Annotated in this window: 55 protein-coding genes and 2 tRNA genes (2 of these 57 running past the window's edge); 18 read left to right on the top strand and 39 right to left on the bottom strand. The window is 55.9% G+C overall.

Annotated features, from left to right (window positions below; translation table 11 throughout):
* Both pmrA and pmrB read left to right on the top strand, forming a co-directional pair.
* Window positions 1-175 carry the 3' portion of a two-component system response regulator PmrA gene (pmrA, locus tag JK621_RS01115; RefSeq protein ID WP_126479850.1) on the top strand. It extends 488 nt beyond the left edge of the window, so 175 of the gene's 663 nt are visible here — the last part of the coding sequence; the start codon falls outside the window, past its left edge; its stop codon occupies window positions 173-175.
* Window positions 172-1,236 (top strand): two-component system sensor histidine kinase PmrB, encoded by a 1,065-nt coding sequence (pmrB, locus tag JK621_RS01110; RefSeq protein ID WP_212558295.1) that lies wholly within the window; start codon window positions 172-174, stop codon window positions 1,234-1,236. Before pmrA ends, pmrB begins: the two co-directional genes overlap by 4 nt.
* Before the next feature lie 53 nt (window positions 1,237-1,289).
* On the opposite strand, the gene cgtA is transcribed toward pmrB, so the two are convergent.
* The 4 genes from cgtA to rplU all read right to left on the bottom strand — a co-directional run bounded on the left by cgtA (window position 1,290) and on the right by rplU (window position 4,142).
* Window positions 1,290-2,462, bottom strand: a complete 1,173-nt coding sequence (cgtA, locus tag JK621_RS01105) for an Obg family GTPase CgtA (RefSeq protein ID WP_212558294.1) — start codon at window positions 2,460-2,462, stop codon at window positions 1,290-1,292.
* 16 nt (window positions 2,463-2,478) lie between these two features.
* Window positions 2,479-3,450 (bottom strand): DMT family transporter, encoded by a 972-nt coding sequence (locus tag JK621_RS01100; protein WP_212558293.1) that lies wholly within the window; start codon window positions 3,448-3,450, stop codon window positions 2,479-2,481.
* Window positions 3,451-3,555: 105 nt separating this feature from the next.
* Window positions 3,556-3,813, bottom strand: a complete 258-nt coding sequence (gene rpmA / locus JK621_RS01095; RefSeq protein WP_004933559.1) for a 50S ribosomal protein L27 — start codon at window positions 3,811-3,813, stop codon at window positions 3,556-3,558.
* 17 nt (window positions 3,814-3,830) lie between these two features.
* Window positions 3,831-4,142 (bottom strand): 50S ribosomal protein L21, encoded by a 312-nt coding sequence (rplU, locus tag JK621_RS01090; protein ID WP_004955927.1) that lies wholly within the window; start codon window positions 4,140-4,142, stop codon window positions 3,831-3,833.
* Between the two features lie 269 nt (window positions 4,143-4,411).
* On the opposite strand from rplU, the gene ispB reads away from it, so the two are divergent.
* A complete protein-coding gene (gene ispB, locus JK621_RS01085; RefSeq protein WP_006323259.1) occupies window positions 4,412-5,383 on the top strand; it encodes an octaprenyl diphosphate synthase in 972 nt (323 codons plus the stop codon).
* A gap of 50 nt (window positions 5,384-5,433) precedes the next feature.
* On the opposite strand, the gene JK621_RS01080 is transcribed toward ispB, so the two are convergent.
* Entirely contained in the window at window positions 5,434-5,784 is a 351-nt protein-coding gene (locus tag JK621_RS01080; RefSeq protein WP_212560098.1) for a DNA-binding protein, read from the bottom strand.
* A gap of 180 nt (window positions 5,785-5,964) precedes the next feature.
* Between JK621_RS01080 and JK621_RS01075 the strand changes: the two genes are divergently transcribed.
* Window positions 5,965-6,225, top strand: coding sequence for a helix-turn-helix domain-containing protein (locus JK621_RS01075; RefSeq protein WP_212558292.1), 261 nt, complete (start codon window positions 5,965-5,967; stop codon window positions 6,223-6,225).
* Window positions 6,226-6,292: 67 nt separating this feature from the next.
* Here JK621_RS01075 and mdh read toward each other — a convergent pair whose 3' ends face one another.
* Window positions 6,293-7,231: a malate dehydrogenase gene (gene mdh / locus JK621_RS01070; protein WP_212558291.1), complete on the bottom strand. Its 939-nt coding sequence runs from the start codon at window positions 7,229-7,231 to the stop codon at window positions 6,293-6,295.
* Between the two features lie 466 nt (window positions 7,232-7,697).
* Here mdh and argR point away from each other — a divergent pair, with 466 nt between their 5' ends.
* The 3 genes from argR to yhcN (JK621_RS01055) all read left to right on the top strand — a co-directional run bounded on the left by argR (window position 7,698) and on the right by yhcN (JK621_RS01055) (window position 9,228).
* Window positions 7,698-8,168: a transcriptional regulator ArgR gene (gene argR, locus JK621_RS01065; RefSeq protein WP_212558290.1), complete on the top strand. Its 471-nt coding sequence runs from the start codon at window positions 7,698-7,700 to the stop codon at window positions 8,166-8,168.
* A gap of 408 nt (window positions 8,169-8,576) precedes the next feature.
* Window positions 8,577-8,840 (top strand): peroxide/acid stress response protein YhcN, encoded by a 264-nt coding sequence (yhcN, locus tag JK621_RS01060; RefSeq protein ID WP_212558289.1) that lies wholly within the window; start codon window positions 8,577-8,579, stop codon window positions 8,838-8,840.
* A 124-nt stretch (window positions 8,841-8,964) separates the two neighbouring features.
* Window positions 8,965-9,228: a peroxide/acid stress response protein YhcN gene (gene yhcN / locus JK621_RS01055; RefSeq protein ID WP_212558288.1), complete on the top strand. Its 264-nt coding sequence runs from the start codon at window positions 8,965-8,967 to the stop codon at window positions 9,226-9,228.
* 190 nt (window positions 9,229-9,418) lie between these two features.
* On the opposite strand, the gene mpl is transcribed toward yhcN (JK621_RS01055), so the two are convergent.
* Complete coding sequence (gene mpl, locus JK621_RS01050) at window positions 9,419-10,798, bottom strand: UDP-N-acetylmuramate:L-alanyl-gamma-D-glutamyl-meso-diaminopimelate ligase (protein ID WP_212558287.1); 1,380 nt, start codon at window positions 10,796-10,798, stop codon at window positions 9,419-9,421.
* Between the two features lie 169 nt (window positions 10,799-10,967).
* Between mpl and fbp the strand changes: the two genes are divergently transcribed.
* Window positions 10,968-11,972 (top strand): class 1 fructose-bisphosphatase, encoded by a 1,005-nt coding sequence (fbp, locus tag JK621_RS01045; RefSeq protein ID WP_004952791.1) that lies wholly within the window; start codon window positions 10,968-10,970, stop codon window positions 11,970-11,972.
* A 42-nt stretch (window positions 11,973-12,014) separates the two neighbouring features.
* Here fbp and JK621_RS01040 read toward each other — a convergent pair whose 3' ends face one another.
* On the bottom strand, window positions 12,015-13,568 hold the full coding sequence (locus tag JK621_RS01040) for a methyl-accepting chemotaxis protein (protein ID WP_212558286.1): 1,554 nt from the start codon (window positions 13,566-13,568) through the stop codon (window positions 12,015-12,017).
* Window positions 13,569-13,873: 305 nt separating this feature from the next.
* On the opposite strand from JK621_RS01040, the gene ppa reads away from it, so the two are divergent.
* The gene (ppa, locus tag JK621_RS01035) at window positions 13,874-14,404 is read left to right on the top strand and encodes an inorganic diphosphatase (protein ID WP_004952787.1); all 531 of its coding nucleotides are present in this window, start codon (window positions 13,874-13,876) and stop codon (window positions 14,402-14,404) included.
* A 53-nt stretch (window positions 14,405-14,457) separates the two neighbouring features.
* Here the strand turns inward: ppa and JK621_RS01030 are convergent, their stop codons facing one another.
* From JK621_RS01030 to tamA, 3 genes are read right to left on the bottom strand one after another with little or no spacing between them, the layout of a single operon-like run.
* Complete coding sequence (locus JK621_RS01030; RefSeq protein ID WP_006317485.1) at window positions 14,458-14,805, bottom strand: gamma-glutamylcyclotransferase family protein; 348 nt, start codon at window positions 14,803-14,805, stop codon at window positions 14,458-14,460.
* A 2-nt stretch (window positions 14,806-14,807) separates the two neighbouring features.
* Window positions 14,808-18,629: an autotransporter assembly complex protein TamB gene (tamB, locus tag JK621_RS01025; RefSeq protein WP_212558285.1), complete on the bottom strand. Its 3,822-nt coding sequence runs from the start codon at window positions 18,627-18,629 to the stop codon at window positions 14,808-14,810.
* Window positions 18,626-20,362, bottom strand: coding sequence for an autotransporter assembly complex protein TamA (tamA, locus tag JK621_RS01020; RefSeq protein ID WP_212558284.1), 1,737 nt, complete (start codon window positions 20,360-20,362; stop codon window positions 18,626-18,628). The genes tamB and tamA overlap by 4 nt, the downstream gene beginning before the upstream one ends.
* 288 nt (window positions 20,363-20,650) lie before the next feature.
* Here tamA and msrA point away from each other — a divergent pair, with 288 nt between their 5' ends.
* Both msrA and JK621_RS01010 read left to right on the top strand, forming a co-directional pair.
* Window positions 20,651-21,292 (top strand): peptide-methionine (S)-S-oxide reductase MsrA, encoded by a 642-nt coding sequence (gene msrA / locus JK621_RS01015; protein ID WP_212558283.1) that lies wholly within the window; start codon window positions 20,651-20,653, stop codon window positions 21,290-21,292.
* A 187-nt stretch (window positions 21,293-21,479) separates the two neighbouring features.
* Window positions 21,480-22,811: a hemolysin family protein gene (locus JK621_RS01010; protein WP_212558282.1), complete on the top strand. Its 1,332-nt coding sequence runs from the start codon at window positions 21,480-21,482 to the stop codon at window positions 22,809-22,811.
* 135 nt (window positions 22,812-22,946) lie between these two features.
* On the opposite strand, the gene JK621_RS01005 is transcribed toward JK621_RS01010, so the two are convergent.
* The gene (locus JK621_RS01005; RefSeq protein WP_004952776.1) at window positions 22,947-23,153 is read right to left on the bottom strand and encodes a DUF1107 domain-containing protein; all 207 of its coding nucleotides are present in this window, start codon (window positions 23,151-23,153) and stop codon (window positions 22,947-22,949) included.
* 325 nt (window positions 23,154-23,478) lie between these two features.
* Between JK621_RS01005 and JK621_RS01000 the strand changes: the two genes are divergently transcribed.
* Entirely contained in the window at window positions 23,479-24,033 is a 555-nt protein-coding gene (locus tag JK621_RS01000) for a YtfJ family protein (RefSeq protein ID WP_212558281.1), read from the top strand.
* Window position 24,034: 1 nt separating this feature from the next.
* On the opposite strand, the gene cysQ is transcribed toward JK621_RS01000, so the two are convergent.
* Window positions 24,035-24,775 (bottom strand): 3'(2'),5'-bisphosphate nucleotidase CysQ, encoded by a 741-nt coding sequence (gene cysQ / locus JK621_RS00995; protein ID WP_212560097.1) that lies wholly within the window; start codon window positions 24,773-24,775, stop codon window positions 24,035-24,037.
* A gap of 381 nt (window positions 24,776-25,156) precedes the next feature.
* Between cysQ and JK621_RS00990 the strand changes: the two genes are divergently transcribed.
* On the top strand, window positions 25,157-27,109 hold the full coding sequence (locus JK621_RS00990; RefSeq protein WP_212558280.1) for a bifunctional 2',3'-cyclic-nucleotide 2'-phosphodiesterase/3'-nucleotidase: 1,953 nt from the start codon (window positions 25,157-25,159) through the stop codon (window positions 27,107-27,109).
* Window positions 27,110-27,155: 46 nt separating this feature from the next.
* Here JK621_RS00990 and fklB read toward each other — a convergent pair whose 3' ends face one another.
* Window positions 27,156-27,776, bottom strand: coding sequence for an FKBP-type peptidyl-prolyl cis-trans isomerase (fklB, locus tag JK621_RS00985; protein WP_006317468.1), 621 nt, complete (start codon window positions 27,774-27,776; stop codon window positions 27,156-27,158).
* Window positions 27,777-28,064: 288 nt separating this feature from the next.
* On the opposite strand from fklB, the gene JK621_RS00980 reads away from it, so the two are divergent.
* On the top strand, window positions 28,065-28,733 hold the full coding sequence (locus JK621_RS00980) for an OapA family protein (RefSeq protein WP_212558279.1): 669 nt from the start codon (window positions 28,065-28,067) through the stop codon (window positions 28,731-28,733).
* Here JK621_RS00980 and JK621_RS00975 read toward each other — a convergent pair.
* The 5 genes from JK621_RS00975 to rpsF all read right to left on the bottom strand — a co-directional run bounded on the left by JK621_RS00975 (window position 28,730) and on the right by rpsF (window position 30,647).
* Window positions 28,730-29,089, bottom strand: a complete 360-nt coding sequence (locus JK621_RS00975; protein WP_212558278.1) for a DUF488 domain-containing protein — start codon at window positions 29,087-29,089, stop codon at window positions 28,730-28,732. The two genes, JK621_RS00980 and JK621_RS00975, sit on opposite strands and share 4 nt — an antisense overlap.
* A 109-nt stretch (window positions 29,090-29,198) precedes the next feature.
* A complete protein-coding gene (rplI, locus tag JK621_RS00970; RefSeq protein ID WP_212558277.1) occupies window positions 29,199-29,651 on the bottom strand; it encodes a 50S ribosomal protein L9 in 453 nt (150 codons plus the stop codon).
* Window positions 29,652-29,690: 39 nt separating this feature from the next.
* Entirely contained in the window at window positions 29,691-29,918 is a 228-nt protein-coding gene (gene rpsR / locus JK621_RS00965) for a 30S ribosomal protein S18 (RefSeq protein WP_002210155.1), read from the bottom strand.
* Between the two features lie 4 nt (window positions 29,919-29,922).
* Window positions 29,923-30,240, bottom strand: a complete 318-nt coding sequence (gene priB / locus JK621_RS00960; RefSeq protein ID WP_212558276.1) for a primosomal replication protein N — start codon at window positions 30,238-30,240, stop codon at window positions 29,923-29,925.
* Between the two features lie 8 nt (window positions 30,241-30,248).
* Window positions 30,249-30,647 (bottom strand): 30S ribosomal protein S6, encoded by a 399-nt coding sequence (gene rpsF / locus JK621_RS00955; RefSeq protein ID WP_212558275.1) that lies wholly within the window; start codon window positions 30,645-30,647, stop codon window positions 30,249-30,251.
* A 457-nt stretch (window positions 30,648-31,104) separates the two neighbouring features.
* Here rpsF and JK621_RS00950 point away from each other — a divergent pair, with 457 nt between their 5' ends.
* Window positions 31,105-31,371 (top strand): DUF1471 domain-containing protein, encoded by a 267-nt coding sequence (locus tag JK621_RS00950; RefSeq protein ID WP_212558274.1) that lies wholly within the window; start codon window positions 31,105-31,107, stop codon window positions 31,369-31,371.
* Between the two features lie 112 nt (window positions 31,372-31,483).
* On the opposite strand, the gene yjfP is transcribed toward JK621_RS00950, so the two are convergent.
* Window positions 31,484-32,236, bottom strand: coding sequence for an esterase (gene yjfP / locus JK621_RS00945; protein WP_212558273.1), 753 nt, complete (start codon window positions 32,234-32,236; stop codon window positions 31,484-31,486).
* 126 nt (window positions 32,237-32,362) lie between these two features.
* Between yjfP and bsmA the strand changes: the two genes are divergently transcribed.
* Window positions 32,363-32,671, top strand: a complete 309-nt coding sequence (gene bsmA / locus JK621_RS00940) for a biofilm peroxide resistance protein BsmA (RefSeq protein ID WP_212558272.1) — start codon at window positions 32,363-32,365, stop codon at window positions 32,669-32,671.
* A 111-nt stretch (window positions 32,672-32,782) separates the two neighbouring features.
* Complete coding sequence (locus JK621_RS00935; RefSeq protein WP_212558271.1) at window positions 32,783-33,058, top strand: DUF1471 domain-containing protein; 276 nt, start codon at window positions 32,783-32,785, stop codon at window positions 33,056-33,058.
* Here JK621_RS00935 and JK621_RS00930 read toward each other — a convergent pair.
* The 16 genes from JK621_RS00930 to nnr form a co-directional block, all read right to left on the bottom strand.
* Window positions 33,055-33,453 carry a DUF350 domain-containing protein gene (locus tag JK621_RS00930; RefSeq protein ID WP_004952729.1) on the bottom strand — a complete coding sequence of 133 codons (399 nt, stop codon included), beginning with the start codon at window positions 33,451-33,453 and terminating at the stop codon, window positions 33,055-33,057. The two genes, JK621_RS00935 and JK621_RS00930, sit on opposite strands and share 4 nt — an antisense overlap.
* Before the next feature lie 87 nt (window positions 33,454-33,540).
* Complete coding sequence (locus tag JK621_RS00925; RefSeq protein ID WP_212558270.1) at window positions 33,541-35,169, bottom strand: isovaleryl-CoA dehydrogenase; 1,629 nt, start codon at window positions 35,167-35,169, stop codon at window positions 33,541-33,543.
* 116 nt (window positions 35,170-35,285) lie between these two features.
* The gene (gene rlmB / locus JK621_RS00920) at window positions 35,286-36,017 is read right to left on the bottom strand and encodes a 23S rRNA (guanosine(2251)-2'-O)-methyltransferase RlmB (RefSeq protein ID WP_212558269.1); all 732 of its coding nucleotides are present in this window, start codon (window positions 36,015-36,017) and stop codon (window positions 35,286-35,288) included.
* Between the two features lie 59 nt (window positions 36,018-36,076).
* Window positions 36,077-38,572 (bottom strand): ribonuclease R, encoded by a 2,496-nt coding sequence (gene rnr, locus JK621_RS00915; RefSeq protein WP_212558268.1) that lies wholly within the window; start codon window positions 38,570-38,572, stop codon window positions 36,077-36,079.
* A gap of 59 nt (window positions 38,573-38,631) precedes the next feature.
* On the bottom strand, window positions 38,632-39,057 hold the full coding sequence (gene nsrR / locus JK621_RS00910; RefSeq protein ID WP_004952720.1) for a nitric oxide-sensing transcriptional repressor NsrR: 426 nt from the start codon (window positions 39,055-39,057) through the stop codon (window positions 38,632-38,634).
* Between the two features lie 233 nt (window positions 39,058-39,290).
* On the bottom strand, window positions 39,291-40,589 hold the full coding sequence (locus JK621_RS00905; RefSeq protein ID WP_126479802.1) for an adenylosuccinate synthase: 1,299 nt from the start codon (window positions 40,587-40,589) through the stop codon (window positions 39,291-39,293).
* A gap of 97 nt (window positions 40,590-40,686) precedes the next feature.
* The gene (locus tag JK621_RS00900) at window positions 40,687-40,887 is read right to left on the bottom strand and encodes a DUF2065 domain-containing protein (protein WP_126479800.1); all 201 of its coding nucleotides are present in this window, start codon (window positions 40,885-40,887) and stop codon (window positions 40,687-40,689) included.
* 64 nt (window positions 40,888-40,951) lie between these two features.
* Complete coding sequence (gene hflC, locus JK621_RS00895; RefSeq protein WP_126479798.1) at window positions 40,952-41,959, bottom strand: protease modulator HflC; 1,008 nt, start codon at window positions 41,957-41,959, stop codon at window positions 40,952-40,954.
* A gap of 3 nt (window positions 41,960-41,962) precedes the next feature.
* Entirely contained in the window at window positions 41,963-43,222 is a 1,260-nt protein-coding gene (gene hflK / locus JK621_RS00890) for an FtsH protease activity modulator HflK (RefSeq protein ID WP_212558267.1), read from the bottom strand.
* Window positions 43,223-43,425: 203 nt separating this feature from the next.
* The gene (hflX, locus tag JK621_RS00885) at window positions 43,426-44,706 is read right to left on the bottom strand and encodes a ribosome rescue GTPase HflX (RefSeq protein WP_006317445.1); all 1,281 of its coding nucleotides are present in this window, start codon (window positions 44,704-44,706) and stop codon (window positions 43,426-43,428) included.
* A gap of 98 nt (window positions 44,707-44,804) precedes the next feature.
* Window positions 44,805-45,113 carry an RNA chaperone Hfq gene (gene hfq / locus JK621_RS00880; RefSeq protein WP_004952704.1) on the bottom strand — a complete coding sequence of 103 codons (309 nt, stop codon included), beginning with the start codon at window positions 45,111-45,113 and terminating at the stop codon, window positions 44,805-44,807.
* A 114-nt stretch (window positions 45,114-45,227) separates the two neighbouring features.
* Window positions 45,228-46,169 (bottom strand): tRNA (adenosine(37)-N6)-dimethylallyltransferase MiaA, encoded by a 942-nt coding sequence (gene miaA, locus JK621_RS00875; protein WP_006323238.1) that lies wholly within the window; start codon window positions 46,167-46,169, stop codon window positions 45,228-45,230.
* Window positions 46,162-48,036 carry a DNA mismatch repair endonuclease MutL gene (mutL, locus tag JK621_RS00870; protein WP_212558266.1) on the bottom strand — a complete coding sequence of 625 codons (1,875 nt, stop codon included), beginning with the start codon at window positions 48,034-48,036 and terminating at the stop codon, window positions 46,162-46,164. The genes miaA and mutL overlap by 8 nt, the downstream gene beginning before the upstream one ends.
* Before the next feature lie 22 nt (window positions 48,037-48,058).
* On the bottom strand, window positions 48,059-49,648 hold the full coding sequence (gene amiB / locus JK621_RS00865) for an N-acetylmuramoyl-L-alanine amidase AmiB (protein ID WP_212558265.1): 1,590 nt from the start codon (window positions 49,646-49,648) through the stop codon (window positions 48,059-48,061).
* A gap of 7 nt (window positions 49,649-49,655) precedes the next feature.
* Window positions 49,656-50,126, bottom strand: a complete 471-nt coding sequence (gene tsaE / locus JK621_RS00860) for a tRNA (adenosine(37)-N6)-threonylcarbamoyltransferase complex ATPase subunit type 1 TsaE (RefSeq protein WP_006317431.1) — start codon at window positions 50,124-50,126, stop codon at window positions 49,656-49,658.
* 13 nt (window positions 50,127-50,139) lie between these two features.
* Window positions 50,140-51,651, bottom strand: coding sequence for a bifunctional ADP-dependent NAD(P)H-hydrate dehydratase/NAD(P)H-hydrate epimerase (nnr, locus tag JK621_RS00855; protein WP_212558264.1), 1,512 nt, complete (start codon window positions 51,649-51,651; stop codon window positions 50,140-50,142).
* Between nnr and queG the strand changes: the two genes are divergently transcribed.
* A complete protein-coding gene (gene queG, locus JK621_RS00850) occupies window positions 51,650-52,789 on the top strand; it encodes a tRNA epoxyqueuosine(34) reductase QueG (protein ID WP_212558263.1) in 1,140 nt (379 codons plus the stop codon). The genes nnr and queG overlap by 2 nt on opposite strands.
* Before the next feature lie 308 nt (window positions 52,790-53,097).
* Here queG and JK621_RS00845 read toward each other — a convergent pair.
* The 3 genes from JK621_RS00845 to JK621_RS00835 all read right to left on the bottom strand — a co-directional run.
* Window positions 53,098-53,173, bottom strand: a tRNA-Gly gene (locus JK621_RS00845).
* Between the two features lie 55 nt (window positions 53,174-53,228).
* Window positions 53,229-53,304: transfer RNA gene (locus tag JK621_RS00840), tRNA-Gly, on the bottom strand.
* Between the two features lie 315 nt (window positions 53,305-53,619).
* A protein-coding gene (locus tag JK621_RS00835; RefSeq protein WP_212558262.1) for an autotransporter outer membrane beta-barrel domain-containing protein crosses the window boundary here: on the bottom strand, window positions 53,620-56,890 show its 3' portion. The gene runs 293 nt beyond the window's last position; 3,271 of the gene's 3,564 nt are visible here — the last part of the coding sequence; its start codon lies beyond the right edge, outside the window; the stop codon is at window positions 53,620-53,622.

The following is a 56,890-nucleotide window of genomic DNA, read 5'->3' as shown; positions in this document are numbered from 1 at the left end:
GCGCGCCGGGCAAACGGTCAATCGCGAATTGCTGCAGCAGGACCTTTATACCTGGCAGGACGATTTAGGCTCCAACACGCTGGAAGTGCATATCCATAACCTGCGCCGCAAATTGGGCAAGGACCGCATCCGCACCGTCCGCGGTATCGGTTACCGCCTGGAATCCACATCATGATCAGCATGCGCCGTCGTCTGTTGTTGATGCTGGCGCTGATCCTCCTGGTCACCCAGCTTATCAGCGTCTTTTGGTTGTGGCATGAAAGCCAGGAGCAAATCAGCTTCCTGGTGGATGAAACGCTGTCTGCCAAGGTTCGCACTGAACGTGTCGACACCGAAATCGCCGAAGCGATAGCCTCGCTGCTCGCCCCTTCGTTGATCATGATGATTGTCACGCTGCTGGCCTCTTTCTGGGCCATTAGCTGGATTATCCGCCCGCTCAATCAGCTGCAACAACGGCTGGAGAAACGTTCCGCCGATAACCTGACCCCGCTCCCCCTTAACAGTGACAGCCTGGAAATGAAAGCGGTCACTACCGCACTCAATCAGCTGTTCTCACGCCTGGACAACACCATCCAGCAGGAGCGGCTGTTCACCGCCGACGCGGCACATGAACTGCGCACGCCGTTAGCGGGGATCCGTCTGCATCTGGAGCTCATGGAAAAACAGGGTATTGAGCAAAGCAAACCGCTGATTACCCGCATTGACCAGTTGATGCATACCGTCGAACAGCTGCTGATGCTGTCGCGTGCCGGGCAGGATTTTGCCAGCGGACACTATCAACGTTTTGATTGGGTGAACGATGTGATTCAGCCACTGCGGGAGGAGCTTGGCGAGCTGGCCGCTCAACGCGCTCAAAAGCTGCAATGGCGACTCCCTGCGGAGGCAAAAATTCATGGCGACCCGGTGCTGCTGCGTCTGTTGTTGCGGAACCTGGTGGAAAATGCGCACCGCTACAGCCCCGAAGGCAGCCTCATCCAGGTTAAGCTTATGCCGCAAGACCGCGGCCACCTGCTGCAGGTGATTGATGAGGGCCCGGGCGTTAAAGAAAATATGGCAAGCGAACTCACCCAGGCATTCCGCCGTATGGATCAGCGTTATGGCGGCAGCGGACTGGGGCTGAATATCGTGACCCGTATCGTGCAGTTGCATCAGGGCCGTCTGACGCTGGAGAATCGCCAGGATACCAGCGGGCTGAATGCCCAATGCTGGCTACCTGAAAACGTGCTGGACAAATAACGCCGATAAAAAAAGGGCCCAGCGTTGTAAACTGGGCCCTTCTCTTCGCAAGATTATTTCTGGTAGATGATTTCGACGCCTTCGTCGTCATCTTCGTCCCAGTCGTCATCCCAATCGTCATCCGCTTCGGCTTCCACTTCCGCGATCTGTTCACGGTGGTAATCGTCCCACATGAACTCGACTTTCTCAGGCGCGCTTTCTTCGATCGCCATCGCCTTCGGCTGCGTGTTGATAAACTGCATGACATCCCAGCACAGCGCGTTGACGCCTTCACGATTAACGGCGGAGATCATGTAGTACTTACCTTCCCAACCCATGGCTTCTGCAATCGCCTTGGCACGCACGGCAGCTTCTTCTTCACCGATCACATCAATCTTGTTGAAAACAAGCCAGCGTGGTTTGTCCGCCAGATTTGCGCTGTATTGGTTCAACTCATTGATGATGATTTTGGCATTTTCTACCGGATCAGACTCATCGATAGGAGCGATATCCACCAGATGCAGCAACACGCGGCAGCGTTCCAAATGCTTCAGGAAGCGAATACCCAGGCCAGCGCCGTCGGATGCGCCTTCAATCAACCCCGGAATATCGGCCACCACGAAGCTCTGCTCGTGATCCATACGCACCACGCCCAGGCTTGGCACCAGAGTGGTAAACGGATAGTCGGCAACCTTTGGCTTGGCGGCGGAAACCGCGCGGATGAAGGTCGACTTGCCGGCATTCGGCAGACCTAGCATGCCGACATCGGCCAGCAGCAGCAGCTCCAGCAGGATGTCGCGGGCCTCACCGGCAGTACCCAGCGTCTTCTGACGCGGCGCACGGTTAACCGAGGATTTGAAACGGGTATTGCCCAGACCGTGCCAACCGCCTTTAGCGACCATCAACTGTTGGCCGTGGCGGGTCATGTCACCGAGGATCTCGCCGGTGCCCTGATCCTGCACGCGAGTACCGACCGGCACCTTGACGATAATGTCTTTGCCACGCTTACCGGTACAGTCACGGCTTTGGCCGTTCTGGCCACGTTCGGCGCGGAAAGATTTCTCAAAGCGGTAGTCAATCAAGGTATTGAGGTTTTCGTCCGCCAGCAGATAGACATCGCCGCCATCGCCGCCATCGCCGCCATCCGGCCCACCGTTCGGGATATACTTTTCACGGCGGAAACTGACACAACCATTACCACCGTCACCTGCAACGACCAAAATCGCTGCTTCATCTACAAACTTCATTTACCGTCTCCGTAAATCATTCACCGGGCTGCTTTAAAGGAACAACCAGGTTGGTTTCTGCCCGTCGCGGCCACCACCGGTGACCAATTGCGGAAAACATGGCGCCCGCTACCACCACGAAAGCACCGAGATAGCCGACGACATTCAATGCCGGGGCGGCGAATACGTGTGGCCAGGCCAGCGCCAATAAATCTGAAAACAGCAGGGTAAACAGCGGTGTCAGCGTGACTAACGCACTCACCTGCGCTGCCTGCCAGCGCGCCATGGCTTCCGCCAGTGCACCGTAGCCAATCAGCGTGTTAGCGCCACAAAACAGCAGACAAGCCAATTGCCAGCCACTGAGTTGGGAAATCATCTCTGGCCGGGCCAGAGGGAACAGCGCCACTGCACATAAAGTGTACAACATTACCAGGATCTGCGGTGAAGCCAATCGGCGCAGCAACACTTTCTGCGCAACGCCATAAGTCACCCAAACCGCTGCCGCACAAACGCCCAGCAGCACCCCAAGGGTGTAATCCGTCAGGCGGGTGAAGATCTCAATCAGGCTGACATTGAAAAACAGCATTAGCCCACAGATCAACATCAGCGCGCCAATCACCTGAGTGATGCGCATGCGCTCTTTTAAAATCAACACGCTGGCAAACATCATACCGACCGGCGACAGTTGGCCGATCACTTGCGACGCCGTCGGGCTGAGGTACTGCAACGAAGAGCTGAAGAAGATAAAGTTCCCCAGCAGGCCCGCCGTGGCGATTGCCAACATTAACAGCCAGCGCGGCTGACGGAACATTTTCACCGGAGGCAATCTGCCGCGTATCGCCAGAATGCTCCCCAGGCCGAGTGCGGCAAGGGTAAATCGATACCAAACGATGGTAAACGGATCCATCACGACCAGCACTTCTTTCATCGCAATCGGCAACGCACCCCAGCAAATTGCCGTAGTCACCGCCAGAGAAATGCCAATTCCGACCTGCTGTTTCGTTTCCATCTTACCTTTGCCAGCGCTGACGGGCCGATGCATAAGCAGCCCATAAATGTAAAAAGCCCCGCAACGAATTGCGGGGCTTACATCTATTTAGTAAGGCTCGAAAAATTATTCAGCTTCGATGCTGATGAATTTACGATTGCTCGGGCCTTTAACTTCGAACTTGACTTTACCGTCTTTCAAAGCAAACAGAGTGTGGTCTTTGCCGCAACCCACGTTGGTACCAGCGTGGAATTTGGTGCCGCGCTGACGAACGATGATGCTGCCTGCCAGTACTGCTTCGCCGCCAAAGCGTTTTACGCCCAGACGTTTAGCTTCTGAATCGCGACCGTTACGAGTCGAGCCGCCAGCCTTTTTGTGTGCCATTAATCCGCTCTCCTAACTTAAGCGCTGATGCCGGTGATTTTAACGTCAGTGAACCACTGACGGTGGCCCTGCTGCTTACGGTAGTGCTTACGACGACGAAACTTAACAATCTTAATTTTCTCGCCACGACCGTGAGCAACGACTTCAGCTTTGATCTTACCGCCATCGACGAAAGGAACGCCGATTTTGATATCTTCGCCATTAGCAATCATCAGAATCTGGTCAAACTCAACCGCTTCACCAGTTGCGATGTCCAGCTTTTCCAAGCGAACGGTTTGACCTTCGCTTACTCGGTGTTGTTTACCACCACTTTGGAAAACCGCGTACATATAAAACTCCGCTTTCCGCGTGCCCAACTATTTAGTACAGAGCGCGCTATAAATATTCACAATAGGGCGCGAATTCTACGCAATAATCCCGCATATGACAAGAGCAGAATAAGACCAGAAGCAGAAAAAAGAAGAAAAAAAGCACAGTTTCTTTCATGGCGTTTATCTGAGCCGTTTTTCAAGTACAATCAGGGGGACAGTTACCGCCATGTACCGATGTGAGCAGCGATCTCAACGCGGTGAAGAGAAACACAGCTGAAAAAAATACAATGAACCTAGAGCAAATTACCGAGTTAACCGCGCAAGATATGGCGGCCGTGAACGCAACAATTCTCGAACAGCTGAATTCCGATGTCACACTCATCAATCAGCTTGGCTATTACATTATCAGCGGTGGCGGTAAGCGCATCCGTCCGATGATCGCCGTTCTGGCGGCGCGGGCGTTGCATTATCAGGGCGATAAGCACATTACCGTCGCTGCGCTGATCGAATTCATTCATACCGCGACCCTGCTGCATGATGACGTGGTGGATGAATCCGACATGCGCCGCGGCAAGGCCACCGCCAATGCCGCGTTCGGCAATGCCGCCAGCGTGCTGGTGGGCGACTTCATTTATACCCGCGCTTTCCAGATGATGACCAGCCTGGAGTCACTCCGCGTGCTGGCGCTGATGTCCGAAGCCGTCAACGTCATCGCCGAGGGTGAAGTGCTGCAGTTAATGAACGTGAACGATCCGGACATCACCGAAGAGAGTTATATGCGGGTGATCTACAGCAAAACCGCTCGTCTTTTTGAAGCGGCGGCGCAATCGTCCGCGATCCTTTCCGAGGCCAGCGAAGCTGAAGAAAAGGCGCTGCAGGATTACGGCCGCTATCTCGGCACCGCATTCCAGCTGATCGACGATCTGCTCGATTACAGCGCCGACGGCAGTACGCTGGGTAAAAATACCGGTGACGATCTGAACGAAGGGAAGCCCACGCTGCCCTTGCTGCACGCCATGCGTAACGGCAACAGCGCGCAAACGGCCATGATCCGCGAAGCCATTGAGCAAGGCAGCGGCCGTCATCTGTTAGAACCGGTTTTACAGGCCATGCAACAGTGCGGCTCGCTTGAATATACCCGCCAACGCGCCGAAGAAGAGGCCGATAAGGCGATTGCCGCGCTGCAGGTTCTGCCGGAATCCCCTCATCGCTCCGCGCTGGAAGGATTAGCGCACCTTGCGGTTCAGCGAGATTTTTGAGAAACAAAAATCCCTTGGCAGTTTCTACAGACCTGCGGCCGCAGGTCTGTTCATTTCCCCTCCGAGATACGCGCCAGCAGGCTGCCGATGCCTTCACGCATCAGGAACGCCAACACTTTCTCACGCTCGGTTTCCGTCAGGTGATAGTAATATTCAATCCACACCGCCAGAGGATCCTTGCGCTCGATGTCATAAGTTGCCGGATCTTCTTTCAACATCAGCAAATTGCGCGTACCTGAGGGTAAGCTGTCAATATGATATTCCAGCGCCTTTCCCTGCACACCTTTACGCCTGCGGCTGATCCAGCCGTCGCGACGCGCCATCAAATTTATTCCCTGTGGTGAAGCGGGTAATCCTGCAATGCCTGTTAGTTCCTTGGCGGCAAACCACTCTTTTTTCATAGCCATAATCTCTGGAAAAAATGTGCAAGGACGTTTTTGGAAATTATTGAGGTATTTTTATGGAAATTTAGTGGTATTCTAATTTCCGTATAAGCGTTTCATGTTGTTCAAACGATTAATCTTGACCTGTTAGTTATACCACTAACAGAACTTTCGCTAATCAAAAAAGGGAATGCAAACATGAATTCCAGGAACAAGGACTGGCATCCGGCGGATATCATCGCGGCTTTACGTAAGAAGGGAACGACGCTGGCGGCGGTATCGCGCCAGGCAGGGCTTAGCTCATCCACACTGGCAAACGCGCTATCTCGGCCCTGGCCAAAAGGAGAGTGGCTGATTGCCGAAGCCTTGGATATCCATCCTGCAGAGATCTGGCCAAGCCGCTATTTCGATCCGCAAACCAACGACCTGCTGAATCGAAAAGCCCGTATCAGGTCATGATTCGGGCATAAAAAAACCGCCGGTACGATGTCCGGCGGCTTATGCATACTCATGCGTTCTGGGTTGATCAGTTATTGATAAACTTTTCGCCCAGTTCGATATCTTTATGCAGAACATCCAGCATCTCTTCCAACGCTTTCTGCTCGAACGCGCTCAGAGTACCGATGTCTTTACGTTCTTCTACGCCGTTTTTACCCAGCAGCAGCGGTTGTGCGAAGAAGCGGGCATATTTGCCGTCACCTTCCACGTAAGCACATTCCACCACGCCTTTTTCACCTTGCAGCGCACGAACCAGAGACAGGCCGAAACGCGCCGCCGCCTGACCCATTGACAGAGTTGCGGACCCGCCGCCGGCTTTGGCTTCAACCACTTCAGTACCCGCATTCTGGATACGCTTGGTCAGATCCGCCACTTCCTGCTCGGTAAAGCTCACGCCCGGGATCTGCGACAACAGTGGCAGAATGGTCACGCCAGAATGCCCGCCGATAACCGGCACGTTCAGCTCTTCCGGCTGCTTGCCTTTCAGCTCGGCCACGAAGGTGTTGGAACGGATGATATCCAGCGAGGTCACGCCGAACAGTTTGTTTTTGTCATACACACCGGCTTTCTTCAGCACTTCTGCCGCGATTGCCACGGTGGTGTTTACCGGGTTGGTGATAATGCCGATGCAGGCTTTCGGGCAGGTTGTCGCCACTTGCTGGATCAGATTACGCACGATGCCTGCGTTGACATTGAACAGATCTGAACGATCCATACCAGGTTTACGTGCAACGCCGGCAGAAATCAGCACCACGTCTGCGTCGTGCAGAGCTGGAGTGGCATCTTCGCCGCTGAAGCCTTTGATTTTAACTGCGGTAGGGATGTGGCTTAAGTCGACGGCAACGCCTGGGGTAACGGGGGCAATGTCGTAGAGAGAGAGTTCAGAACCTGAAGGAAGCTGGGTTTTGAGTAGAAGGGCGAGGGCCTGGCCGATACCGCCAGCAGCACCGAGAACTGCAACTTTCATCCTATACTCCTTTATTATCTTAAATATATAAAGCGCCGTGAATATGTCGGTTACGGACCTTAAATTATTACACCTTTAAAAACAATCTCTTAACAGTCTGTTTGAGAACTGGCGCAATAAAACAGCCGATGTCGCGCTCATTTTAAATTAAATGGCTTACACATTAAGGGCATAGCGCACATTAATCAAAAATAGTGCGAGGTTATTCACAAGCAAGTTAACCGGCGGTTACATTACACCCTTACACAACATCAGAACAACATCATTTTAATAACATTTTCTTTACCGGTGCGGGCCGCTTTTTCGGTCGTTGAAAGGGCATATTCATGGGGTACGGATTTTGTTAAAATCCCGTCCTTTCCTCATTGTCCGGGCATTATTATTTTTTTCGGACGTCCCTTTATTGCATAATAATTCATTTATATGCATAATAATCACTTCTATTGTCAACATTCCACGGTGCAAAATGCGTAGTCCCGCAAAGCAGGAAGATCTGATCAAAGCGTTTAAAGCGTTATTGAAAGAAGAAAAATTCAGTTCTCAAGGCGAGATCGTTTTGGCGCTGCAAGAAGAAGGCTTCGAAAACATCAACCAATCCAAAGTATCGCGCATGCTGACCAAGTTCGGCGCGGTGCGTACCCGCAATGCCAAAATGGAAATGGTATATTGCCTTCCGGCCGAACTCGGCGTACCGACCACCACCAGCCCGCTGAAGAACCTGGTGCTGGATGTCGATTTCAACGATGCCGTCGTGGTGATTCATACCAGCCCGGGCGCCGCACAGCTGATTGCCCGCATGCTCGATTCGTTGGGTAAATCCCGAGGCATCCTAGGCACCATCGCCGGCGACGACACCATTTTCGTCACCCCAGCCAGCGGTTTTACCGCCCATAAGTTACATGAAGCCATTCTGGGCGTGTTCGAGCAAGAACTGTAAGCCCGACGCTGGTCAATGCGGCTGCCGGTCGCATTGCGCCAGCCCGTCGTTAACGCCAACTCCCGCTTTATCTTTTCCCGCCATCAACCGCGTTTAACGCTGCTTTAACTCTCCTCAGCAACACATTTCCATGACATTTACGTGTAGCCAGCACTACCCACTGTGATCTTCCGCACTTTTGGTCAAAAGCACTTACCTGATTGAAATTACATAAAATTAACACAAACAGATCGTTTTATGACCAGTTTTTATTCCTTGTGGTTATAAAAAATAAGCATCATCAGGTTAAAGTTTCACTAGCAATTGTTAGCAAACTATTAATTTTTCGAGTTACTAGATGTATACTCATTTCCGTGACGTAAATCACAGTTCATTGGAACTGATAAAAGAATACGATAAGGTGAGATCATGAAAATTAAAGCTACCGTTGCAACACTAAGCCTGCTATCTGTGCTTTCCTTTGGTGCTTTTGCAGCACAATCCGTTGATGCAGAACAAGCAGCCAAACTGCAGTCCGCAGGCACCATTACCGTCAATGGTATAGCCGGCGCCCCTTCAGATATCCGTCAGGCGCTGTCTGAAAAAGCCGATGCCCATGGCGCGACCGCTTACCGTGTAATCGAAGCGCGCAATGAAGACAACTACCACGTCACGGCTGAAATTTATAAATAAGACCCCGGCATTACCCGGCAACGGGCAATAAATCTCTGGAAACCAGCATTGCCGATAACAGCCTTCAAGAATAATAAACGCTGTAAAGCCCTTCCTGGCTGTTATCGCTACAGGACCCACGACCATGAATATGAAAGCTACCCTCGCGGCAATTAGCCTGATGTCAGCCCTTTCGTTCGGCGCGTCAGCCGCTACGTTGATCACCAATGACCAGACCGCTGATCTTCAGTCTGTCGGCACCATTACCGCCAGTGGCGTCACCGGTTCACCTTCGGATATTCGTCAGGCGCTGTCCGACAAAGCCGATAAGCAAGGCGCTAAAGCGTACCGAGTGATCGAAGCCTACGAAAACGGCAATTGGCACGCGACTGCCGAAATCTACAAATAACAATTCAGAGAACGCGATTGCCGAACTGATTACCCTCGTCACTGCCACTGCCGAGTTCTGTCGTAAACGCGTATTCTCTGAAGATTATCGTCGTCCTATCCGACGAACCCCGTTGCCCTCGCTCGCGAGGGCTTTTTTATGGGCGAAAAAAAGGGCCGCTGACGGCCCTTTATCGAATTGTTCCTGTCGATCAGTAGGTGACTTTCGGCTCTGGTTTATTGGCCAATGCCTCCAGCAGCCGATCGTGGATCCCACCAAATCCGCCGTTACTCATCACCAGGATATGGTCACCCGGCTGAGCGGTTTTCACTATCATATCCACCAACGTGCCGAGATCGGCGCTCCAGTGGGCCGGCTGTACGCAGGCTTCCGCCACTTCCGCCACCTGCCAGGGAATATGGTGCGGCTGGAACAGGAAGACCTCATCGGCGCGGCCAAGCGATGGCGCCAAATCGTTCTTGCTGATGCCCATTTTCATGGTGTTGGAACGCGGTTCAAGCACTGCCAAAATGCGGGCGGTGCCCCCCACTTTGCCGCGCAGAGCGGCCAGGGTCGCCAAAATCGCCGTTGGGTGATGCGCAAAATCGTCGTACACCGTGACGCCGTTGGCTTCGCCGCGCAGCTCCAGACGGCGGCGGGCATTGATGAAATCACCCAGTGCACTGCAGGCATCTGCAGGCTGCACGCCAACGTGACGCGTTGCGGCAATGGCCATCAGGCCATTATGCATGTTGTGCTCGCCCACCAGCGCCCATTTCACCTCGCCAACCTTGTCGCCGTTGAGGAACACTTCATAGTGGCTGGCATCCGGGGTCAGCTTATGCGCCCGCCATGCCCCCTCTTCCCCAACCAGTTCCTGCTCGCTCCAGCATCCCATCGCCATCACCTGTTTCAGGTGATTGTCGTTGTCAGGCAAAATGATCTTGCCCTTGCCCGGCACCAGGCGCACCAGATGATGGAACTGCTTCTGGATCGCTTTCAGATCATCAAAGATATCGGCATGATCAAACTCCAGATTGTTCATGATCAGCGTCCGCGGGCTGTAATGAACAAACTTGGAGCGCTTGTCGAAGAATGCGCAGTCGTATTCATCGGCTTCGATCACAAAGAACGGGCTGCCGCCCAAGCGCGCGGAAACGTCGAAGTTCCCCGGCACGCCGCCGATGACAAAACCGGGCTGATAACCGCAGACTTCCAGGATCCAGGTTGCCATACCGGCCGTGGTGGTTTTACCGTGGGTCCCGGCAACCGCCAGCACCCAGCGATCGCGCAGTACATAGTCATGCAGCCACTGCGGGCCGGAAACGTAAGGGATGCCTTGCTCCAGCACCGCTTCCACGCACGGGTTGCCGCGCGTCATGGCGTTGCCGATGATCACCAGATCCGGCGCGGGATCCAACTGAGCCGGATCGTAGCCCTGGATCAGATCGATCCCCTCTTTCTCCAACAGCGTGCTCATCGGCGGATAGACATTAGCGTCAGAGCCGGTCACCTCATGTCCCAACGAACGAGCCAGTACCGCCAGCCCGCCCATAAAGGTGCCACAGATCCCAAGAATGTGAATGCGCATAGTTTTCTCAATTGAGTACGTCGAATGTTGCCTTATTCTACCGCTCAGAATCGTCCAGAAGAAATGGATTTGCCTATGAATAGCGCTCATCTTTGGGCTACACTGCTCGCGAATACGTTGGCGGTTTGTTAACAAACCGCTACCCATCCGTAGATTCAGGGATTGTGTCATGAAAACGTTAGGCGAATTTATCGTCGAGAAACAGCACGACTTCTCTCACGCCACCGGCGAGCTGACAGCGTTACTTTCTGCAATTAAACTGGGCGCCAAAATCATCCACCGCGACATCAACAAAGCGGGTCTGGTTGATATCCTCGGTACCAGCGGCATTTCCAACGTACAGGGTGAAGTCCAGATGAAACTGGACCTGTTCGCCAACGAAAAGCTGAAAGCGGCATTGAAAGCGCGCGGTGAAGTTGCGGGTATCGCTTCTGAAGAAGAAGATGAAATCGTGATTTTCGATGGCGAGCGGGCTGAAAATGGTAAGTATGTGGTGTTGATGGATCCGTTGGACGGTTCGTCCAACATTGATGTCAACGTCTCGGTCGGTACTATTTTCTCTATCTATCGTCGCATCACCCCGGTCGGCACTCCCGTGACCGAAGAAGATTTCCTGCAACCGGGCAGCGCCCAGGTTGCAGCCGGCTACGTAGTTTATGGTTCCTCTACCATGCTGGTGTACACCACCGGTTATGGCGTGCATGCCTTTACTTACGATCCGTCTCTGGGCGTGTTCTGCCTCTCCCACGAGAAAGTGCGTTACCCTGCCACCGGCAACATGTATTCCATCAACGAAGGCAACTACATCAAGTTTCCTCGCGGCGTGAAGAAATACATTAAGTATTGCCAGGAACAGGACGAAGCGACACAACGCCCTTACACCTCGCGTTACATCGGTTCACTGGTTGCCGACTTCCACCGCAACCTGCTGAAAGGCGGCATCTACATTTATCCAAGCACCGCCAGCCACCCGCAAGGCAAGCTGCGCCTGCTGTATGAATGCAACCCGATGGCGTTCCTGGCGGAACAGGCCGGCGGTAAAGCCAGCGACGGTAAAAACCGTATTCTGGACATTACCCCGGTGAAACTGCACCAGCGCGCACCGTTCTTCGTCGGCACCAAATCCATGGTTGAAGACGCCGAGCGCTTTATCGCCGAAAACCCGGACGAATAAAAGCCTCTCTACAGGAGGCGGCATGCCGCCTCCTGTCACCCATCATAATTTGAACGCCGCCATGCTCTGCGCCAGCAGCTGAGCCTGATCCTCCAGCGAACGCGTCGCCGCCGCAGACTCCTCGACCAACGCAGCGTTTTGTTGCGCGACCTGATCCATCTGTGTCACCGCCAGGTTTACCTGCTCAATACCGCTGCTTTGTTCCCGGGTAGCCGCCGAAATTTCCCGCATCAGCGCCGTCACGCGGCCCACTTCACCGGTGATGCCGTTCATGGTTTTCGCCGCAGATTCCGCCATCTGCGCGCCTTCCTGCACCCGATTCTGCGACGCTTCGATCAACCCTTTAATCTCTTTCGCCGACTGCGCACTGCGCTGTGCCAGGCTGCGCACCTCACCGGCCACCACCGCGAAACCGCGCCCCTGTTCACCGGCGCGTGCCGCTTCGACCGCCGCATTCAGCGCCAGAATATTGGTCTGGAAGGCAATGCCGTCCATCACGCTGATGATATCGGCGATGCGCCGTGAGCTGTCGGTAATCGCCTGCATCTTGTCCATCACCTGGCTGACCACCTCGCTGCCTTGGTTGGCGATATCGGATACGCTCAGCGCCAGTTGGTTGGCCTGCTCGCAATTCTCGGCGTTCATTTTCACCGTCGAGGTCAGCTGTTCCATGCTGGCCGCGGTTTCTTCCAGCGAGGCGGCAGACTCTTCTGTCCGCTGCGCCAGATGCAGGTTACCGGCAGCCAGCTCACGTGAGCCGGTATCAATCTGGCTGCTGGCATCGCGCACCTTGCTGACCGAGCCGACCAGCGCCTGTTGCATGCGTTGCATAGCGCGGATCAAGCGGCCCATCTCGGTATCCCCTTCGCCGGTGATTCGGTGCGTCAGGTCGCCGCCGGCGATATATTCCAGTTGGGCGATAGACTCATCGAGAGGGCGCAGGATAATCACCCGCAGCGCAAACCAGGCCAGTACCGCCAACAGCACGCTGAGCAAGCCGGCCACCACGATCAGGGTGATTTTGGTGCTGGCGTTATTTTCCGCCTCATCCACCCGCTGCTGCCCCACTTTCATGGCAAAGCTGCGGAAATCGCTGAGGTCTTTTTCGAAGGCGATGCTCAGCGCCGAAATCCGGGTTTCCTGAATCTCGTAATAGTCATCGACCTTGCCGGCCTTGATGGCGTCGGCCATTGGCCTGACGCCCTGCTCGAGATAGGCCCGGTAGCTGTTCTGCAAGCGCGCAGAGAGTTCACGCCCGCGTTCGGTAACGGTGCCGACGCTGACAAAGCGCGCCATTTCGTGCTTCGACTGCTCGAGGTAATCATAGATACGGCCTACCGTGGCATCGGAAACCTCAATCTGGCCGATTTCCCGTTGGCGCACCGCCAGCGAAGCGGCGGTTCTGGCGCGCAACGTCAGGTTGGAACTGCTGGCCAGCGATCCCAGTTCCTCCCCCAGGATCTGGTTCAGAGTGTGTAGCGAGCGCGATCCTTCATTAATCGCGTTGACGCCGATCGTGCTGACCATAATCAGCAACAGCGTCGTCAGGCTCAGCAGGGCAATCAGCCCGGCCTTCACCGTAATCTTTTTTAGCATGAGTTCTTCCCGGCTTCAGAAATAGTGAGATTCGGGCGGCGTCTCGTCATTGGCCGCGAGTGCCATGGCGGGATACTGCCTTACGTAGGGGGAGGCAAAACGCGGAACCGGCCTTTGCCGGCTCATTATTATTTGTTGAAGTTATCGGCATCCCGGTGGAAAACTTCACGTCGACGGTGGATTAATCTGGAAATTATCCCCATGGCCCTGGAGCGGGGTCTGGCTGATGAAAAGGGCAGGAAATCGCAAAAGAGTCCGCTATAATAGCCGCCACTCCATTTCTGGTTTGATTAAAGGAAGCCGACATGAGCTTGAATCTGGTCCCAGCTGGCAAAGACCTGCCGGAAGACATCTACGTTGTTATCGAAATCCCGGCTAACGCCGATCCGATCAAATATGAAATCGACAAGGACACCGGAGCGCTGTTCGTTGACCGTTTCATGTCTACCGCGATGTTCTATCCGTGCAACTACGGTTACATCAACCACACCCTGTCTCTGGACGGTGACCCGGTTGACGTGCTGGTGCCGACCCCGTATCCGCTGCAGCCGGGTTCTGTGATCCGCTGCCGTCCGGTAGGCGTACTGAAGATGTCCGACGAAGCCGGTGAAGATGCAAAACTGGTTGCCGTTCCGCACAGCAAACTGACCAAAGAGTACGATCACATCAAAGATGTGAACGACCTGCCAGAACTGCTGCGTGCCCAGATCGCTCACTTCTTCGAGCACTACAAAGATCTGGAAAAAGGCAAATGGGTGAAAGTGGAAGGCTGGGCAGACGCTGCCGCTGCCAAAGCTGAAATCGTTGCCTCTTTCGAACGCGCCGCCAAGAAGTAATTCTTGCCGCCGTCCGATGAAAAAACACCGCTCAATGAGCGGTGTTTTTTTTATTACTTTTCGTCGAGACGCTTCAACCAGTCGCCGCTGTTAATTCGCGGGTAACCGTCGACACTGTGTTTATACAGGTAGATCCACGCACTCCCATAAGGCGTCTGAATCAGCTCGCGCTTATAGTCCTTGGTGTTGCTTTTCAGTTCGTCCAGCTCTGCCAGAATCGATGAGTTAATGCGGTACACCTCACAATGTACCGTGCCCTCTCCAGGGATCGCCGCTGGGTAATGGCCCAGATTATAAATCTGATAGCCTTCGAGCTCATGCTCGCCGAGCCATTGGGCGTTGGTCATCCAATGGCTGTTTCCCTGTTTGCGTCGTAAACTGCCGTAGACAATTATTCGCATCGCTAAAACTCAAACTGATAGAGCAAATCTAATGCCTGGTCGATACCAGACACCGCTTCAAGATACAACTTAGGCATCAGGCGGTAACGCAACGTCAGCGTGGCCAGCGAGTCGAAAATGCCCACCCCATATTTTACTTGTAAGCCAGGGAGAACATAGCCGCTCACGACAACCTGAGAGCTGTCGCCAACCCCCTGAGTGTCCAGGGCCAAATTACTTACGCCAAACGCCTCGCCAATTTTACCCACAAGTTGACCACTTTGTGCAACCCCCATCCCAATTAACATTGAGGTCATTGCGTTGCCGTCGGCGCCGGAACTGCCCAAACCCTGCCCGCGCAGCAGATAAGACAAGGCTTCCTGCTGCGATTTAGTCGGGTCTGAGAACACTTCCAGCTTCGGCGCATCCGCCAGCCCGGTGACGCGAACCCCGGCGGTGACGCCGTCTTCGGTCGAGTCCGGATTGCGGATCGCCTCGATATTGAGCAACGGCTGATCCGGCGGCCCAGAGAAGAGCAGTTGGCCCTTGCGGACAATAAGATCCTGACCATAAGCATGGAAGCGACCGGAAGGGATGTCAATCTGGCCATTGAGGCCCAGCCCTTTCTTGTCTTGCACCACCTTCAGATCGCCTTTCAGGCGGGCTTTCAGACCAAAAGCGTCCAACCGCACATCGTTGCCGACGTGGATCATCAGGTTGCTGTTGATCGGGATCGACGACGCTGTCTTCGGCTGAATAGGCTTCAGTTGATCGTCCAGCATCACCTCGTCGGAAGAGACGCCCACCGCGCTTTCCGGCAACTCCTGCACCGTGATGCGCGCCCAAGGGATATCCACCTTGCCGTTGAGCGAGAACAGCTGCGGCGTGGCCTCAAACACCAGATCCGGTGAAACGTCGATGCGGATCATCGGCGGCACCGTCACCCGCAGCTTGTCGCCCTTGGCGGCGATGCGCGCGCGCCAGGCGTTGATGTCGCGCCAGTCGGCGTCGCCGGCCAGGTTCAACTGCCCGCGCGTGGTGCTGAGCAACCCTTCCAGCGTCGAGGTCATGCCGTTGAAATTCACCGCCAGCCGCGCGTCGGTCATGTCGAAAGGCATCCAGTGCCCCTGCACCTTCGCCCGATCCAACGCCAGCCGGCCGAACACCAGCGGTTTCTGCGCGCTGCCGCCCAGCCGCAGGTTGGCGTTCAGCATGCCCGCCGCACTTTCGCCCTTCATCAGCGCCGGATTAATCATCGCCAGCGAGATATTGGTGATGTTGACGTTGCCGCTAATATTGCGTCGCACCTGCGGATCGGTCACCTGGATCTTGCCGTCGAACTGGCCGTTGTTAACCAGTTTGATCAACCACTCGGCCTGCGCGCGGCCGTTGTTCAGACCGGCGTTGAGGGTCAGGGTGTCGAAGGCGATCGGCAGCGCGTTGCCCTGCACCTGTTGCACCACCTTGACGCCGTTGCCGGCCAGCGTGATTTTGGCCTCCGGCAGCGCGCCGCCCGGTTTCCAACTGACGTCCGCCTTACCGGTGAACACGCCGCTCAGGGCGGTTTCCGGGCCGAGGAACGGCTTGATCATCGCCAGATCGAAGCGGTTCAGCACGACGCTGGCCTGGCCGCTCTGGCCGGCCTCAATGGTTTTCGGCACGCACAGTTCGGCATTCGGGTTCTGCCAGCAGTGCGGCCCGATACTGATTTTCTGTTCGGTATTCAGGTAGTCCAGCGCAATGGCACGCGTTAACCGCCATTCGCCCACAGGGGTATCGAAACGGGTATTGTTCAGGTTGCCGCGCCAGCGCTGCTGCTGGCGATCGAAACTGCCCTGCAGCGCCAGTTGGCCGGATACCGGCTTGCCGTTGATCTTCAGTTGCAGCTGATGCTGTTTTTCGCTGCCTTTGGCATCCAGCGTCAGCAGGCTGATCTCCAGAGCATCCTGCTTCAGTTGTTCAACCCGTACCGCCAGTTGCCCCTGAATCTGATCGCTGGAGCGCACGTCGCCGTCGATTTTCACCCGGTTGATGCGCAGCGCCTGCCACTGCAGGCCGGAAGCGGTCAAATCGGCCAGCAACTGAGGCGCTTGCAGGTTGCCACGCAGTTTAAGCAGGCCTTTCGCCGTACCGCCCAGCCCCGGCAGCGCGCCGTCCAGGCGCGGCGCGTCGATGTTCGCATCCAGATTCCAGCTTTTCTCGTCCAACTGACCTTTAACGTTCAGTTGGTTACGCCCCAGCGTCAGATCGATACCGGGGATTTTCCACTGCCCGGCAGCGTTGCCGCTGAGCGAGCCGCGCGCGGTGACCTTATTTTGCTTCACGTTGCCGTCGAGCTGCAGCACCGGCACCTGCAATTGCCAGCTGCCGCCGTGCAGGCTGCCGCGAGTGGTGATCTTTCCATCCAGCTTCGCCGGCCATTCCGGCCACTGTTTGGCGGTGTTAATGCCGCTTAGCATCAGCTGTGAATTCCAGCTGATCGCCTTGCTCCAGTCCACCAACGCGGTCAAATCGGCATTGCCCTGCAAGGCGGCCAGCCGCAGGCGAGCCAGTTTGAACTGTTCGACGTTGCCTTTGCCATCCAGCGTCAGCACCGCCGGCGGCAGATCCTGGCCTTTGATGTTGGCGCGCGTCGACAGCGCATAGTCGGTCGCCTTACCATTGAAGCGCAGGCGGAAATCATTGATTTGGTATTGCGCCTCGCCGCTCAGCGGCCATTTCAGCTGTTTGCTTTGCAGTGTCAGTGCCAACGGCAAACCGACTTCAGCCAGTTGAGTTTGCATATCCAACTGCGCGCCGACCGGCCCCGACAGATTGAGCGCCACTTTCAGCGCTTCACGCAACCCGCCGCCGACGTTCAGCTTGACCTTCTCGCCCTTCAACGGCTCGACATTCAGCGTGCCGTTCGCCACCATATCCACCGGCCAGTTGCCGGCCAACGTCGCCTGCCCCTGGGCGGACAGCGTGCCCTGCGGCGATTTCACATCAAAATTGTCCAGCTGGATATGCTGGTCTTTGGTGCTGGCCTGCAGCAGCAGGCTGGTGATCAACACCTCGGTGTCGCCGGTCAACCGCAGCTGTTCACCGCTGATTTCCTTGACGGTGATATCCAGCGGCAGGCGAATGTCCGGCAGATCCGGCAGCAGCGGTTTGGCGAACAGTTCTTTCAGCGTTTCGCCCAGCGGCTTCTCTTCCGGCTGTGGCGCAGGCTTGGCAGCCTCATCGACTTTTTCCCCGACCTTTTTCGCCACCTCGACGACCGGCTGCACGGCATCCGGCAATGGGTTTTGCGGCGTTTTCGGCAAAGCGATCAGCAACGAGCTGATTTTAGTCGGCAACAAGGTCAGCGCGCGCTCCTGCCACTGTGCACCGGTGCGGAACTCGCCCAGTGAAATCGCCGTGTCGTCGACGCTGACTTTGACGTTGTTCAGCGCCAGCATACGCAGGGTGATCGGGTACGGCGTGCTCAGATTCGTGGTCGGCTCGCTGGTCTCTTCCACCGGCGCCGACGGCGTCATCTCTTTGGTTTTTACCACCACGTCCACGTCCTGCGCGGTCAGGGCGTTAACGCACAGCGAACTGCGTTTAAAGCAGGACAAATCCAGCGACAGATGGAACTGCCCGGCATTCACCGTCACGCCCGGCATCTGATATTTCACGCCCTTTAGCGTCAAATCGCGCCAACCGCCGCTGACGCCGGCAATCTCCAGCCCCGGTACCCAACGCACAGCCGCGTTGATAACCGTATGCAGGCCGCTGGCGGTGCCGAGCAGATAAGCCAACCCGCCGATCAGCAGCAGCAGAACGATCAGGAATCCCAGACAAATCTTTTTTATCAGGCTCATAATTCAGGCCCCAAACCAATATAGAACTGCACCCCGTGGGTTTCTTTATCCCCAACCGGAGCGGCGATATCCAGCTTCACCGGGCCTACCGGCGACTGCCAGCGCACGCCAAAACCGGCGCCGGTCTTGACGTTGCTTTGCTTGATATCGTTCACCGCCTCGCCGGAATCCACAAACACCGCGCCCCACCATTTGCCGGTCACGTTGTATTGGTATTCCAGCGAGCCGGTCAGCATTTTGGAGGCGCCGGTCAGCTTGCCGTCATCGTCACGGGGTGAAATGCCTTTGTATTTGTAGCCGCGAATACTGCGATCGCCACCGGCGAAGAAACGCAGATCCGGCGGCACTTTTTCAAAGTTATTGGTTTCGATCCAGCCAACCTGCCCGCGTGCGACAAAGCGGTGTTTGTCGGCCAGGGTGCGTATCCAGACGTTTTGCGCCTGTATCAGCGCAAAGTCGACGCCGGAACCCCAGGTAGTATCGGAGACATCAAGGGAATAACGCTGGCTGTCGCCCCAGGTCGGCATCAGACCGCCGCGCGAGCGGGTACGGTTAACGCTGACGCCGGGATACAGCAGCATGGTAGTGTCGGTGACCGTACCCTGGGTAAAGTGGTCCAGACGCCAGGTCAGGTTCAATGCCCGTTGCCAGCCGCTGGAGAGATCCCAATTCCGGGACACCACCGCTTTTGACGTCACGGACTTGGTGTCGTTGAGATCGACGTTCTTGAAGCCCCCCTGCAACAGGTAGTACTGCTCCAACGGGTTCTTCAACAGCGGGATTTTATAGGTCAGATCAAGCTGCTGTTCCGGCGCGGAAATACTGGCGCTGGTTTCCAGGCTATGGCCGCGATCGTTGAGCCACGGTTTTTTCCAGGTGCCTTTTACCCGGGGACCGACGTCGGTGGAATAACCGACCCCGGTTTCGATGGTATTGCGGGTGCGCGGCGTAACCAGCGCATCTAACGGCAAAATCTTGTTCTCTTTGGAGTCTTGGAAATCAGGGGACACCACCACCGAGTTAAACCAGTTGGTGGCGGACAAACGACGGTTCAGTTCGGCCAACTCTTCCGAACTGTAATAATCCCCCTGATGAAAGGGCACCAGATTTTGCAGGTAGTCTTCGCGGATTTGCGAACCCTGGAACTTCACCTTGCCGAAGCGATAGCGCTGCCCGCTGTTGAAGTCGATGTCCCAATAAGCCTTATGCAAATCCTCCGCCACGCCCAGTTGGCTCTTGGTCATATCGGCATCGAAATAGCCTTTGCGCAGCGCCATGCCGGTCAGAGAACCTTTGAAGTCATCGTATTTGCCGTGATTAAGGATCTCGCCTATCGTCGGCCGGCCCTTTTTGACCAGTTCCAGATAGTCTTCGTCGGTTTTCGCGCCGCCTTCCAGTTGAATATTGGCGCCGGCAATCCGTACCGGCTCGCCCGGGTTCACCTTGGCATACAGCACAGGGCGTGCCAGCTCTGGGCGGTCATCCAGCGTAAAATCGATGGTGGGCTGATAATAGCCCAGCGCACGCAGCCCCTGACGGACGGCTTCATCTACGCGTGCGCGGAACCGCCCATCGGCGCTGACCTCTTCCGGCGTAATGGAAGACAGCCGTACCCGGACGTTTTTTTCAAGTTCCCCGCTAAGTCCTTCAACCTGCAGCCGCACATTCGCCGAAAACGCCGCGGGCGTCGCGAGCAGCGCACAAAAAAAGCACAGGGCACGGTATCGTGGCACGCGTTCTCCTTAATTTATTTTACGTTCCTGTTATAACATCGCTCTCTGGTGCCAGGGCAGACTCCGCGCTATCAGGACGGCAGCCCTCTTCAGCGTTATTCCAGACGCTGCGTGTTACCGTTTTACTGTCGCCGTAAACTGGCGCATTCTTCGCTTTTGGCGCTCAAAATACTGCGTTAAGCTGACACTTAATCTCAATATGCAGCTTATTGTGGGCAAAGTTGCGGTTAGATACAACCGAACCGCTGTGTCTTGGGCCAATTCTTACTGTGACAACAGGAGTCAACCGTGGTGCCATTTTTTGATAAAACCCAAACCGTCGACAAGGCGAACGCACTGCCTGGCCGCACGACGCCGATGCCGGTTGCGACGCTCAATGTGGTCACCGATCATTCGATGACCCACGTCCCGGACGGCATGGAGGTAGCGATCTTCGCCATGGGCTGTTTCTGGGGTGTGGAGCGTCTGTTCTGGCAACAACCGGGCGTCTACAGCACCGCCGCAGGCTACAGCGGCGGCTACACGCCAAACCCGACCTACCGCGAAGTGTGCAGCGGCCAGACCGGCCACACCGAAGTGGTGCGCGTCGTGTTTGACCCGAAAATCGTCAGCTATAAGCACCTGCTGCAGGTGTTCTGGGAAAACCACGACCCGGCGCAGGGCATGCGTCAGGGCGGCGATGTCGGCACCCAGTACCGTTCGGCGATTTACACGCTGACGCCGGAACAGCAGAGCGAAGCCGAGAGCAGTCGGCAACGTTTCCAACAGGCGATGGATGCCGCCGGTGACCAGCGAACCATCACCACCGAAGTGACGCCGGCACTGCCGTTCTACTATGCCGAAGACGACCATCAGCAATACCTGCATAAAAATCCCGAAGGCTATTGCGGCCTGGGCGGGATCGGCGTTTGTCTGCCGCCGCAGGGCTAACCTACTATTTTTTAACCGCTGGCGGCCCCTGTGGGGCTACTGCTATACTGTGCGGGGTCGCATTTGCGGCCCTGCTTTTTGATAAAGCTCTGGCGGGCGCGATATGCGGCCCCCGACAATTCTTTTTTTACAATGTACTACCCTTCCTCAAGAGCGCCGTCATCTCGTCGGCACGTATGGATAGATTATGTTAAACAGTATTTTACTGATTCTTTTTCTGATCGCCGTGAGTGCGTTTTTCTCACTGTCGGAAATATCTCTGGCCGCATCACGCAAGATTAAACTGAAAATGATGGCTGACGAAGGTAACGTCAATGCCGCCAAAGTGCTCAAACTGCAGGAAACGCCAGGCCTGTATTTTACCGTAGTGCAGATTGGCCTGAACGCCGTGGCCATTCTCGGCGGTATCGTTGGCGATGCCGCCTTTTCCCCTACTTTCAAACTGCTGTTCGACCGCTTTTTGTCACCTGAACTGGCAGAACAGGTTAGCTTTATCTGTTCGTTCGTATTGGTGACCAGCCTGTTTATTCTGTTCGCAGATTTGACCCCGAAGCGCATCGGTATGATTGCACCAGAGACGTTCGCCGTCCGGATCATCAACCCGATGCGTTTCTCGATCATGCTGTTCCGGCCGCTGGTGTGGTTCTTCAACGGTATGGCAAACCTGATCTTCCGCCTGTTCAAGCTGCCGATGGTGCGTAAAGACGACATCACCTCGGACGACATTTATGCGGTGGTGGAAGCCGGCGCCCTGGCGGGCGTGCTGCGTAAACAGGAACATGAGCTGATCGAAAACGTCTTCGAACTGGAATCGCGCACCGTGCCTTCTTCGATGACCTCGCGTGAAAGCGTGGTTTACTTCGATCTGCGCGAAAGCGAAGAAAGCATCATTGAGAAGGTGTCGACCCATCCGCACTCCAAGTTCCTGGTGTGCGACGGCAATATCGATCAGGTGGTTGGCTACGTCGACTCCAAAGACCTGCTGAACCGCGTGCTGGGCAACCAGAGCCTGGTGCTGAGCAGCGGCGTACAGATCCGTGCGGCACTGATCGTACCGGACACCCTGACGTTGTCCGAAGCGCTGGAAAGCTTTAAAACCGCCGGCGAGGACTTTGCCGTTATTCTTAATGAGTATGCGTTGGTGGTAGGTATCATTACGCTGAATGACGTAATGACCACGCTGATGGGCGATTTGGTGGGCCAGGGCCAGGAAGAGCAGATCGTGGCGCGTGACGAAAGCTCATGGTTGATTGAGGGCGGCACGCCGATCGAAGATGTCATGCGTGTTCTGCACATTGACGAGTTCCCGCAGGCGGGCAACTACGAAACCATTGGCGGCTTTATGATGTACATGCTGCGCAAGATCCCGAAACGCACCGACTTCGTTAAGTACGCCGGCTATAAATTCGAAGTCGTGGACATCGACAGCTACAAGATTGATCAGTTGCTGGTGACCCGATTGAGCGATAAACCTGCGGCGGTACCGCCAAAAGCGCCGGGGGACAACGCCCCCGCCTGACCCCTGCCGGCAAAAACGTCAGCGGCCCCATCAGGGCCGCGATTATTGGAGCTTTTGCAGGTACAAAAATTTACCCCATGAATTTCAAATTGCAGATAACCACGCTGCGGTTTGAAATAAGAAGGGGATAGCGCATTAACCCATCTCTGATTGCAGCAACAGCACCTGCCGGTTCACCTCTGACATCACACTGAAGTGGCGCCTGTCACGAATTTTCGGTATCAGGATTTTCCCTTCGTCGAACTCGAACGCGCCTACATCTTTGATATACAGCCGACCACGAAACAGGGTCTTTACGTACTTCGCCACTTTCAATGGGTTATAACGCTGGAAGATTCTCATTCTTTTGCTCTCCTCCGTTTGGTCCATGCGCTCAGCGAGCCGCCAAGGTGGCAGCCTCTAAAGTAAGAACGCAACTTGATTGCCATGTAGTAGACCTAGTAAAGACCATATCGTTCACTTCCGCCTGGTCATCTTCACTGGATTTACACTTTTTGACAGAATTGTATATGATAATATATAACTTTCTCAGTATATCCCTTCAAAATAAAGGTATTACCTCCCAGAAGGAAAAACTGCGATCCCGCTAACAGGACAGACCTCCGATCACCACCTATGCTTTAGGCTGTTGGGTGCTGTCGGCACCGTCCCCTTCCAAGGAGAAGGCATGAAAAAAAGTAGCATGCTCATTGTATCCCTGCTGTTTGCTCCCCTTTTGGCCTCCGCACACAATTTCCAGCTCCAGCAGCGCGTCGCGCCGGTCGGCGTCAGCGATAAAGGAGAGTTAAATTACGCTAATGATAAGTTTAGCTATAAAAGCTGGAATAGCGCGCAGCTCAGTGGGAAAGTACGTGTGATCCAGCATATTGCCGGCCGCAGCTCCGCCAAGGACATGAACGACCCACTGATAGAAGCGATTAAAAAAGCTAAGCTACCGCACGAACGTTACCAAACGACGACAATCGTGAATACCGACGATGCCCTGCTCGGTACCGCGATGTTTGTTCGCAACAGCATTGAGGACAGCAAGAAAGAGTTTCCGTGGTCGCAATTCGTCGTCGACAGCAACGGTAACGTTCGCAAAGCCTGGGATCTGCAGCCGAAGGGATCGGCCATCGTGGTGCTGGATAAACAGGGCAAGATCCAATTCGCCAAAGACGGTGCCTTGACGCCGGAAGAGGTGCAGCAGGTCATGACCCAACTGCACCAGCTCCTGAACTGATTCAGAACAGCGAAACCCGGAAGCCGGGGTTGAGGAAAGATTCACGCGGCGTATAAAGCAACGGTTGGCCCTTCCAGTCGTGGATCTGCGCCCCGGCAGCTACCGCGACGGCATGGCCGGCGGCGGTATCCCAGATATTGGTCGGCCCGAAACGCGGATAGAGCTGCGCCTTACCTTCCGCCACCAGACAGAACTTCAGCGATGATCCGACAGAAATAGTCTGATGTTCGCCCAGTTGGTTCAGATAATCCTTCAATTCTTCATCGCTGTGGGAGCGGCTCACCACCACCAACGGCGGATGGGCGTTGCTGACGCCAATCGCCTGGCGCTGCCCCTTCTCTTCTTTCCAGGCTTTACCGCGCTCGGCCAGGTACAACACGTCGATCGCCGGGGCATAAACCACGCCCATTACCGCCTGGCCGTCTTCAATCAGCGCGATATTCACCGTAAACTCGCCGTTGCGATTGAGAAATTCCTTGGTGCCATCCAACGGATCGACCAGCCAATAACGCGTCCAGTTCTGACGCACCTCCCAGACCGGAGGATCCTCCTCCGACAGCAGCGGCACGTCCGGCGTTAACGCCGCCAGCCCACGTTTGATAATATGATGCGCCGCCAGATCGGCCGCCGTCACCGGTGAATCATCTTTTTTCTGCGCGACATCAAGCGGTTGTTCACCGTCATACACCGCCATGATTGCCGCCCCCGCCTCGCGGGACAGTTGGCAAATTTGCTCTAACATCATTCACCTCAGATAAATAGCCTAAATAATTGGAGCTGCATCGCGGCGGCAAGTCTACGAATCCCCGGAATCGTGGTCCACTGTGTGACCGGGGCGAGTATGCGCCGCCAACAAAGAGGCAGTTTCAAGTATGACGGGTATGCAGTTCCGTGGGTAATTTCCCTTTCCTCATCGCTAGCAGCCTAGTTTTTTTTGCATGGAATATCCATCACAACGGTTTAACCACCGGTATTTACTCAAGTCTTTGCCGTCACAACTGTGACATTTCCTGCGTTACCTCGGTCAATTTTCTGCCACACTTCACAGTTTGGTGAGACAACCAATGTTAATTACATGTCCCTCTGCGATAAAACTCAAATAATGGAAAGGAGAAAGCCAAAAATGATGAAGCGTCCGCTGACGTTGTCCGCCCTCGCTATGCTGGTTTGCGCCTCGACGCAGGCGGCAACGGTCGATCTGCGCGTACTGGAAACCACCGACCTGCACAGCAACATGATGGACTTCGATTACTACAAGGATAAACCGACCGAGAAATTCGGTCTGGTGCGCACCGCAAGCCTGATCGCGCAGGCGCGTCAGCAGGCCACCAATGCGGTGCTGGTGGACAACGGCGATATTATTCAGGGCAGCCCGCTGGGCGACTATATGGCGGCCAAGGGGCTGAAGCCGGGCGACGTACACCCGGTATACAAGGCGATGAATACGCTGAATTACGTGGTCGGCAATATCGGCAACCATGAATTCAACTACGGGCTGGACTACCTGAAAAACGCCATTGCCGGCGCCAAATTCCCGTATATCAACGCCAACGTGATCGACGCTGAAACTCAAAAACCGTTATTCACCCCTTATATTATCGTCGATACGCCGGTAAAAGACCGTGACGGCAAGGAACATACTTTACGCATCGGCTATATCGGCTTCGTCCCCCCGCAAATTCTGGTGTGGGATAAAGCCAATCTGCAAGGCAAGGTGAGGGTTAACGACATTACCGAAACCGCCAAACGCTACGTGCCTGAAATGCGTAAACAGGGCGCAGACCTGGTGGTGGCAATCCCGCACTCCGGTCTTTCCAGCGAACCCTATAAGGCCATGGCGGAGAATTCGGTGTACTACCTCAGCCAGGTGCCGGGCATTCACGCCATCATGTTCGGCCATGCCCACGCGGTATTCCCGAGCAAGGACTTCGCCACTATCAAAGGCGCAGATATTGAAAAGGGCCTGCTGAATGGCGTACCGGCGGTCATGCCGGGCCAATGGGGCGATCACCTCGGCGTGGTGGATCTACAACTGAACAACGACTCCGGCAGCTGGAAAGTGGCCTCCGCCAAAGCGGAAGCGCGGCCTATCTACGATAACGAAAACAAGAAATCGCTGGCGGCGGAAGACACGGCGCTGGTGAAAGTGCTGGCAGAAGATCATAAAGGCACGCGAGACTTCGTCAGCCAGCCGGTCGGCAAGTCTGACGACAACATGTACAGCTATCTGGCGCTGGTACAGGACGATCCGACGGTGCAAATCGTCAACAATGCGCAGAAGGCTTATGTTGAGCACTATATTCAAGGCGATCCGGATCTGGCGGACCTGCCGGTACTGTCCGCCGCAGCGCCGTTTAAAGTCGGTGGACGCAAAAATGACCCGGCCAGCTTCGTGGAAGTGGAAAAAGGCCAGCTCACCTTCCGCAACGCTTCCGACCTCTATCTCTACCCCAACACGCTGGTGGTGGTGAAAGCCAGTGGCAAAGAGGTGAAGGAATGGCTGGAGTGCTCGGCCGGGCAGTTCAATCAGATCGACGTCACCAGCAGCAAGCCGCAAGGCCTGATCAACTGGGATGGCTTCCGCACCTATAACTTCGACGTGATTGACGGCGTGAATTATCAGATCGACGTCAGCCAGCCGGCGCGCTACGACGGCGAATGCCAGCTGATCAATGGCAAGGTGGAACGCATCAAGCAACTGACGTTCAAGGGCAAGCCGATCGATCCGAACGCCACTTTCCTGGTTGCCACCAATAACTACCGCGCTTACGGCGGCAAGTTTGCCGGCACCGGCGACAAGCACATCGCCTTCGCGTCGCCGGACGAGAACCGTTCGGTACTGGCGGCGTATATCGGCACCGAGACTAAAAAACACGGCGCGGTGCGGCCGCAGGTGGATAATAACTGGCGCCTGGCGGCATTCAGCAGTGCGCAGCCGCTGGATATCCGCTTCGAAACCTCACCCAGCGAGAAAGCCACCGCGTTTATCAAAACGCATGCGCAGTACCCGATGAAGGCTGAGGGCACGGACAGCATCGGTTTTGCGGTTTATCAGATTGATTTGCAGAAGAAGTAAAAAAGTCAGGGCGCCGAAAGGCGCCCTTGGTCACTGCCGTAGTGAATTACAGAATTTCCAGCAGCTCGACGTCAAACACCAGCGCGCTGAATGGCGGGATGGATGCGCCGGCACCGCGCTCGCCGTAGGCCAGATCGTGCGGGATATACAGCTGCCATTTGGAGCCGACCGGCATCAGGGTCAGCGCTTCGATCCAGCCTGGGATCACGCCGCTAACCGGGAATTCTGCCGGTTGGCCGCGCTCTACGGAGCTGTCGAACACGTCGCCGTTAATCAGACGACCGGTGTAATGCACGCGTACGCGATCCTGACGGGACGGGATTGGGCCATTGCCCTGCTCCAGCACGGAGAACTGCAGACCGGATTCGGTCAGCGTCACTTCGTCACGCTTGGCGTTTTCTTCCAGGAACTGCTGACCTTCAACGGCCATTGCCTGTTGGCGCTCACGACGCACGGCATCCGCACGCTCGTGGATTTCACGCAGTGCACGATGCACTACGTCTACCGGAACCGCCGGGGCATTCCCTTCCAGCGCGTCACGCAAACCTGCCAGCAAAGCTTCCGGTTGTAAACCTTCCAGACCGGACTCTTGCAACTGCTGGCCGACCTGTAAACCAATCCCGTAACTTGCTTGCGCTTCAACGCTGTCAAAAGAAGGGGTTGTCATGGGGTTTTCCTTTAGTCTGTAAAAAGTCGAAAGCGCAGCATAACAGCGCCGGAAAGCCGGGTAAAATCTTGTGTGGAGAATGATGACTTTTGTCGTAGAAAAAGAAACAATAACCTCCTGTTAACGCCCGCTCCCGCGATCCCAGGCATCTCGCCTGCCGCGACAGCCGTTGAATTGCTGCTGCCTTTCACTTCAAACAGTTAGCGGACTATACTGAAAGCAGGAAATCGGGCCGGCGGTACACCATGTTGTACTGTGGCATTTTTACGCAGTTGAAGAGAGGTCACCATGGGCAGAATCTCGCCCAGGAGAAGGAAAACCACCCGTATCTACCAGCCGTTGCTGCGCACCTGGCTGAACTTCAGCCAGCGCCTGAAACCTGGCCCCGCGCCAGAGGCGGCAGAAGATCCGGATTCAGAGCAACCGCCGGTAAACGGCAAAGGACAGGGAATCAAAGCGCTACTGCTGAAAATTTGGCACCTGCCGGATAGTTTCGGCTGGATGGAACCCTTGCCCTATTTTCATCGTCGTTGGACCCTGATCTTCGGCGTAATCTTGCTGTTGGCGCTGTTATGGCCCTATTCGTCGGAGAAACAGCCCTTCCCGGTCACCCAACAAGGCAACGGCGTACCGCTGCAGACCGATCAGCAAGATAACGGCCAGTTGCAGCAAGCTGCCGAACCGGAACCGGCTGGTAATTGGCAACGCTACCAGATCCAGCCTGGCCAAACACTGGCGCAGCTATTTCGTGACAACAGCCTGCCGGTGAACGAAGTCTTTGCCATGGCGCAGGTGGAAGGGAGCGACAAACCGCTCAGTAATATGAAGGTGGGTCAGGAAGTGCGCATCGAACGTGATACCAACGGCGTGATCACCGCGCTGTCGGTCACCACCGCAGACAATACCCAGGCCCTGTTCCGCCGTCAGCCCGACGGTGGCTATCGCCGCGAGCGCTAATCCGCCAGTTGAGCCAACAGGAAGTCACGCAGCACCACGCCCTGGTTGTGCTGTGTGTCTTTACTGCCGTACAGCAAGGTCAGAGCCTGCCCTTGCCGCAATAACGCCGCCAGCGGCTGCCAGGCTTCGTTTTCCGCCAGTTGCCGCCGATAGCGGCGCTCAAACTCTTCCCACTGATCGACGTGTTGATGAAACCACTGCCGCAGTGCGTTATCCGGCGCAACCTGTTTCAGCCACTGCACGCCCTGCAACCGTTCCTTGCTTATCCCGCGCGGCCACAGCCGATCGATCAGATAGCAGTTCTCCGGTGCCGGGCCGGTAAAGTCATAAACGCGCTGTAAGTGAATGTCTGCCATTTGCCGCCTCTTCTCGCCAAGGGTCATCGCAGGGTAGCGCGTTTTACCGGGCGCAGAAAAGCAAAACGCCAGCACGAGGCTGGCGTTTTAACTTGGCTGGCAGGAGCGATTAAGCTTCTGCAACCACAACTACATTCAGCTTAGCGAACACGTCGCTGTGTACCTGGAACTCAACTTCATGTTCACCAGTGGTACGCAGAACGCCGTTCGGCAGACGAACTTCGCTCTTGGCAACTTCAACGCCTGCCGCAGTAACTGCGTCAGCGATGTCGCGGGTGCCGATAGAGCCGAACAGTTTGCCTTCGTCGCCTGCTTTAGACGCGATGGTTACTGAACCCAGTTCGTTGATCTTGGTTGCGCGAGCTTCAGCAGCAGCCAGAACGTCAGCCAGTTTGGCTTCCAGTTCAGCACGACGTGCTTCGAAGAACTCTACGTTTTTCTTGGTAGCAGGAACAGCTTTGCCCTGTGGTACCAAGAAGTTACGGGCGTAGCCCGCTTTAACGTTAACCTGATCACCCAGGCTGCCCAGGTTTGCTACTTTATCAAGCAGAATAACTTGCATTACCTTATCCTCTTAAAGTCGTTAATAGACAGCGGCCGATTACTGATGACGATCAGTGTATGGCAGCAGGGACAGGTAGCGAGCGCGCTTGATGCAGCGAGCCAGCTGACGCTGGTATTTTGCACGAGTACCGGTGATACGGCTCGGGACAATTTTACCACTTTCGGTAATGTAGTTTTTCAACGTTGCGATATCTTTGTAATCAATCTCAACAACGCCTTCCGCGGTGAAACGGCAGAACTTGCGACGACGGAAATAACGTGCCATTAGGCTAGTCTCCAGAATCTATCAATTCAATCTGCTCGGCATGCAGAACCAGTTTGTTCAGCCCGTTGCGCCCTTGATGGCAGCTTACGAAGCCTTGCACGGTTATCTGACTGCCGACCGTTAATCTTTGAGTTAGTGCTTGTGACTGTTGTCCGCTGACAACCACGGGCATTCGGCACCATGCTTGTCTGCTGAATCCGGCTTCTATCTGCTGCGAACGGTGCTCTAGCACAAATTGGCAGTGGGGGATCCCGGAAGGACTCACCTTTCGAACCGGCGCCTTGCACACAGTGCCCGACAAAACCAGACGATTAGACGTCACAGCAGCAATTACTCTTCAGAATCCCCAGCATCTGCATCATCTGCGGCTTCGTTAGCGAAGTCTTCGCGGCGATCGCCACGACGTTCGTCTTTCGCTTTAACCATCGGAGATGCTTCAGTTACCGCGTGCTTAACGCGCATAACCATGCTGCGGATAACGGCGTCGTTGAAGCGGAAGTTAGTTTCCAGCTCATCGATCGCTTCCTGCGGAGCTTCAACGTTCAGCAGAACGTAGTGAGCTTTGTGCAGTTTGTTGATCGGGTAAGCCAGTTGACGGCGGCCCCAGTCTTCCAGACGGTGAATCTGACCAGCAGCGTTAGTGATGGTAGCACTGTAACGCTCGATCATGCCCGGAACCTGTTCGCTTTGGTCAGGGTGGACCATAAAAACGATTTCGTAATGACGCATCGAATTGCTCCTTACGGATTATTCAGCCTCCTGTCAGGGTCAACCGCGGCCCATGGAAGCAAGGAACGTGTATGTGTGTGCGGCTGAAAAAATGACGCGTAATCATACTTGCGGAGGTTGGAAAACTCAAGGAAAGCGTGGGATTTATTATCGGTAATGCGGGGTTGCCGCAAAAATAGCACGATTTGCTTTCTGCAGAACCTATGTATGCCGATCCATCAGTTCCAAAAATCTTTCAATAAAATCATCACCGATGCGCAAATTTTATTCATTTTTTTTGAAAGAGGCCATCAAAACCACGCACTTTTTAATCCCGCCGGAAGGTCTAAAATTGTACTTATCCGCCGCAGACAGCGCGACGAAAAAGATTTGAAGTTATTCAATGCATATAAATAACTTTTTGCTGCACTGGCACCTGCTGTCAGGCCGTTGAGGCAAACGGTTAAGAGAGGCAAATATGAAACGCATTACCATCGCTACCGCCATTGCTTTACTGTTTTCCGCCAACGTCATGGCCGCCACCGAAATCACCGCCCATGAGGCCGATCAGCGCCAGAGCGTTGGCTTCGTCACGCTAAACCAGAATGTGGTATCGCCGGATGACGCCACCAGCCAGGTGAGCAAAATAGCCGACCAGCGGGGTGCCACCGCCTACCGCATCATTGCCCTGCATGAGCCGGACAGCAACAGCACCATTCACGTCAGCGCAGAGCTGTATCGCTAAGCGAAAATGCAGTACCAGGGAACGAAGCCGCGCCAACAAGCGGCAAATGAGAACAGGCGACGCTCTCGCTGAACGGTAATACCTGGCCCCCTATTATTCAGGGGGCTTTTTTTTACAGCACGCGGCGGAAAAAGTCTGCGGTCGAGGACAATGCCAACGGGGTGATGCGGTGTTTGACGCCCGGTTCGGTAATAAATGTCAGTTGGCGATCCCAGCCGCTCTGGCGCAGTTCGGTAGCCAACCGCAGGCTTTCCGCCGCCGGCACCACATCGTCCGCCTCACCGTGCCACAGCAACAGCGGGCGATCGGTAACCTTTTCCAACTGATGCTCCAGACCGTAATCCGCCAGGACGGCGATGCGCGCCTCAAAACCGGCAGCCGTCAACGGATTGCCCTGCTCATCCAGCGGCGGAAACAGCGTCTGGGCCAACGAGGTGTAATAACCGCTCCCCATCAGGCTGGTGGCCGCGTTAATCCACGGATAACGCGCGAAGCTGCCCAACGCGGTCATCCCGCCCATTGAGGCGCCGGCCACGCCAATACGCCCGTCGGCAATCAGGCCACGCTGTGCAAACTGCGTTTTGAGCGCCGGCAGCTCGTCAATGTTGCGCTTGAGGATCTCCCAAAAGCTGGCCAATCGCCGCCCTTCATCACCGTCAAAACGCTCGCCGTGCAGATCGGCATCCGGCAGCACCACGCGAAAACCCGTCCTGGCCAGCGCATAGGCAAAGTAGGCGTACACCTCTTTCGACGAGGTATAACCATGGTAGAAAAATACCGTCGGCAGCGGCTGATGATACTGCCCCGCCGGCACCGCATGGATCACCGCAACATCGCCCACTCGTTCGTCATGTATTTCAATCATCCGTTTTCCCTCTGCGTACCTGTTGCCTTCATAATGGCAAACTTGAGCTAAAAGCATTAGCTCAATCTGTTCCACTTTATATTGGGTTACACTGAAGCCATGATAGCGGTTTTCCCCGAGGTGCCCATGAGACTTTCCCGCCTGCTGCTCGCCCTGACGCTGGCCGTGTTGCTTTCCGCCTGCGGCATAATGACCACGACGCCAAAAGCCCCGCCGCCGCCAACCGATCAAGCCCAGGAGATCACCCGGGCGCAAACCTCCGGGTTGATAAAGATAGGCACCACCAGCGCACTGGTGCGCGGCAGCCCGATGGACGTAGAAGCCGAGATTCAAAGGAAAGCTAACCTCAGCGGCGCACGCTATTACATGATCATCATGAACAGCGAAACCGTCGTTCCCGGCCAATGGTATTCGCGGGCGATTCTGTATCGGTAAACTGCGGCGTTTTAACCATATTTACAATGGCTTTGCACAGACTGAAGTTGGATATTGCACACTGGCGGTCAACCTGCCGCAGCCTGCGGCCGTTCGACGAAGGGGAACGCCATGAAACGCTCCGCCGCACTCACCGCCCTCCTGCTCTCCTTGGGGTTGCTCAACGTCAGCGCCCAGTCTGCCGAACTGGCGCCCGCCGACCGTGTTACCCCGCTCAGTGAAATTGCGCAGATCACCCTGGATAATCTTTCCGGCTCGCCTCAGGACGTCGAACAGGTCATAGCCCGTAAGGCTGATGAGCATGGAGCAAGCTATTACCGTATTTTGCAGATGGAGGAACAGGCGCATCAGCCCGGCTGGCGCGCCTCGGCGATTTTTTATCTTTAATAACTCATGCAGGCCGCATTTAACACGCCGCCGCTGATCGAAACGCCCCCCAGGAAAATCCCGGCGGCCAGGTGATTGGATTCAATCTTGTCGCTGATGCGCGGCATATAGATTTTAACCGCCGCGAACAGCAACAGTTGCACCACCAGCGCCACTACGCCCCACAGCAGGTAGTCCAGCAGGCTGATCGAGTTGATCGCCGCGCTGGCCAGCGGGATCACATACCCCAGGCAGGCACCGACGAATCCGATGGCGGCAGACGGGTTGTCGGCCTTGATCAATGCCCATTCGTCATGCGGCGTAATGCGGGTGTAGACAAACAAGAACACCAGAACCATGGCAAAGCCACTGAAGAAGTAAGAGGCGAATGCCGCCAACGCGCTGAGAATATCCATGTCATGTTTCCTGGTCAGAGGTCAGTATCCCTTACGGGCCAAGTGCTGAATTAAAAAGCTTTTTCTGTTGCGGCGCCACTGCTTTCCCTAGCCGCCCATCGCTCGGGCAAACAGCGTGTCGCACAACCGATCAGGCAGTATCCGTTCGCCACGGGCGTCGAGCGTCATTTGGCACCAGGCTTCCGCCAGCGGTGGTGAACTGTAGCGCAGAAGCTGCGCCGCCGCGAACAGATTGAATAACATGCTGGTGACTGCGCGTCCCTGCTCCTCCTGGGGTTTACGCATCAGTTGGCTGAGCCGTCGCCACTGGTGGTCGAAATGTCGGTTCTGCCCTTTAACTTCGCCAAGTTCACGCTCCAAAGCGTCCTGTACTGCCGGCAATCTTTCCCAGGCTCGCATCACGTCCAGGCACATAATGTTGCCGGAACCTTCCCAGATGCTGTTCACCGGCATTTCACGGTACAGTCGCGGCAGTTCGCTCTCTTCGCAGTAACCCAGGCCCCCCAACGCCTCCATGGCTTCGCCCGCAAAAGGGATCCCTTGTCGGCAGACTTCAAACTTAGCCGCCGGAGTCAGTACCCGGCACAACGCCTGCTCAAGAGGATCGCCGGCGCTGTCATAAGCCCGCGCCAGACGCATCAGCGCCGCCGTCTGCCCCTCCAGCCGTAACGCCATCCGCCCCAAGACCTGACGCATCATCGGGTGTTCGATAAGCGTTTTGCCAAATGCCTGCCGCTGCAGGGAATGGTACAAGGCTACCGATAACGCACGCCGCATCAAGCCGTGGCTGCCCAACGCGCAGTCAAAGCGCGTCAGGCCACCCATCTTGAGAATATGCCGTACGCCATCCCCTTCCTCGCCCAACAGCCAGGCGGTAGCATCCTGGAACTCCACCTCACTGCTGGCGTTGGAGCGGTTACCCAGCTTATCCTTCAGCCGTTCCAGCCGTATCGCATTGCGCGTACCGTCGGGCAAAATACGCGGCAGGAAGAAGCAGGACAGACCGCCTTCGGTCTGCGCCAGCACCAGATGCGCATCGCTCTGCGGCACCGAGAAGAACCATTTGTGCCCCACCAACCGGTACGCTTCCCCAGGACCGCGAGCCGTTAACGGGGTGGCGGTCGTCGTATTGCTCAATACATCGGATCCACCCTGCTTTTCGGTCATCCCCATGCCAATCAGCAAACCACGCTTTTGCCCACCCGGTGACAAATGCGCATCGTAGCGATCGGAAAGCAGCGGCGACAGCCAGGATTGAAATTCTGAGGGCAGCAAGCGTTGCAACAGAGGAATGGCACCAAAGGTCATCGTCACCGGGCATAAGGTGCCGGCTTCCACCTGCGCATGCAGCACAAAGCGAGCTGCGCGCGCCACGAACGCACCGATACGGGCATCCTCCTGCCACGGCAGGTTATGCACCCGGTTGGCAATCAACCCCTGCATCAAAATATGCCAGGCGGGATGGAAACGAACGTCGTCCAACCGCTGCCCGGTGGCGTCATAACGCAGCAGTTCCGGTGGGTTGGCGTTGGCCAGCCGCCCCAACTCCAGCGATTCCTGAGTGCCCAACTGTTGGCCCAGCGAAGCGAGTACATCTGCGTCCCAGCCAGCCTGCTCGCGCTGTATCGCCTCACGCAGCGGCGTATCTGACAGGAAAAGATTGCTGTTGCCCAGCGGTTTGGGTTGGTTAAAAACGGTGTGCGTAGTCCAGACCATCGGCTTGCTCCCTGATTAAAGCGTCAGGAGTAATTATGGTCGGTAAGGAAATTTCTGCCGAAGGTGGGATCACAAGGTGGGAGATTGACAGGGGCGCAAGCGCCCCTGCGGGTAAATCAGCTGCGCTGGCGCACCGCTTCGAACAAACAGATGCCGGTGGCGACCGAGACGTTCAGCGAAGAAACTGTCCCTGCCATCGGAATGCTGATCAACTCATCGCAGTGTTCGCGGGTCAGACGGCGCATGCCTTCGCCTTCAGCCCCCATCACCAGCGCCATCGGGCCGGTCATTTTGCTCTGGAACAGAGTATGATCGGCTTCGCCGGCGGTGCCGACTACCCAGACGTTCATTTCCTGCAGCAAACGCAGGGTGCGCGCCAGGTTGGTGACACGGATCAGCGGGACATTTTCCGCCGCGCCGCAGGCCACTTTCTTGGCGGTCGCGTTCAACTGGGCGGAACGATCGCGCGGGACGATAACCGCGTGCACGCCGGCCGCATCTGCGCTGCGCAGGCAGGCGCCGAGGTTGTGCGGGTCGGTCACGCCGTCCAGTACCAGCAGGAATGGCGTATCCACGCTGGCCAGCAGGCCCGGTAAATCATTTTCCTGATACTGACGCCCTTCGCGCACCCGGGCGATAATTCCCTGATGCACTGCGCCCTCGACCTTCTCGTCCAGCCACTGGCGGTTCGCCACCTGGATTACAATACCGGTCGCCTCCAGCTCGGCGATCAGCGGTTGCAGCCGGCGATCATCGCGCCCTTTCAGAATAAACACTTCCAGGAAGCGCTGCGGATCGTTATCTAACAGGGCCTTGACGGCATGGATGCCGTAAATAATTTCGCTCATGATGCTCTTTTAACTGTGCGGCTGGCGTTTGCCAGCCGGTGATAATGACGTGCGGCAGATTAAGCCTGCTCAGCACCTTTCTTCTTGCCGGCGCGTTTAGCCTTGGTCGCCGCCGCTATTTTCCGGGTTTTGTCAGACACTTTCTTGGCTTTCGCCTTTTTGTCTTTCTTCACCTGGTCAGCCGGTTTGGCGTCGTCTTTTTTGCGGAAGGCGCTGTCCGGCTCAAAGTTGGCCGGTGGCTTGCCACCACGACGCTTGTTGCGCTGCGATGCCGGAGCACGGCCTGCGCCGGCACCGTCACGCAAGGTACGTTGGCCGCCGTTCTTGGCGCGGTCACGTTCGGTTTTACCTTCGCCACGCGGTTTGCGGGTGCTGGAGACCAAAGCAAAATCAATCTTGCGCTCATCCATATGCACCGCTTCGACGCGGATCTCCACCGTATCGCCCAGGCGATAAACCATGCCGGAGGATTCGCCGATCAGACGCTGGCCGATATTATCGTAGCGATAATAATCGTTATCCAGCGTTGATACGTGCACCAGACCGTCGATAAACAGATCGTTCAGGCGCACGAAGAAACCGAAGCCGGTCACGCTGGCGATAATGCCGCCAAACACTTCACCGACGTGGTCCTGCATAAAGTCGCATTTCAGCCAGTCGGCTACGTTGCGCGTCGCTTCATCGGCACGGCGTTCGGTCATTGAACAGTGTTCGCCGAGCTGCAGCATCTCTTCGAATTCGCTGTGCCAGCCGCCGGTCGGTGTCCAGCGCTCTTTCGGCTGGCCGTGCTCTTTAGCCAGCAGATATTTGATCGCGCGGTGCAGCGCCAGGTCAGGATAACGGCGGATCGGTGAAGTAAAGTGGCCGTAAGAAGCCAGCGCCAGGCCAAAGTGCCCGCGGTTTTCCGGATCGTAGATCGCCTGCTTCATCGAACGCAGCAGCATGGTTTGCAGCATTTCGCGATCGGGACGTTCAGCCACTTCATCCATCAGGGTGGCGTAGTCCTTAGGCTGCGGTTTATTGCCGCCGCCCAGCGTCAGGCCCAGTTCACCCAACACGCTGCGCAGTGCGGTAATATGATCGTCGCTTGGACGATCGTGCACGCGGAACAGCGCCGGTTCGTTATGTTTCTCGACAAAGCGCGCTGCGGCGACGTTCGCCATGATCATGCACTCTTCGATCAGCTTATGGGCGTCGTTGCGCACCGTTGGCTCAACGCGCTCAATACGGCGTTCGGCATTGAAGATAAACTTGGCTTCTTCGGTTTCGAAAGCGATGCCGCCACGTTCGGCGCGCGCCTGATCCAACACCTTGTACATGGCGTGCAGTTCCTGCAGGTGCTTGACCAGCGGGTGATAATGCTCACGCAGCTCCTGATCGCCCTGCAGAATATGCCAGACTTTATTGTAGGTTAAGCGAGCGTGTGAACTCATTACCGCTTCATAGAACTTGGATGTCGACAGGCGGCCCTGGGCGGAGATGGTCATCTCGCACACCATACACAGACGATCGACCTGCGGGTTCAGCGAGCACAAGCCGTTGGACAACACTTCCGGCAGCATCGGAATAACCTGCGACGGGAAGTACACCGACGTCCCGCGGTTGCGCGCTTCGTCATCCAATGCGGTGCGAGGGCGGACGTAATAGCTGACGTCGGCAATCGCTACCCACAGGCGCCAGCCGCCGCCGCGTTTTTTCTCGCAGTAGACGGCGTCATCGAAATCGCGCGCGTCTTCGCCGTCAATCGTCACCAGCGGCAGTTGACGCAGGTCGACACGGCCTTTCTTGGCGGCCTCAGGTACTTGTTCGCTGAGATCGGCAACCTGTTTTTCCACCTGCGGTGGCCAGACATGCGGGATCTCATGGGTGCGCAGTGCAATGTCCACCGCCATGCTGGTGCCCATTTTATCGCCGAGGATCTCAACAATCTTGCCTACCGCTTTGGTGCGGCGGGTCGGGCGTTGGGTCAGTTCAACCACCACCATGAAGCCCATGCGCGCACCGCTGACGGACTCGGCAGGGATCAGGATATCAAAGCTGAGACGGCTGTCGTCCGGCACCACAAAACCGGTTCCCGCGTCCATGAAAAAGCGGCCGACGATTTGACTGGTTTTCGGCACCAATACGCGCACGATACGCGCTTCACGGCGGCCCTTGCGGTCCGCAGCCATCGCCTGCGCCAGCACCACATCACCGTGGATCGCCATTTTCATCTGCTCGGCCGACAAATACAGGTCGTCTTTGCTGCCTTCAATGCGCAGGAAACCAAAACCGTCGCGGTGACCGATGACGGTGCCGCGCAGCAGGTCCAGACGCTCCGGCAGCGCATAGCACTGGCGGCGGGTAAATATCAATTGGCCGTCACGCTCCATGGCACGCAGGCGACGGCGTAACGCTTCCAGCGCCTCTTCACCGGTCAAATCCAGCTCTTTGGCCAGCTCTTCGCGGCTGGCCGGCGTTTCTCTTTTCGCCAGATGGGTCAGAATGAATTCACGGCTCGGGATTGGGGATTCATATTTTTCTGCTTCTCGTTCCAGGAATGGATCTTGTGACATTGCGGTTCCTCCGTTGTCATCAGCAGGGTGCCGCTGAGCCTTGTCTTCTCAGCGACGCTTTATTCGACAAGCAATAGCTTGTAGAGCGGTGGATTGTCTTCGACCATATCGGCCAGCGTGTGGCTATCCAGCTCTTCAAGGAAATTCTGTACGCCCTGGTGGAGCACCTGCTTCAGGCGGCAGGCAGGGGTTATGTGGCAAAAATCACTGTTGCAGTTAACCAACGAGAGCGGCTCCAGCGCCCTGACCACGTCGCCGAGGCGTATGGTTTCGGCTGGTTTGCCCAAACGGATGCCACCGTTCTTTCCGCGCACGGCGGTCACAAACCCAACCCGGCTTAACTGATTGATGATCTTCACCATATGGTTACGGGACACGCCATAGACTTCGGTAACTTCCGAAATGCTGGTCATTTTGTCCGGTGGCAGCGAGGCCATGTAGATCAACGCCCGCAGGCCATAATCAGTAAAACTTGTTAACTGCACATCTACCTCTGGGTCTCTTTTTACCCGTCTGACAAGCCGATTTCCGGCATTATTCAAAAGATTACTTATTGGATAATAAACCAGCCGGAGAGTTCGCCGCTAATTATTTAGCGTATCTCAGGCTCTGGAACGGGTTAAAGAAAGGATTTTTTGATGTGAAACCGCAATCGGGGAGAATAATGATAAAAACAAACCGGGACATGCCCGGTTTGTTTTACTGCAGTAAGGCCAGATTATGCGTCGAACGGGTCGCGCAGGATCATGGTCTCGCTACGGTCCGGGCCAGTAGAAATAATGTCTACCGGTACGCCAGTCAGTTCTTCAATGCGCTTGATGTAGTCCAGCGCCGCCTGCGGCAGCTTGCTGTGCTCTTTCACGCCAAAGGTGGTTTCGCTCCAGCCCGGCATGCTTTCGTAGATCGGTTCGATGCCTTCCCAGCCTTCTGCAGCCAGCGGCGTGGTGTCCATTTCGCGGCCGTCAGGCATACGGTAACCCACGCAGATTTTCACTTCTTTCAAGCCATCCAGCACGTCCAGCTTGGTCAGGCAGAAGCCGGACAAGGAGTTGATCTGCACTGCGCGGCGAACCGCCACGGCGTCCAGCCAACCGGTACGACGACGACGGCCAGTGGTAGCGCCGAACTCGTTACCCTGTTTGCACAGGTATTCACCGGTTTCGTCGAACAGTTCGGTCGGGAACGGACCTGCACCCACACGGGTAGAGTAGGCTTTAACGATGCCCAGCACGTAGTCCACGTAACGCGGACCAATACCTGAACCGGTAGCAACGCCGCCGGCAGTGGTATTGGAAGAGGTTACATACGGATAAGTACCGTGGTCGATATCCAGCAGAGTACCTTGAGCGCCTTCGAACATGATCAGATCGCCACGCTTGCGCGCGCCGTCCAGCAGTTCGGAAACGTCAACAACCATTGCGGTCAGGATATCGGCGATGGACAGGACGTAATCCAGAGTGGCCTGGTAATCAACGGCTTCGACTTTGTAGTAGTTAACCAGCTGGAAGTTATGGTAATCGATGATTTCTTTCAGCTTAACGGCGAAGGTTTCTTTGTTGAACAGATCGCCAACGCGCAGACCGCGGCGAGCAACTTTATCTTCGTAAGCCGGGCCGATACCACGGCCGGTGGTGCCGATAGCTTTTGCACCGCGCGCTTTCTCACGCGCGTTATCCAGCGCAACGTGATAAGGCAGAATAAGCGGGCAGGCTTCGGACAGTAACAGACGTTCGCGTACCGGGATGCCGCGCGCTTCAAGTTCACCCATTTCTTTCATCAATGCGTCTGGTGCCAGAACTACACCGTTGCCGATGATGCTGGTCACGTTATCACGCAGAATGCCTGAAGGAATTAAATGAAGGACGGTTTTCTCACCGTTAATAACCAGAGTGTGGCCAGCGTTATGGCCACCTTGGTAGCGCACAACATATTGAGCCCGTTCAGTCAGCAGGTCTACGACCTTGCCCTTACCTTCGTCACCCCATTGGGTGCCCAGTACGACGACGTTCTTACCCATTTTCAAAATCACCGGTTGCTTAAAAATGGATTCTACCACCGTAATTTTCGATTTTCAGCACTTTTAGCATACGATTGCGTCTTTTTTAGGCTAAACTTTAAAGCCCCGTACGGCTACGCAACATGTAGTAGATCACACAGCCCGCAACCACTATTCCACCGCCAAATCGCCGCAACGTAGCGTCAGGCAACTGGGTCATCGCCAGTATCATTTTACGCCAGGCCTGTGGAAACAGCATCGGCCCCAGCCCTTCCAGTACCAAAACCAGCCCAAGCGCCAGCCAAATCGTTGAATTCATGCCTCACCCCAAAAAAGAAAGGGCCCGCGATTAAACGGGCCCCCCAATAATTTACCTGTCGCTGTTACTTGCGCGTGGAATCAGGCGACTTCATGTAGCGGAAGAAATCGCTGTCCGGGCTCAGTACCATCACGTCCTGGTTGTTGCTGCTGAAACTGGTTTCATAAGCACGCAGGCTACGGATAAAGGCATAGAAGTCCGGATCCTGGCTGAATGCGGCAGCAAACAGTTTGGCGGCTTCCGCATCGCCATCACCACGGGTGATACGCGCCGTACGTTCGGCTTCCGCCAACGTACGAGTCACTTCGTAGTCCGCAGTTGCACGCAGCTTCTCAGCCTCTTCCTGGCCTTGCGAACGGTGACGACGGGCTACCGCTTCACGCTCGGCGCGCATACGCTGATAGATTGCGTCAGACACTTCCGCCGGCAGGTTGATCTGCTTGATACGCACGTCGATCACTTCAATACCCAGTGCCGCCATGCTGTTCGGGTTAACTTTCGGCAGGTTGCCGGTGGTTTCCTTCTCAACGCGGGCCGCAGCAGAAGCAATGGCATCATCAGCTTCGGTGGTTGCCACTTCTTCGCCATCACCCACGGTACCGGTGTTCAGCGCGTCACGTACGTCAGACATCAGCTTGCCGCGCGAGTCGGTCACGATGTCTTTCACATCCAGACGACCAATCTCGGAACGCAGACGGTCACTGAATTTACGCTTCAACAACACTTCGGCTTGTGAAACGTCACCGCCGCCGGTGGCCAGATAGTAACGGCTGAAATCACTGATGCGCCATTTCAGGTAAGAATCGACGATCAGGTCTTTCTTCTCGCTGGTCACGAAACGGTCAGCCTGGTTGTCCATGGTCTGGATACGCGCGTCCAGCGTTTTCACCGATTCGATAAACGGGATCTTGAAGTGCAGACCCGGCGCATACACCAGCGGTTTGTTGTCGCTGTCGCGCAGTACCTTGCCGAAACGCAGCACGATGCCGCGCTGGCCTTCTTGCACCACGAACAGGGAAGCATACAGCGCCACCAGCACCGCGAGGACGATAACTACAAAAGACTTACGCATTGATTACTCTCTCCCTACGCGAGTGGTGTCGTCACGCTGCGCATTCGCCCGGCGTTGGTCCATGACCGAGCCGCTGTCGCTACGCTGGCTGTTCGAGCTGGCGCCACTGTTGGCAGACGGAGCGGGGTTGAGACGAATCAGGCTGGTGTCTTTACTGCCGTCGCCCGCCGCGCCGGCAGGGCCACGCAGCATTTGCTCAAGCGGTAACACCATCAGGTTGTTGCCTTTGTCATTCACCAGCACCTTGCGGGTGTGGCTCAGGACTTTTTCCATGGTTTCGATATACAGACGCTCACGGGTAATTTCCGGGGCGGATTTGTATTCCGGCAACAGTTTGGCAAAGCGCGCGACCTCACCCTGAGCTTCCAGGACGGTACGGTCTTTATACGCTTTGGCATCTTCCAGCAGACGCTGCGCCTGGCCGTTAGCACGTGGCTGAACTTCGTTGGCGTAGGCTTCCGCCTCACGGATGTACTGCTGCTCGTTCTCACGCGCGGCAATCGCATCATCAAATGCGGCTTTCACCTCTTCCGGCGGACGGGCAGCCTGGAAGTTGACGTCCAGCAGCGTGATCCCCATGTTGTACGGACGAATGGTCTCTTCCAGTACGCGTTGGGTATCGCTACGCACGATAGTACGGCCTTCAGTCAGGATCTTGTCCATCGTGTACTTGCCGATAACGCCACGCAGGGCGCTGTCGGTAGCCTGGCTCAAGCTGTCGTCGGCACTGGTCACGCTGAACAGATACGCTTCCGGATTGGTCACGCGGTACTGCACGTTCATTTCCACGCGCACCACGTTCTCATCGGAAGTCAGCATCACGCCGGACGCCGCCAGTTCACGCACGGACTCCACGTTGACCGGACGAACTTCGTCGATGAAGGTCGGTTTCCAGTTCAGACCCGGTTGCACCAGGTGGCTGAACTTGCCGAAACGGGTGACTACGCCACGCTCAGCTTCTTTGATGGTGTAGAAGCCGCTGGCGGCCCAAATCACCACCACCGCAACCGCAGCAATGCCGACAATACGGCTGCTGAAACCCGGACCTGAGGTACCGGTGCCGCCGCTGTTATTGCTGTTGGAACCTTTGCCCCCGCCCAAGCCGCTCAGTTTTTTGCTCAGCTTGCGGAAGATATCGTCCAAATCAGGAGGTCCTTGCTCGCGACCGCCTTTGTTGTTACCGCCAGAGTTGCCGCCATTATTATTGCTGCTCCCCCACGGGTCGCGGTCCTGTCCGTTATTACCGGGCTGATTCCACGCCATGTTTTAGCTCCATATTCTGTGATTGGGTACTTCAGGCTTACGCTTAGTTACTGCAGGCTATCTTACTTGCCCGTTTTAACTTGGGCAGTGCTCAGAATCCTCACGTACTTGCTGTACGCTCCGGTTCCTGCGCGCTGGCCGCACCAAAACGTGCTGCACCGAAGACGCCTGCGGACCGAGTGCTCAAATGTAACAGGATATGATCATACTATAAAGTTAATCAGGTCCTGTTCCTGTTTACAGAGGCGACGCCATTCGACAATTGGCATACGAATCACCATGCCGATGCTGCCGTCTTCTTCGTTCCACTCTTTCTCAATTGCCTGAAGCTGGTAAAAACGGCTACGAAGACGGCCTGCCTGTGGCGGTAAGCGCAGCTCATATTGCGCGATTTCCCCCGATAAGCGCTCCGTCAACGCCTGATACAGCAACGGGATACCTTCACCGCTGGCGGCGGACAGCCACACCCGGATCGGTAAGTTTTCATCGTTGCGGTCGATACGCGGGACAAAATCATCCAGCATATCTATTTTGTTCATCACTAACAGTGTAGGGATCTCATCCGATTCAATCTCTGCCAGCACGGTGTTTACCGCTTCAATGTTTTCATCAACGCGGGTATCCGCGGCGTCGATTACATGCAACAGCAGAGACGCCTGGCGCGTTTCCTGCAGCGTCGCCTTGAAGGCGGCGACCAGATCGTGCGGCAGGTGCCGGATAAAGCCTACGGTATCCGCCAACACGGTATCGCCCACATCCGCCACGTCAATACGGCGCAGAGTGGGATCCAGGGTGGCAAATAGCTGGTCCGCCGCATACACATCGGCAGACGTTATTCGGTTAAACAGAGTAGATTTGCCGGCGTTGGTGTAGCCCACCAGCGATACGGTCGGCACTTCGGCACGGGTACGCGCACGTCGGCCCTGTTCACGTTGCTTGGCTACCCGCTCCAGGCGGCGTAAAATCAAGCTGATGCGATCACGTAACAGACGACGGTCGGTTTCTAATTGGGTCTCCCCCGGCCCGCGCAGGCCAATCCCCCCTTTTTGGCGTTCAAGGTGCGTCCAGCCACGAACCAGACGCGTGGCGATATGACGCAATTGCGCCAGTTCCACCTGCAGCTTACCTTCATGGGTACGGGCACGCTGGGCAAAGATGTCTAGAATCAACCCGGTGCGATCGATCACGCGACATTCACACAGGCGTTCAAGATTTCTCTCCTGCGCCGGGGAAAGGGAATGATCAAACAGGACAACAGATGCGCCACTGGCTTTTACCGCATCTGCAATTTCTTCGGCCTTTCCTTCGCCTACAAAGTACTTGGGATGTGGGGCTTTGCGGCTACCAGTAACCACTTGCAAAGCTTCAACACCCGCCGAGGACACCAGGGATTCGAACTCACTGAGATCTTCCGTATCTTTGTCTTGCGAGAAATAGATATGAACCAGGACGGCCTGCTCACCGGCTTCATAACGGTCAAACAAGCGTGCAACCTCTCAAACGGACATATACCGCGAGTTTGGGGGACATAAACAGCCCACGGCTGCTTATGCTCCCCGTCATGGTTGACTCGCAACGCGCTTTATTCAGCGTCATCGCTTTCCTGCTGCGGCTGTTGCGGCGCAGACGGGTTGTTACCATGGTGATAGTTACTGGTGCCGGCGCTCGGATTGTTGCTATGGTGCGAAACCGGGCGTGACGGAACAACGGTAGAGATAGCGTGCTTATAAACCATCTGGCTCACCGTGTTTTTCAACAGGATGACAAACTGGTCAAAAGACTCAATCTGGCCTTGCAGCTTAATACCATTCACCAAATAAATAGAAACCGGAACACGTTCACGACGCAATGCGTTCAGGAACGGATCTTGCAAAGATTGCCCCTTAGCCATTCTATCTTTTCCTTATTTGCTTGTTGTTTGTAACTAAGAACCTGTCGGCTCTAAAATAAACGACCTAAAAAATTTGCGCGCTGAATACTCATCAATTGTACACAATCACTCAACCTATGCACTAACAACCTGTATTACCGAGTCCAAAGCCTCTCCCGGCTTCTCGCTGTCCAGCCAATGTACCGAGTTCCAGCCCCGTAACCAGGTCATTTGGCGCTTGGCCAACTGACGCGTTGCGCAAATACCACGATAAACCATCTCATCGTAACTAATTTCACCAGACAAATATGACCACATCTGGCGATAACCGACACAGCGAATGGAAGGCAAATCCGTATGCAAATCACCCCGTGCAAAAAGTGCACGCGCTTCCGTCTCAAAACCTGCCGCCAACATTTGATGATACCGCAGCTCGATGCGTTGATGGATCAACTCACGGCTGGTCGGCGCTATCGCAAATTGGTGAACATGATACGGCAACGATTCACCCGAAATTTTAGTCAGTTCCGTTAAAGTTTTACCCGAAATAAAAAAAACTTCCAGTGCTCTGGACAGTCTCTGCGGATCATTCGGATGAATTCTCATTGCCGCAACCGGATCAATCTCTTGTAACTGACGGTGCAAAACGTCCCAACCCTGCTCTGCCGCCTGCTGTTCGATGCGCTCTCGCACCGCCGGATCGGCGGACGGCAGCGGCGATAATCCTTCCAACAGCGCCTTGAAGTAGAGCATGGTACCGCCCACCAACAGCGGGATACGGCCTGCGGCGGTAATGGCGGCCATCTCTTTCAACGCATCGGCACGAAAATCCGCGGCGGAGTAAGCTTCTGCGGGATCGCGAATATCAATCAGCCTGTGCGGAGCCTGCGCCAACTCTTCGGCGCTCGGCTTGGCGGTGCCGATATCCATACCGCGATAAATCAGGGCAGAATCCACGCTGATCAGTTCCACAGGCAGTCGCTCACGCAGCGCGATCGCCAGAGCGGTTTTGCCGGAGGCGGTCGGCCCCATGATAAAAATAGCCGGGGGACGTGGTGTCATTTCAGTTTCAATCATGCTTAAGGGCTGTCAGTGCAGCCTGTAAATCAACAGGTTGTAAAAGTCCGCTCGGAGGTGATTTGACCAATTGCGGGCAAAGTCGTTCAACGTCGGTCAGCAATTGTATCGCTTGCGAGGTGTTCCACTGTTCGTGCTCGCTGCCTAAATGGCGGGCGATCCAGGTGGCTAACACCGCGGGCGACATCTCCTGATGCTCGGCCAGATAGCCTAACAGTTCGGGTATCAGTTTTTGTAAATTTTGTTGGCGTAATGGTAAAGGTACTGCGCGCAGCGTCACACGCCCATGATCTGACTGCAGATCCAGCCCCATGGTGACCAGCAGCGGCTGATGGCGCACGCAGGCGGCCGCCTCGTCTTTATTCAATGTCAGTTTAATGGGAATCAACAGCGGCTGTGGCCGTAGGCCGTCTTCCGACGGGCTGAGCTGGGCCTGGCGCAGCCAGCGCTCGGCCACCGGCAGGTTCAGCAATATCAGCTGTTGACGGCGTTCGATCAGCGCATAGCACGGCGGATGAATCATCAGTACCCGACCAAAACTGTGCTGGCTGCCCGCCAGCGGCGTTTCATGCTCGATCTTCACCGGTGGGAACAGCGGTTGCTTCGGCGTTTCCTGGCGCGGCTCGGCGGCGGATGCGGCCTGCAGCAGCTTGCCATACAGCTCCCCTTCACGCTTTTGATAACCGCTGCCTGCATGATAGGCCGGCTGTGGCGCACGTTCACGCGCAACCGCAGGTTCAGCAGGTTGAGGCTCGCGACGTGGCGCAGGCTGCGAGAAATGATTGCCACCGGCGGCGACGCGGTTTTCCAACTGCCAGGCCGGCGCTTTTTCCTGGTCCTGCTCATCCGCCAGAGGCAACGGCGCATTGCCAACCTGCTGCAATACGGTGGTTACCGCCTGATAGATAAAATCATGTACCAGCCGCGCCTGATGGAAACGCACCTCATGCTTGGCCGGATGAACATTCACGTCGACCTGATGAGGATCTACCTCGAGATACAGCACATAAGCGGGCTGCTGCTCATCTTTTAATTGATCCTGATAAGCCTGACGGATGGCGTGGTTGATCAGGCGATCGCGCATCATGCGGCTGTTGACGTAGCAATATTGCATTTCGCCCAGTTGGCGGGCGCCGGCGGGATCGGCCACCCAACCGCGAATGGTCAGGTCCCCGTGTTGCCAGGAGATGTTCAACGCATGCTGCAAAAATGCCGGCCCACAAATGCTGCCCAGACGGCGTTCATGCTGGCTCTCGTCTTTCGCGGCGCGGTATTGGCGGATCAGTTTGCCATTATGGCTGAGGTTTATCGCCACATCGAAACGCGCCAGCGCAATGCGCCGCACCACTTCATCAATATGACCAAACTCGGTTTTCTCGGTGCGCATAAACTTGCGGCGCGCCGGGGTGTTGTAGAACAAATCCAGCACTTCCAGCGTGCTGCCTATCGGGTGCGCCGCCGGCTTGACCGTTACCGCCTGATCGCGGCCTTCGGCATAGGCCTGCCAGGCTTCGCTTTGTTCTGCAGTGCGTGAGGTGAGCGTCAAACGGGAAACCGAGCTGATGCTGGCCAGCGCTTCGCCGCGGAAACCGAGGCTGACAATCGCTTCCAAATCGTCGAGCGTACTGATTTTACTGGTGGCATGACGAGCCAGCGCCAGGGAAAGATCTTCCTTTCCAATGCCGCAACCGTTATCGCGAATGCGGATCAACTTGGCGCCGCCGCGTTCAATATCGATATCGATACGCGTCGCCCCGGCATCCAGGCTGTTCTCCACCAGCTCTTTCACCACCGACGCGGGCCGCTCGACGACTTCGCCGGCGGCAATCTGGTTGGCGAGCTGTGGCGGTAATACCTGGATGGGCATACTGGCTCCTGTCATGTTGGCGCTAGGCCTGCGGGATGGTCAGCGTCCGATCCAGCGGCGCGACGTCCGACTTCAGTTTATTCACGCGCTTCAGGTCACCGACGCTGACGCCATAACTGGAAGCAATGGATGACAAGGTATCACCGCGCGCGACTTTATGTTTTGACGCTTTCTTCACGCTGGGTTTCGCTTTGGCGACCGATCGAGCTGGGGCTGGAGTTTTAACCGCCGCTGCGACGTCCAGCGGACGGTTTTCCACCTTTGGGTCGGCTTGTAGCGGATGCGCCAGGAAATAACTGCGCAGGCCATTGTGGATCGCCCTGGCAATTTTATCCTGATACGCGCTACTGCCCAGCAGCCGCTCCTCCGTGCTATTACTGATAAACCCTGTTTCCACCAGCAGCGATGGGATGTCCGGCGAACGCAGCACGCCAAGGCTGGCGTGTTCCGGTCGGCGTTTATGCAATGAACCCACGCTCTGCAACTGCTGCAATACTTTTACCGCAACATCGTAGCCCACTCGCTGCGAATGGCCGAACTGCAGATCCAGCACCGCCTGGCTCAGGTAAGGATCGGCCTGGCTGTTAGCCAGCAAATCACCCGCGCCGCCAAGCAGCTCAGACTGTTTCTCATGCTGTTCCAGCCAGCCTGCCATCTCGCTGTTGGCGCGGCGGTTGGACAGCACCCAAACCGAGGCCCCGTTGGCGCTGCGGTTTGGCGCGGCGTCGGCATGAATGGAGACCAGCACATTGGCGCCCTGTTTACGCGCCACGTCAGAACGCCCCATCACCGAGATGAAGTAATCGCCTGTGCGCGTCAGCACCGGTTTGAACTGCGGATCGGCATCCAACATGGCCTGCAAACGGCGGGCTATGCCGATGGTGACATTTTTTTCTTTCAGGCCGTTCGGGCCGATAGCGCCCGGATCCTGCCCGCCGTGGCCGGCATCAATTGCCACCACCACCCGATCGCCGGACCCCACGGAAACGCGGCTGCTGCGCGGCGTAATTTCCGATGCGGTGCCCGATACTACAGACGATTTATTGGTGAAAGGATTGGAGCCGCTCGGCGCTCTTTGCACCGGTGCAGGTTCAGATTCAGGTTCACTCATCACCGGCGCCTTGCGGACCGGGTCGCGAACCACTACAGGGGCCGGTGCAGGTGTAACCACCGGCGTTCTGCGCGCCACATTGGCGTTGGCGCTGCCCTCGGCGGCAATGGTAAATACGACGGTATAAATGCCGCCGTTCTGGCGCGTAGCGACGCGTGTTTTCGAACGCTGGGTCAGATCAAACACCAACCGCACGCTCTGAGCATCTTTCGGCGTACTGGAGCGGATGCTTTTTACCAGGTTCTGCCCGCTGAAACTCAGCGGCAGGCCGCCGACCTTACCTTTCTGGTTAACATCCAGAACTACGCGGTCCGGGCCGTGCAGCGGGAAGAAGGCATAATCCGGCGGGCCATTGAAGCTCACCGATACAGTGGCTTCTCGTTGAGCATTGGATACTTTGATGTCAGACAGCGACGATGCGGCCAACGCATTGGCCACACCAAAAGACCCCAATACGGCGATCAGGGTGATTACGAATAATTTTTTCAACGCATACGTCATTGCGGCGTCATTCCTGTGGCCCGTGGATACGGTCTAAAAGCTGGCTACCGTAGGCGGAAACCGCCTGAATTTTTGCCTCACGCCCCTGATCCTGATAGCTGAGGTGCAGCTCCAGATCCGGATCCGGCAACACGCCGGTGCCCTGCTGCGGCCATTCAACCAGGCAAATGGCATCCTGCGCAAAATAATCGCGAATGCCCATAAACTCGAGTTCTTCCGGATCGGCTAACCGATACAGATCAAAATGGTATACCGCCAGTGGCTGCAGAGCATAGGGCTCGACCAGCGTATAGGTTGGGCTTTTAACATTGCCCTGATGCCCCAAAGCCTGCAGAAAACCACGGCTGAAGGTGGTTTTACCGGCGCCCAGGTCACCGTAAAGATAAATTACGCTGGCGCGATCGCACGCCTTGGCCAAGGCGGCGCCTAATGCGACAGTCGCTGCCTCATCCGGCAGAGGTAAAACGAGTTCTTTCATTCGATAGTTTCTATTATGCCAACTCAGGATTAACGTAATAAGGGATTTCAGGCAGTAAGTCGCTCGCCAGCATCCCTCTTGTTCCATGTCTTGCCGCCATGCGATCGGCAGCTGCGCCATGCACGACACACCCCGCACAGGCTGCATCATACAGCGAGAGCTTTTGCCCCAGCAAACCGCCGATAATGCCCGACAGCACATCCCCCATACCGCCGGAGGCCATGCCCGCATTGCCGACGTCCGCTATCGCCATCTCGCCCCGCTCATCGGCAATCAGCGTACCGGCACCTTTCAACACCGCCACGCCACCGTATTGCGCCGCCAGCTTGCGCACTGCAAGTAAGCGATCACTCTCAATATCAGCGGTACTGCACCCCAGCAGGCGCGCAGCTTCCCCAGGATGCGGGGTAATCACGCGATTCTGACGCTTCTCGGGATTTAATGCCAGCAAGTTCAGCGCATCGGCATCCCATAATGCCGGTTTATCACTGGCTTGCAGCACTTTCAGCGCATTCCGACCCCATTCGCCCTGGCCCAGCCCCGGCCCCACTACCACCACATCCGCCCAATTGAGCGCCTGTTGCAGCGTATCGTCGCTCAGACGTTGCACCATCAGCTCAGGACGAGCGGTAAGCAGTGGCCCGACATGCTCAATGTGAGTGAGTACTCGCACCAATCCTGCACCGCTGCGCAGTGCGGCCTCTGCCGCCATACGTATCGCCCCGCCAAAGCCGTGATCGCCGCCCACCAGCAACACGCGCCCTTGTTCACCCTTGTGCGAACAGGGCCGGCGCGGCTTCAGCCACTGGGGCAGCGAGTCTGCGGTAACCCGATGAATCTGCGCCGGTTGCTTTGCCAGCCAGCCCGATAATCCTAGCCTACTCAGATAAAGTTGCCCGACCCAATCACGCGCCTGACCGGTTAACAGACCCGGTTTGAGGGCAATAAAGGTGACGGTGTGCGTGGCGCGGATGACCGCGCCGGGCGCAGCACCGCTTTCCGCCAACAGCCCGGAGGGGATATCAAGCGCGATAACCGGCACTGAACTGCGATTAGCAGCCTCAATCAAGGCATTGTAGGGCGATCTCGGGGCGGTATTCAGCCCGGTGCCGAGCAGGCCATCGATAATCAGATCGATACTTTCCGGCCAGCGGCTGTCAGCCGGATGAATTTCACCCCCGGCATTCAACCAGGCCTGCCGGGCGGCGGCGGCCTCAACGGGTAAGGGCCGCGCGCCCTCGCAGGCAATCAACGTAATTTTTACGCCGGCCTCTGCAGCCAGTCTGGCGACCACGTAACCGTCGCCGCCGTTGTTACCGTGGCCGCACAGCACCAGCCAGTGGCTGCCGGCCGGGTATTGGTCGCGCGCCAGGGCGTAAGCCGCCTCACCGGCACGCAGCATCAAATCGTAGAGTGAAATACCGAGCGAGGCGGCGGCGGCAGGTTCTGCCCGTCGGATCCAGTCCGCAGACCAGACAGAGTGTGATAAACTGTCGGTGTATTGTTTTTCACTGTGGCCCGTCATGACACACCCCCTCGATCTCAATCAACTCGCCCAACATATCAAGCAATGGGGGCAATCGCTAGGATTCCAGCAGGTAGGCATTTGCGATACCGATCTGAGCGCCGAAGAACCCAGGTTGCAGGCATGGCTGGACAAGCAATACCACGGCGAAATGGAGTGGATGGCGCGCCATGGCATGCTGCGCGCACGGCCGCATGAGCTGCTGCCCGGTACGCTGCGGGTGATCAGCGTGCGCATGAACTACCTGCCGGCGAAAGCGGCCTTTGCCAGCACCCTGAATAATCCGCAGTTGGGTTACGTCAGCCGCTATGCGCTGGGGCGGGACTATCATAAATTGCTGCGCCAGCGGCTGAAAAAGCTCGGCGATCAGATCCAGGCTTACTGTGGCGAACTGAATTTTCGTCCCTTTGTCGATTCGGCCCCGGTGATGGAGCGCGCATTAGCCTCCAAGGCGGGCATTGGCTGGGTTGGCAAGCACTCACTTATTCTCAATCGCGAAGCCGGTTCCTGGTTCTTTCTCGGAGAACTTCTGATCGATCTGCCGCTACCGGTAGATGAGCCGCAGCAGGAACAGTGTGGCCGCTGTGTCGCCTGCATCACCACCTGCCCAACCGGCGCGATTGTCGCTCCTTACACCGTGGACGCTCGCCGCTGCATCTCCTATCTGACCATCGAGCTTGAGGGCGCCATCCCGGAAGAATTTCGCCCGCTGCTGGGTAACCGCATTTACGGCTGTGATGACTGCCAGTTGATCTGCCCGTGGAATCGCTTTTCCCAGCTCACCGACGAAGATGATTTCAGCCCGCGCGCTGCGCTGCATGCGCCGCAGTTGATTGAACTGTTCGGCTGGACGGAAGAGAAATTCCTGCGCATCACCGAAGGCTCCGCCATCCGGCGTATCGGCCATTTGCGCTGGCTACGCAATATTGCCGTGGCGCTGGGCAATGCCCCTTATCAGGATGCCGTAGTGATAGCGTTACGTTCCAGGCTGCGCCAGGATCCCATGCTGGACGAGCATATTGACTGGGCGCTTGAGCAGCAATTGGCGCGACGGGAAGCGCAGGGCGTAGAAGTGCAGACAACGCAGAAAAAACGATTGATACGGGCTGTGGAAAAAGGATTACCGAGGGATGCATAAAACCCTGTCGGATCCGTTGTTCCGTTCCCGATAGTCGCTCTGTGGATTTGTGCATAAAAATAAAAATGCTTTGTCTTTCAAGTGCAACAAAAAGAGCAAGTGATCGGCATAACGTTTTCCGATAAAAAAATATAGCTATAAATCAATTAGATATATATTTCATTTCTGTGGCGTTGATTTTTTGAACTGAGGGTATTATGAGCGCTACCTGTGGATAACTCTGTTCACAACATTTTGACGGGGTGTGTACGGGGAGGCAAAAAACCGCGCCGGTAAAGGCGTGGGCTTAGGTAAATCGAAGATAAAATTGGAGCGGGAAACGAGACTCGAACTCGCGACCCCGACCTTGGCAAGGTCGTGCTCTACCAACTGAGCTATTCCCGCATTGAGATGCTTTGAGCATCCGGCCATCAAGCAACAACATGGCCTTTGAATTTTTTGGAGCGGGAAACGAGACTCGAACTCGCGACCCCGACCTTGGCAAGGTCGTGCTCTACCAACTGAGCTATTCCCGCGTCGCATGGGTACTTCTTGAAACTTTTTTATTCATCATGCCGCATAAGCAGCCTTGCTGAATAGCAAATAGGAAATAAATTAAATTATTTATCTCTATCTTATTGATTTCTATAAAGTTTTTAATCACTCTCGAATCAATGGACTGCATTATGGACTAGTCATCGCTCCTTGGCAACCCCCCGCACGGTGAAAAATGCAAATTAGGGAGCATTTGCTCAATAAGTCAGCGAAGGTATCCTCTGACAGCCCGCCTATCGGCGCTAACGGATTACGCTGCCCGGCCTGCCGACCGGACACGCGTAGCGTTATATCAACTAAAACCGATAACGCATGTTTAGCATCCCGCCATATCCCTGGTGGCCATTATTGCCCGCCTGGCCGAACAAATGCCCCGAGACTTGAAGATTTTGTTCAATATCTCCCGCCGCACCGAGCTTCATCTCGAGCATGCTGCGTGCCAGTGCGGCATCCAACGCGGAACTTCCCATTTGCACCGATGCCTTTCCGCCATAATGTAATACGTTGGTTTCCACAAATGGGCGAATGCCTGTTTCGCGCTGGGGATAAACGCGCAAGCCGGCGCGCGCAAGCCAAGTGTTATCGGCACCGCTCCTCATACGCGTTCCTTGCAATGCCGCATCCGAAGCGCGGTAATTGCTGTAGACGAATTGGGCATTCGGTTCCATTACCAGGCCGCTCAACGCGGAACCGGCCGAGAATGACGCCACCGCATAACCCGCCTCCAACGAGGCGGACCACACGTTCGAGTGGTAACTCGCTGATCCCAGCTCACTGCCTATTTGGTTGGAATAGCGGCCATATTGCAACCAGGCGTCTGCATAACCCCCTTGATGTGTCGCGTCATTTTCGTAAAGAGTGGCATACACCCCCACGGCATACCCCGACATTTTCCCCTTTGCCTTGGCCTGCGCACTGCTGTCTCGATCCGGCAATATCAAAGTGGAAACGGAATCCGTGCGCACAGTGCCGTATCCGCTCATCACGCCCACGTGAACCGCGCCATTCTCCCTCAGAGGGACGCGAAGCACATCCCCACCCAGTTGCAGGAGAGAGCTATCCGATGTCATACCGACCCGCCCCTCAGCCATACGCATTCCTTTATCATGTCGCCCCTGGGTGCGGACCCATAGCCCAGGTTCGTTTGGCGCAAGATGACCCTCTGCAGAAACGGGAACGCGATCTCGCAGGTTATGGATAAACAGCCTGACGCCGGCAAGCTGATTGCCGATATAAGCGCCGCTTTCCGGTGACACATTGCTCATGCCGGGAACCACCGGGGGAACAACAATTTCCTCTGGCGGTGCAACTGGCGGCGGCACTGTGGTTGGAGGCGTTACTACCGGAGGCTCAACCGTTGGAGGCGTTACTACCGGGGGCTCAACCGTTGGGGGCGTTACTACCGGAGGCTCAACCGTTGGGGGCGTTACCACCGGGGGCTCAACCGTTGGAGGCGTTACCACCGGGGGCTCAACCGTTGGAGGCGTTATCGGCGGCGTATAAGTCGAGGTCAGGTACCAGTCATCCGCCACGCCTTTATTCCCGCCGCGAACCAGACTGTAATCGTAGCCATTAATGGCCAGAGTGGCCGTTCCCGCTCGATAACCCGTTGAGCCGGCATCAAGTCGAAACGCGTCCACATTCGTTGTGCCACCGTTAATCGTCTCAACCAGGCGTATGCCACGCTGAGTAAAATCACCGGTACCGCCGGCATTGATAACGCGTAATCGGCTTTTCCCTTCCGCCTTTCCACCATCAATCACCAGCCGATCGGTCGGCGAATTGTCATCACCGAGCCGGGTATTCAGCACCAACGTTCCATCTCCCTGGTAGTGATTAACCGCCACCGTTTTGAAATGGCCGTTGCCACCTGGCGCCAAGAAAGCCACTGTGCCGTCATTTTTCAATATCTCCAGCGTGGAATTATTCCGTACATTCCAGCCACTGCCGCTATCCAATGACAAAAGACTAACTCGACCTTGTTCGCGTTGGTTCACGGCGCCGACCCACTGGGAACCGTTGCTCAATAAAATCTTGGCAGAACCGCTATCTATCAGAATATCGCCCGTTAGTTGGCTATGCTTCGCATCCAACAAGACAGTGCCCGTTTTAACCTCTTTCTCTTCGCCTTGATCGATAATCTTGGCAGAGTTGGCATACAGCAATATGCCTTGATCTTCGGCACCTTCCGTTCTTGCCGTGATGACTGAATGCTCCAGGAAGAACGCATGATTGCCACCGTTGGCAAACAACCCCAGGCCATCTTGCGTATCGACCCGCGACCCCTCGGCCAAAAAGAGAGTATTAGTGATATCCTCGGCAGTGGCGTAGCTCCAGATACCCTGTGATTGCACCCCTGTCGTCGTTAATTGGACATTATTCAAGTTGACCGTTGGGCTGTTGCCGATGAACAAACCGGCCGAGGAAGCCCCTGAGGTAGTGACCCTAGTGTTACGCGCCGTCAGACTGGCCCCTTTTCCGGCGGCATAGAGGCCGTAAGCCTTGGTGCCGTAGGTCTTGATGTCCACGTCTTCAAGATCGAGTGACGATCCGCTGAATCGTGACAAAGCGCCGATAGCCCCCGCGCCCTGTGTTTCGATCTGCACCTTTTTCGCCGTGGTTGTGGCCTTATTATTGGTTAAGGCTGCCACATAAAGCGCATGGCCATTACTGCCTTCCGTCGTCAAGACGCCCTCATCCAATAAGACCGTTCCTGCACGGTTATCTATACCGAGATAATCGGCGCGGATATCGAAGCGGTTTGCCGTCAGGCGGGTACCGACGGAAGGTAACCAGGCACCGGAACCATAAGGGCCCAGCGCACGGATCTGCACATTTGCAATGGTAGCGCTCGAATTCTTCGCATTGAGGTTGAGACCATAGCTAAACTCGCCACCTGTAATCAGTTTGGCGTCGCTTATCGTTATCACGGGAGAAGGGCCGTTATAGAGAGCCGTCAGTCTGACCGCATCACCCGCCGCAGTCAGCGTGCCACCCGTAATGTCAACGATGCCGCTCTGTACGATGACGGCGGGCCCTTTTGCTGAAGAGACGTCGGTATTCTGCAGAGCAATCAACGCGTTTGCGCCACTCGCATAAAGCGCCGCCTCACTGTCTCCTTGAGTGGTGACGGTCGAATGGTCTAAACGAACAGAAGCCCCTGGCCCTGCGTAGACGCCTCCCCCTTTAGCTGAAGTAATAGTCACGTTTTTCGCCGTAATGCTGGCTTTCGCGTCTTTCGCGTACAAACCGCGACTTGAGACCCCCGTCACCGCGATAGTCCCGCCATTTAATATGATCTTTCCTCCGGCCTGCGCCATCGCACCGTGCGAATTGAATCCTTCCGTGGATAATGCGACGCCCGTGCCTGCAATGCTGCTGCCGACATCTCTTGCATACAGTGCATGGGCATTATTGCCGGTCCCGACGCTCTCGACGACGCTATTGCTCAAAAACGCCGTGCCGCCGGCCCGGGCCAGCACTGCGGGGGTATCACCGGTATCAGTGGAGTCCGCGCGAATGGCGATGTTGTCGCCAGCAAAACTATTGCCAACCTGAGACACCAAA

The sequence above is a fragment of the Serratia plymuthica genome, assembly GCF_018336935.1.
GTDB classification, from domain to species: Bacteria; Pseudomonadota; Gammaproteobacteria; order Enterobacterales; family Enterobacteriaceae; genus Serratia; species Serratia plymuthica_B.
The sequence above is the reverse complement of the archived record's forward strand: the minus strand, read 5'-3'. Positions and strand labels throughout refer to the sequence as shown.

Bases quoted from the DNA above. Each gene is read 5' to 3' on its own strand.
- pmrB (WP_212558295.1), top strand. From the start codon at position 172: ATGATCAGCATGCGCCGTCGTCTGTTGTTGATGCTGGCGCTGATCCTC.
- cgtA (WP_212558294.1), bottom strand. From the start codon at position 2,462: ATGAAGTTTGTAGATGAAGCAGCGATTTTGGTCGTTGCAGGTGACGGT.
- JK621_RS01100 (WP_212558293.1), bottom strand. From the start codon at position 3,450: ATGGAAACGAAACAGCAGGTCGGAATTGGCATTTCTCTGGCGGTGACT.
- rpmA (WP_004933559.1), bottom strand. From the start codon at position 3,813: ATGGCACACAAAAAGGCTGGCGGCTCGACTCGTAACGGTCGCGATTCA.
- rplU (WP_004955927.1), bottom strand. From the start codon at position 4,142: ATGTACGCGGTTTTCCAAAGTGGTGGTAAACAACACCGAGTAAGCGAA.
- ispB (WP_006323259.1), top strand. From the start codon at position 4,412: ATGAACCTAGAGCAAATTACCGAGTTAACCGCGCAAGATATGGCGGCC.
- JK621_RS01080 (WP_212560098.1), bottom strand. From the start codon at position 5,784: ATGAAAAAAGAGTGGTTTGCCGCCAAGGAACTAACAGGCATTGCAGGA.
- JK621_RS01075 (WP_212558292.1), top strand. From the start codon at position 5,965: ATGAATTCCAGGAACAAGGACTGGCATCCGGCGGATATCATCGCGGCT.
- mdh (WP_212558291.1), bottom strand. From the start codon at position 7,231: ATGAAAGTTGCAGTTCTCGGTGCTGCTGGCGGTATCGGCCAGGCCCTC.
- argR (WP_212558290.1), top strand. From the start codon at position 7,698: ATGCGTAGTCCCGCAAAGCAGGAAGATCTGATCAAAGCGTTTAAAGCG.
- yhcN (WP_212558289.1), top strand. From the start codon at position 8,577: ATGAAAATTAAAGCTACCGTTGCAACACTAAGCCTGCTATCTGTGCTT.
- yhcN (WP_212558288.1), top strand. From the start codon at position 8,965: ATGAATATGAAAGCTACCCTCGCGGCAATTAGCCTGATGTCAGCCCTT.
- mpl (WP_212558287.1), bottom strand. From the start codon at position 10,798: ATGCGCATTCACATTCTTGGGATCTGTGGCACCTTTATGGGCGGGCTG.
- fbp (WP_004952791.1), top strand. From the start codon at position 10,968: ATGAAAACGTTAGGCGAATTTATCGTCGAGAAACAGCACGACTTCTCT.
- JK621_RS01040 (WP_212558286.1), bottom strand. From the start codon at position 13,568: ATGCTAAAAAAGATTACGGTGAAGGCCGGGCTGATTGCCCTGCTGAGC.
- ppa (WP_004952787.1), top strand. From the start codon at position 13,874: ATGAGCTTGAATCTGGTCCCAGCTGGCAAAGACCTGCCGGAAGACATC.
- JK621_RS01030 (WP_006317485.1), bottom strand. From the start codon at position 14,805: ATGCGAATAATTGTCTACGGCAGTTTACGACGCAAACAGGGAAACAGC.
- tamB (WP_212558285.1), bottom strand. From the start codon at position 18,629: ATGAGCCTGATAAAAAAGATTTGTCTGGGATTCCTGATCGTTCTGCTG.
- JK621_RS01010 (WP_212558282.1), top strand. From the start codon at position 21,480: ATGTTAAACAGTATTTTACTGATTCTTTTTCTGATCGCCGTGAGTGCG.
- JK621_RS01005 (WP_004952776.1), bottom strand. From the start codon at position 23,153: ATGAGAATCTTCCAGCGTTATAACCCATTGAAAGTGGCGAAGTACGTA.
- JK621_RS01000 (WP_212558281.1), top strand. From the start codon at position 23,479: ATGAAAAAAAGTAGCATGCTCATTGTATCCCTGCTGTTTGCTCCCCTT.
- cysQ (WP_212560097.1), bottom strand. From the start codon at position 24,775: ATGTTAGAGCAAATTTGCCAACTGTCCCGCGAGGCGGGGGCGGCAATC.
- JK621_RS00990 (WP_212558280.1), top strand. From the start codon at position 25,157: ATGATGAAGCGTCCGCTGACGTTGTCCGCCCTCGCTATGCTGGTTTGC.
- fklB (WP_006317468.1), bottom strand. From the start codon at position 27,776: ATGACAACCCCTTCTTTTGACAGCGTTGAAGCGCAAGCAAGTTACGGG.
- JK621_RS00980 (WP_212558279.1), top strand. From the start codon at position 28,065: ATGGGCAGAATCTCGCCCAGGAGAAGGAAAACCACCCGTATCTACCAG.
- JK621_RS00975 (WP_212558278.1), bottom strand. From the start codon at position 29,089: ATGGCAGACATTCACTTACAGCGCGTTTATGACTTTACCGGCCCGGCA.
- rplI (WP_212558277.1), bottom strand. From the start codon at position 29,651: ATGCAAGTTATTCTGCTTGATAAAGTAGCAAACCTGGGCAGCCTGGGT.
- rpsR (WP_002210155.1), bottom strand. From the start codon at position 29,918: ATGGCACGTTATTTCCGTCGTCGCAAGTTCTGCCGTTTCACCGCGGAA.
- rpsF (WP_212558275.1), bottom strand. From the start codon at position 30,647: ATGCGTCATTACGAAATCGTTTTTATGGTCCACCCTGACCAAAGCGAA.
- JK621_RS00950 (WP_212558274.1), top strand. From the start codon at position 31,105: ATGAAACGCATTACCATCGCTACCGCCATTGCTTTACTGTTTTCCGCC.
- yjfP (WP_212558273.1), bottom strand. From the start codon at position 32,236: ATGATTGAAATACATGACGAACGAGTGGGCGATGTTGCGGTGATCCAT.
- bsmA (WP_212558272.1), top strand. From the start codon at position 32,363: ATGAGACTTTCCCGCCTGCTGCTCGCCCTGACGCTGGCCGTGTTGCTT.
- JK621_RS00935 (WP_212558271.1), top strand. From the start codon at position 32,783: ATGAAACGCTCCGCCGCACTCACCGCCCTCCTGCTCTCCTTGGGGTTG.
- JK621_RS00930 (WP_004952729.1), bottom strand. From the start codon at position 33,453: ATGGATATTCTCAGCGCGTTGGCGGCATTCGCCTCTTACTTCTTCAGT.
- JK621_RS00925 (WP_212558270.1), bottom strand. From the start codon at position 35,169: ATGGTCTGGACTACGCACACCGTTTTTAACCAACCCAAACCGCTGGGC.
- rlmB (WP_212558269.1), bottom strand. From the start codon at position 36,017: ATGAGCGAAATTATTTACGGCATCCATGCCGTCAAGGCCCTGTTAGAT.
- rnr (WP_212558268.1), bottom strand. From the start codon at position 38,572: ATGTCACAAGATCCATTCCTGGAACGAGAAGCAGAAAAATATGAATCC.
- JK621_RS00905 (WP_126479802.1), bottom strand. From the start codon at position 40,589: ATGGGTAAGAACGTCGTCGTACTGGGCACCCAATGGGGTGACGAAGGT.
- JK621_RS00900 (WP_126479800.1), bottom strand. From the start codon at position 40,887: ATGAATTCAACGATTTGGCTGGCGCTTGGGCTGGTTTTGGTACTGGAA.
- hflC (WP_126479798.1), bottom strand. From the start codon at position 41,959: ATGCGTAAGTCTTTTGTAGTTATCGTCCTCGCGGTGCTGGTGGCGCTG.
- hflK (WP_212558267.1), bottom strand. From the start codon at position 43,222: ATGGCGTGGAATCAGCCCGGTAATAACGGACAGGACCGCGACCCGTGG.
- hfq (WP_004952704.1), bottom strand. From the start codon at position 45,113: ATGGCTAAGGGGCAATCTTTGCAAGATCCGTTCCTGAACGCATTGCGT.
- miaA (WP_006323238.1), bottom strand. From the start codon at position 46,169: ATGATTGAAACTGAAATGACACCACGTCCCCCGGCTATTTTTATCATG.
- mutL (WP_212558266.1), bottom strand. From the start codon at position 48,036: ATGCCCATCCAGGTATTACCGCCACAGCTCGCCAACCAGATTGCCGCC.
- amiB (WP_212558265.1), bottom strand. From the start codon at position 49,648: ATGACGTATGCGTTGAAAAAATTATTCGTAATCACCCTGATCGCCGTA.
- tsaE (WP_006317431.1), bottom strand. From the start codon at position 50,126: ATGAAAGAACTCGTTTTACCTCTGCCGGATGAGGCAGCGACTGTCGCA.
- queG (WP_212558263.1), top strand. From the start codon at position 51,650: ATGACACACCCCCTCGATCTCAATCAACTCGCCCAACATATCAAGCAA.
- nnr (WP_212558264.1), bottom strand. From the start codon at position 51,651: ATGACGGGCCACAGTGAAAAACAATACACCGACAGTTTATCACACTCT.